This window comes from Pseudomonas sp. B21-035 (assembly GCF_024748945.1).
Taxonomy (GTDB): domain Bacteria; phylum Pseudomonadota; class Gammaproteobacteria; order Pseudomonadales; family Pseudomonadaceae; genus Aquipseudomonas.
Window position 1 is genome coordinate 3625080 of record NZ_CP087179.1, and the last position, 57135, is coordinate 3682214.

The following is a 57135-nucleotide window of genomic DNA, read 5'->3' on the forward strand; positions in this document are numbered from 1 at the left end:
CTGGCCACCTCGATCCGCGCCACCGCGCAGGTGTTCGAAGACCCCAAGTCACGGGCCTTGCTGGCGCACCTGCAGCGGGTCGCGCCGAGTGAAGCCAGCGTGCTGATCATCGGCGAGACCGGCACCGGCAAAGAGCTGGTCGCCCGGCACATCCACAACCTCAGCGGCCGGCGTGACAAGCCGTTCGTGGCAGTCAACTGCGGAGCGTTTTCCGAGTCGCTGGTCGAGGCCGAATTGTTCGGCCACGAAAAAGGCGCGTTCACCGGCGCCCTCAGTGCCAAGGCCGGCTGGTTCGAAGAAGCCAACGGCGGCACCTTGTTCCTCGACGAGATCGGCGACCTGCCGATGCCGATCCAGGTCAAGCTGTTGCGCGTGCTGCAGGAGCGCGAAGTGGTACGCCTGGGCTCGCGCAAGAGCATTGCCATCGATGTGCGGGTACTGGCCGCTACCAACGTGCAGCTGGAAAAAGCCATCAACGCCGGGCACTTTCGCGAAGACCTGTACTACCGCCTCGACGTCGTCAGCCTGGAACTTGTGCCACTGCGTGAACGCCCGGGCGACATCCTGCCGCTGACCCGCCACTTCATCCAGGCCTACAGCCAGCGCCTGGGCTATGGCCAGGTCAGCCTCAGCAGCGAGGCCGAAGCCAAGCTGCGCAGCTACGGCTGGCCGGGCAACATCCGCGAGCTGGAAAACGTCATCCATCACACCTTGCTGATCTGCCGTGACGGCGTGATCCGCCAGGAGGACCTGCGCCTGTCGAACATGCGCATCGAACGCGCCGACGACAGCCCCGGCAGCGATGATTCGGCGGAAGGCTTGCTGGCGCGGGCTTTCCAGAAACTCTTCGAACAACCTGGCGGCGCCTTGCACGAGAAGGTCGAGGACGCACTGTTGCGCGCGGCCTACCGCTTCAGTCATTACAACCAGGTGCACACCGCCAACTTGCTCGGCCTGAGCCGCAACGTCACCCGCACCCGGCTGATCAAGATGGGCGAACTGGCGGTGAATCGCCGGCAGCCCGGGGGCAGTACCCAGGGCGAGCGGGTGCTGAATTTGTCGATCTAATGGCCTTATCGCAGGCCCTGTACCCATCCTGTGGGAGCGGGCTCGACCCGCGATCGAGCGTGCAGCGGTCGCAGTCCAGTCGAGAAAAGCTCAGCGGTAGATCTCACTCCCCGCATCCGCCGCCAGCGTGCGAAACACCAGCGCCGAAGCCATGCACAGCAGCGCCCCGACGCCAATCACCAGGGCGATATCCGCCACCGCCACTTGCTGCTCACCTTTCAAGCTCATCAACACACTGAGCAGTGAAGCAGCCACCCCCACCGACAAGCTCATGGTCAACTGCACCGTCGCCGCCGACAGGCTGCTGGCGCGGCTGTGCAGTTCGGCGGGCACGTCGGCATAGGTCAGGCCACCCATGGCGCTGAACTGCAAGGAGCGGATCAGGCCGCTGGCGAACAGGATCAACACCACCAGCCAGTACGGCGTGTCGAGGTTGAAACTGGCGCAGGCGCCCAGGCTCAAACCGGTGAACAACGCATTGATACTCAAGGTGCGGCGAAAGCCAAAGCGGCGCACGATACGCACCGCCAGCAGCTTGACCACAAAGGCGCCGACACCCCCGGTGAAGGTCAGCAAACCGGCATGCAAAGGGCTTAAACCAAAGCACAGCTGGAACAACAACACCATCAAGAACGGCTGCGCCGCCGTGCCCAGGCGAAACAGATTGCCACCCCAGAAACTCACGGCAAAACTGCCTACGCGCAAAGGCGAAAAGTCCAGCAGCGGCTGGGCGCAACGCCGGGCATGGCGCACATAGAGCAGCGCTGTTATTAGCCCGATCAGCAGCAACAGCAGCACCCAGCGCCGCGCCAGCAAACCATGGCCGAGCGCCTCGAAGCCGAACACCAGTGACGCCAGGGCCACACTGGCCAGCAGCAAGCCGTGCAGGTCCAGGCGTTGCTGGCTGTCGCCGGGGTAATCGGGAATATGCCGCAGCACCAGGTACACCCCGAGCACGCCGATGGGCAGGTTGACCAGAAAAATCCATTGCCACGACAGCAGCGTCACCAGCAGACCGCCCAGCGGCGGCCCGAGCATCGGCCCCACCAGTGGCGGGATGGTCAGGTAGGACATGTTGCGCAGCAGTTGCTCGCGCGGCGACCAGCGCAGCAGGATCATCAAGCCCACCGGCACCATCATCGCCCCCGCCGCGCCCTGGCACAGGCGCGCCAGGCACAGTTGCAGCAACGACCCGGCCAGGGCGCAAGCCAGCGACGACAGGGTGAACAACACTATCGCCAGCACGAACACCCGCCGCGGCCCGTAGCGGTCCGCCGCCCAGCCGCTGACCGGCACTGCCAGGGCCGCGGCGAGCATGTACAGCGACACCACCAGGTTCATGCGCACACTCGGCGCGCCGAACTCGCTGGCCATCTGTGGCAATGCGGTCATGACCACGGTGGAGTCGATCAGCTCCATCAGCAACGCGCAGCCGATGATCATCGGTACCCGCCGCGATTGCCCGGTGCTGTGGGTCAACAGCGGCGCCTGCAAACTGCCCACCTCAGAACAAGCCCGACGTCGGCGGCGGCGTGCCGGTCAGTTGCCAGGCACCCACCGCTGCGGCCTTCCAGTGTCGCGGGTTGTGGTTGGCGACCGTGCGTGCGTTGCGCCAGTGGCGGTCGAGATTGTGGCTGCGGCCGGTGGTCGAGGCGCCGCCGACGTCGAACAGCAACTCGGCAGCCTTGAGCGCGGACTCGGCGGCAATGTACTGGGCCTGGGCGACGTCGATGGCGGCCTGGTCAACCTGATGTGGATCAAGCCCGCTGGCCCAGGCGCGGTCGATCGACGCCGCCGCGCGCAACACCACGGCTTCGGCGCTAAAGGCACGGGCGGCGATCTCGCCGACGCTGAGCTGCACGTAAGGGTCATCCACCGAACGCGCGGCGCTGCTGTGCTTGATCGGCCGCGCATGCTCGCGGGCAAAGCGGCTGGCGTCGTCCAGCGCATTGCGGGCGATGCCGGCCTGCACCGTGGCCAGAAACAACTGCAGGAACGGCGTGACGATGGTGCGCTTGCCCTCCTCCACGGTCCGCGTGCGGATCTCGTCGGCGTACACCACGACATCATTCAGGCGCGTGGTACCGCTGGCAGTCAGGCGCTGGCCCATGGCGTCGAAATCGTCGAGCAACTCCAGGCCCTGGCGCTCGCGCGGCAGCACGAACGACACCGGCTGATCGTTTTCATCCAGGGCCACGGCGCTGACCCAGTCGGCGTACAGGGAGCCGGTGCTGTAGTACTTGCTGCCGCTGGCGCGGTAATGCTCGCCGTCACGCACGATGCGCGCACTGATCGCGCCATTGGCGCCGCCCACTTCCCAGCCGGCATTGCCCAGCACCGCGCCTTGCAGGTAGCGGGCGAACCAGCGCTGGCGCTCGGCCTCGGCGCCGTCGGCGGTTGACGACAACAAGCCTTCGATAAAACCAAAGCCCGGGCGCAGCGCCTGGGCGACATTGGAGTCCACCGAAGCGATGCGCAGCAGCAGGCCGATCACATCGCTGACGCTGCCACCCGGGCCGCCGTATTGCTCGGGAATGCGGCAGGTGTAGAGCCCGGCCTGGGCAATCTGGCGTACCGCTTCATAGGGCAGCTGGCGCTCGCGTTCACGTTGCGCGGCGCCGGCGGCAATCAGCGCCAGCAGGTTTTCGGTATTGCCTTTGAGGTCGTCGAGGTTGCGACGCTCAATCGGGGGGACTGCGGATAAACCAGGCATGGACTTTCCTTGTGCAAATCAGGCGATCAGATCGCCAGGCGGAGAAATTCGAAACTGACCTTGCGACCGCTTTCCAGGTGTGGAATGGCGTCAAGCAAGGCACGGGTATAGGGGTGTTGCGGACGGTCGAAAACATCGCGCACGGCGCCGCTTTCCACCGCCACGCCGTCTTTCATCACCAGCACCTGGTCGCTGACGTGGTTGATCACCCCCAGGTCGTGGGAGATGAACAGGCAGGCCAGGCCCAGGCGCTGTTTTAGGTCGTCGAGCAGTTCGAGGATCTGCGCCTGCACCGACACATCCAGCGCCGACACCGGCTCGTCGCACACCAGGATCTGCGGCTGCGCGGCCAGGGCGCGGGCAATGGCGATGCGTTGCCGCTGGCCGCCCGACAGCTCGATCGGGCGCCGCTCCAGCAGGCTTTCGTCAAGGCGCACCAGGGTGAGCAACTCGACGGCCTGCGGGCACCACTGCGCGCGCAGGTGCCCGGCTACTTGCAGCGCCTCGTACAACACCCGCTGCACGGTGTAGCGCGGGTCGAAGGAGCTCAGCGGGTCCTGGAACACCACCTGGATGCTGCGGCGCAGCGCGCGTTTCTCCTGGTCATCGAGTTGCAGCCAGGGCCGGCCCTTGATCTGGATCGCGCCGCTGTCGGGGGTTTCCAGGCCGAGGATCATCCGGGTCAGGGTGGTCTTGCCCGAGCCCGACTCGCCGACAATGCCTAAGGTGCGGCCCTTGTGCAGCTGCAGCGAAACCTTGTCGACCACGGTGCGCAAGGCGCCGTCCGGGCCCTTGAAGGCCTTGCTCAGTTGCTGCACCTGCAACAGCGGCGCGCTGGTTTCCACCACCGGCGGCGCCACGGCCGCAAGTTTTGCTGCCTGCGGTCGGCGAAAATGCACGGCGGCACCGGCCTTGAGCAGGTACTGGGTGTAGGGGTGCTGCGGGTCTTGCAGCACCGCCTCGACACTGCCCTGCTCGACGATCACGCCGTTGTGCATCACTGCCACGCGGTTGGCCAGGCGCGAGACCACCGCCAGGTCGTGGCTGACAATCAGCATCGCCGTGCTGTCGCCGCGCAGGGATTCGAGCAGGCTCAAGACCTGGGCCTGCACCGTGGCATCCAGCGCCGTGGTCGGCTCGTCGGCAATCAGCAGGCGCGGGTTGCAGGCAATCGCCGAGGCGATCAGCGCCCGTTGGCGCAAGCCGCCGGAGAGCTGCCAGGGGTACTGGCGGGCGCGCAGCTCAGGTTCCGGCACGCCGACCGCGCGCAGCAGTTCCAGCACCCGCGCCTGACGCTGCTCGCGGTTCAGCGCGCTGTGCAGTTGCAGCGGCTCGGCAATCTCCTTGCCGACCGGGCGCAGGGGGTCGAGCGAGCCCAGGGCGTCTTGCATGACAAAGCCGATTTGTGCGCCGCGCACCCGGCGCCAGGCGCGCTCGTCGAACTGGCGCAGGTCCTGCCCGGCAAAGGCCAGGCGGCTGGCCTGCAACTGCGCATGGGCTCCGGTGAGCCCGGCCAGGGTGCGCGAAGTGACGCTCTTGCCCGAGCCGGATTCGCCCACCAGCGCCAGGCATTCGCCCTGCTGCACGGTGAAGCTGATGCCCTTGAGCACCGGCACGCCCTGGCCGAAGCGCACCTGCAAGTCGCTGACCTCGATCAGCGGCGCGGGGTGTTGAAGAACAGCGTTCATAGGCGTTTACCTTCGTTGCGGCGCAGCAGTTCGCGGCCGATGGCGGTGATCGAAACCACGGTGAGGGTGATGGCCAGGGCCGGCCAGGCCACCAGCCACCAGGCGTTGGCCAGGTAGTTGCGGCCGATGGCGAGCATGCCGCCCCATTCCGGCTGCGGCGGTGGCGCGCCAAAGCCAAGAAAGCTCAGGGCGGCGCCGGCAACGATGGTGCTGCCGATGCCGATGGTGGCGAGAATCAAAATCGGTTTGATCGCATTGGGCAGCACGTGCCGCCAGATCACCTGGCGTCGTGGCAGGCCCAGGGTCGTGGCCGCCTCGACGTAGCCGGCATTGCGTACCACCAGGGTTTGCGCGCGCACCAGGCGCGCATAGCGCGGCACGCTGGCGATGCCCACGGCGATGATGGTGTTGAGCGCGCCCTGGCCAAAAAAGGTGATGATCACCAGCGCCAGCAACAGGTCGGGAAAGGCCAGCAGCACATCGACCAGGCGCATCACCGCGCCGTCGACCAGCCGTGGGCCGAGGCCGGCCAGCAGCCCGAGCACGGTGCCCAGCAGCAATCCCAGCGCCGTGGCACTCAGGCCCAGTACCAGCGACGGGCGCACCGCGTAGACCAACCGCGCGAGGATGTCGCGGCCGTTCTCGTCAGTGCCCAGCCAGTGCAGGCTACCCGGTGGCTGGAACGCCTGGCGGGCGTTGGCATCAAGCGGGTCGGCGGCCACCAGCCAGCCTGGCTGCAGCGCCGCCAGCAGCAAAAAGACGACGAACAGCGCCGCCAGCACCAGCCCCGGGCGCACCGCCAGTGGCCGGCGCCTGGCAAAACGCGCCGGGGCCGGGATCAGGCCGCTGACCGGCAGCACCGCTGCCGTTGAATTGATCGGCGCCATCGGGCACCTCCATGAACTGAACGTTAGGGAGCCGGGTTAGGGATCTGCCGGTGGATCTGCTCGATGCGCACCAAGGCTTCGCTACCCAGCTTCACCTGCAATGCGCCGAGGTTGTCGGCCAGTTGCGCCAGGCTGGTCTGCCCGGTCAGTGCGCTGCTGACAAACGGCTTGTTGAGCACATAAGCCAGGGCCAGTTGCGCCGGGCTGATCGAAAGCTCCTGCGCCAGCGCCACATAGGCAGCGATGGCCTGATGGGCGCCGGGGCTGTCGTAGCGGTTGAAGGTGCGGTACACCGACGACAGCCGCGAGCCCTGCGGCAAGGCGCCGTTGAGGTACTTGCCGGTCAGGGCGCCGAAGGCCAGCGGCGAATAGGCCAGCAAGCCGATGTTGTCGCGCTGGCTGAACTCCGACAGGCCGCCCTCGTACAGGCGGTTGAGCAGGCTATAGGGGTTCTGGATGCTGACGATGCGCGGCAGGTTCTGCTCACGCGCCTGGCGCAAAAACTCGGCCACGCCCCACGGGGTTTCGTTGGACACGCCGATATGGCGGATCTTGCCGGCGGCGACCTGATCGGCCAGCACCTGCAAGGTCTCGGCGATGCTCACGGTTTCGCGGTCATCCTCGACATAGGGGTATTCGCGCTGGCCAAAAATATTGGTGGTGCGGTCCGGCCAGTGCAGTTGGTAGAGGTCCAGGTAATCGGTTTGCAGGCGCTTGAGGCTGCCGTCCAGGGCGGCGACGATATTGGCCCGGTCGTGGCGTGTAAGCCCCTCACGGATATGCGCGCCGGCCCCCGGCTGGCGTGCCGGGCCGATGATTTTGCTGGCCAGCACCACCTCGGCGCGCCGCCCGCTGTTCGCCAGCCAGCTGCCGATGAAGCGCTCGGTGCTGCCCCAGGTTTCGCCGTGGGTCGGCGTTGGGTACATCTCGGCGGTATCGATCAGGTTGATACCAGCGGCCAGCGCCGCGTCGAGCTGGCGGTGGGCATCGCTTTCGCTGTTCTGGTGGCCCCAGGTCATGCTGCCCAGCCCCAGCACGCTGACCTGAATGTCGCTGTGGCCCAATCTACGTTTGATCATGCTCGCTCCGTATCGAAAGTAAAAAGCTCAAACCGCTTCGGCGGCGCGCTGGTACTGGCTGGCCGGGTACGGCAGGCCGAGGTGCTCGCGCAAGGTGCTGCCCTGGTATTCACGGCGGAACACCCCGCGCTGTTGCAGCAGCGGCACCACCTGGTCGACGAATACCTCGACACCGGAGGGGAACATGTCCGGCATGATGTTGAAGCCATCGGCAGCGCCGGCACGGAACCAGTGCTCAAGGCTGTCGGCGACCTGTTCCGGGGTGCCGACGATCAGCCGGTGGCCGACCAGGATGCGCCGCGACAGTTCGCGGATGGTCAGGTTCTCGCGCCGCGCCAGGTTCAACTGAGCTTCGAGAAAACCGTGGGAGCCGCGCTCGAAATCCGCCACCGGGCCAATCCGCTCCCAGGGCAACGGCGCATCCAGCTGCAGCTCGCTGACCGCCAGGCCCACCCGCGCCGCCACCTGGTTGATCAGCCCTTCTTCGCCGTACCAGGCGTTGAGCTCGTCGAAACGCGCCTGGGCCTCGGCCTCGCTGCTGCCGATTACCGTTGACAGCCCCGGCATGATTTTCAGGTGCTCGGGGTTGCGCCCCCACTGGCGGGCGCGCTGTTTCATTTCCTGATAGAACGCCTGGCCGTCGACCAGGGTGGTCTGGGTGGTGAAGATCGCATCGGCATAGCGCGAGCCGAGGGCCTTGCCGCCTTCGGAAGACCCGGCCTGCACCAGCACCGGCCGGCCCTGGGGCGAGCGCGGCAAGTTGAGCGGGCCCTTGACCGAAAAGTGCTCGCCGACAAAGTCGATGGCATGCACCTTGGCCGGGTCGGCAAAACGCCCACGGCGGGCATCGCCGATCACCGCGTCATCTTCCCAGCTGTCCCACAATTTAAGGGTGACATCGATGAACTCATCGGCCCGGGCATAACGGTCGACGTGTCGCGGCGCACCGGCCAGGCCGAAGTTCTGCGCGGCGGCATCACCGGCATTGGTGACCACGTTCCAGGCCGCACGGCCGCCGCTGATATGGTCCAGCGAACTGAAGCGCCGGGCCAGGTTATACGGGTCGTTATAGCTGCTCGAAGCGGTGGCGATCACGCCGATATGGCGGGTAGCCAGGGCCACGGCGGTGAGCAGCACGGTAGGTTCCAGGCGCCCGGCCGGATGCTGGCCAACATCGCCGATCAGCGCCGGGCCGTCGGCGAGGAAGATCGCATCGAGCTTGCCGCGTTCGGCAATGCGCGCGATGTTGCTGTAGTACTGGTGATCGAGATAGGCATTGGCCGGCACCTCGGCCTGGCGCCAGGCACCGGAGTGGGCGCCGAAACCGAGGATGTTCATGCCGATGCTCATGTGTTTTGCAGGCTGGCTCATGGCAACTCCTTGAGTGGGGTCAGACCGCGCTGGCTTCATCGCGGGCGGCGTTGTCCTGGGCGTGCAACTGGCGCCAGGCGGCACCAGGGCTGATGCCGTTGAGGTAGTAATTGCCCAGCGCCCGCTCGCGGTAGATCGCCGGGTTGTGCGAGGCCAGGGTGCGGGCATTGCGCCAGTGCCGGTCGAGGCGCCGGGCCTGGCTGGTGGCCGAGGCGCCGCCGACTTCAAACAGCAAGGTGGTGGCTTCGAGCACCTGCTCGAGAACAATCTGCTGGGCCTGGTAGGTGCGAATGTCGGCCTCGACGTAGTGCTCCTCGCCAATAGAACCGTCGAGCTCGGCTTCATGCACGGTCTGCAGCACCTGGGCGACATCCAGCACCAGGGCCTGGGCGGCATAGGCCAGGCTCGACAGACGACCGATCACCCGCTGCACCAGCGGGTCGTCCTTGGGGCTGGACTGGCCCGGCACGCCAAAGGCGCGGGTGCGGCCCTGGACGAAGGCCACGGCATCGCGCTGCGCGGCGCGGGCGATACCGGCCAGGGTCGCCAGGTGGTACAGCTGGTAGAAGGCCGACAGGTAGGATTCGGCGCGCAGCTCGCCGGGCTTGAAGCGCCGCAGCACCTGCTGCGGCGGCACCGCGACATTGGCAAAACGGGTAGTGCCGCTGCCGCTCAGGCGCTGGCCGAAACCGTCCCAGTCATCTTCCAGGCTGACCCCTGGCGCCGTGGTCGGCACCACCACGCTGACAAAATCCTCATCGAGCATGGCCACCGCCGCCACCCAGTCGGCATAGATGGCGCCGGTGCAGTAGTACTTCTCGCCGTGCAGCAGCCAGCCGGCCTCGGGCGCCTGCGGGTCGGCAGCGCGCAGGCGCACCGAATTGCCGGTGGTGTCGGTGCGTTCGGCCATGGCCGCGCCCCACAACTGCCCCGTCGCCACCTTGGCCAGCCAGTGCTGTTGCGAAGCGGCATCGCCACTGGACAGCCGGCCTTCGACAAAACCGAAGTGGGCGCGAAAGATTTGCGGCAGGTTGGAGTCGGCTTCGGCCAGGTCGATCAGCAGGCGAAACAGCACCGGCAGGCTGGCCTGGGCGCCGTTCAATGCCTGGGGCACGCGCAGGGCGCCAAAGCCGGCTTCGCGCAGCCAGGCCACCGGCTCATGGGCCAGGGTGCGCTGCTGCTCGCGCTCGACCGCACCTTCGGCAATGCGGGCAAACACCGGGGCAAAGCGCGCCTGCAGGTTTACGTAGTCCTGGCCTGCGGGGTTCGCAGCCAGGGCTGTTGGCAGTTCATGGGCACTCATGGCTGGTCCTTGAGATTCGGGTTCATAGGCTTTTGCTGCGGGGGTCGACCCAGTGGTTGATCAGGTCGACGAGAAAGTTGACGAGCACATAAATCGCCGCCGCCAACAGGGTGATGCCCAGCAGCAAGGGCATGTCCTTGGTCACGGCGGCGTCGAGCATCAAGCGGCCGATGCCCTGGCGGGCGAAGAGCATTTCGATGATTACCGCACCGCCCAGCAAGCTGGCGAAAACAAAGCCCGACAACGTCACCAGCGGCACCAGGGCATGGCGCAAGGCATGCTTGAGGCGCACGCCGGTCTCGGACATGCCGCGGGCGCGGGCCATGGCGATAAACGGCTGTTCGAGGATGTCTTCCAGCTCCTGGCGCAGTACCTGGGTCAGCACCGCGGCAATCGGCAGGGCCAGGGCCAGGCTCGGCAGCATCAGCGCCTGCCAGCTGTTGGAACCGGATGGCGGCAGCAGGTGCCAGCCGAACGAAAACACCAGCAACAGCACGATGCCGATCACGAACGACGGCGCCGACGACAGCACCAGTTCAGTGCCGGACACCAGCGAGCGCACCCAGCGCGGCCGGTTGGCGGTGAGCACCGCGCAGCTCACCGCCAGCACAATCGACAGCAAGGCGGCGGCCAGCGACAGCTGCACGGTGGCGCCCAGCTGGCTGCCGATTACCTGCAGTACCGGGATGCGCAAACGGTATGACTCGCCCAGATCGCCCTGGGCCAGGCGCGCCAGGTACTGGCCGTACTGCACCCACAACGGCTGGTCGAGGCCGTATTCGGCGCGCACTTGGGCGATCAGCTCGGCGCTGGGCATGGCGTCGGGGCCGCCGAGAATCGCCAGGGCCGGGTCGCCGGCGCTGAGGTTGATGGCCAGGAAGGTCAGGGTCGCCGCGCCCCAAAGCACGCCGATGCCGGCCAGCAGGCGCCAGGCCAATCGTTGCAAGCTAGTCATTTGCCCTCCGGGTCGAGCCAGACACTGGTGAAAAACGGAGTGTTGTGCGAAGTGTCGAAAATCAGCCCCTTGACCTGCTTGCGGTAGGCCAGCAGCACATGGCTCTCGAACACCGGCACCGCCGGGATGGTCTGCGCCAGGCGCTGCTGGGCGATGCGATAGAGGTCGTTCAGCGCCACCGGGTCGGTAGTCCGCCGGGCCGCGCTGAGTACCCGGTCGAGCTCGGCATCGCGAAAGCGCCCGGCGTTCTGGCCGATCAGCTTGGCGGTGCTGATTGCCTGGCTGTGATAGAGGATGTACAGGCCATCGGGGGTGTTGGTGTGCCAGTAGCCGCCGCCGATCAGCTGAAAATCACTGGCGTAACGGCGCTGGGTGACCTGGGCCAGGGGCAGCAGGTCGATGTCGATCTTGAGGCCGATCTTCTTCAGGTCGGCCTGGATGGCCACGGCGATGCTGCTCGGGTAGGCCGCGGTTTCGTAGGTCAGCAGGTGCGCGGCCAGGCGCTGGCCGTTCTTGACCCGGTAACCCTCGGCGTCGCGCTCACTCCAGCCGGCCTGGTCGAGAATGCGGTTGGCCTCGGCGACGTCATAGGCCAGTACATCCTTGAATGCCGGGTCGTAGTAGCGGGTGTTGGCGGCAAGAAAATCACCCTTGGCCAGGTACTCGCCAAAACCGGTGATCCAGGCCAGGCCGTCGCGGTCGATGGCCTTGGCCACGGCGCGGCGCACCTGCACGTCGTCGAAGGGAAAGCGCTCGACGTTGAAGGTCAGGCTGCGAAACGGGTTGGCCTTGCGAATGCGGCTGCGCATCTGCAAGTCCGGGTTGTCACGGATAGCCCGGGCGTTCTGGGTCGGGGCGTCGACGGTGAAGTCCGACTGGCCGGCTTCCAGGGTACTGAAGCGGATCATCGGCTCGGGGACGATGCTCAGCTCCAGGCGGTCGAGGTAGGCCTCGCCCTGGTGGCGGGTGACTGCGGGCGCCCAGTTGTAGCCCTTGCGCTTGACGAAGTTGGCGCCCTGGTCGCGGGTATAGCTTTCCAGCACGAAGGGCCCGGAGCCGATCGGGTGCTCGGCGATGGTCTTCGGCGCTTCGAGGATCTGCCGGGGCGAGATCATGCTCAGCCACGACTGCGCCAGCACATCGAGGAACGGCGAATACGGCTCGCGCAAGTGCGCTTCGAAGGTGTACTCATCGACGATGCGCCCGTCGACATATGGGGCGATGTAGGCAGCGGCCAGCGGCGATTTGGTCGCCGGGTCGCGCATGTGTTCAAGGTTGACCTGCACGGCACGGGCGTTGAATTTCTCGCCATCGCTGAAGGTCACGTCGTCGCGCAGGTGAAAGGTGTAGGTCTTGCCGTCGTCGGAGATCTCCCAGGACTTGGCCAGCCACGGCGAGATATTGCCCTGCTCGTCCTGGTACAGCAGGCAGTCGAACAGAATGCGCCCCAGCCACTGCACATTGCCGTGGGAAATCGAATGCACGTCCAGCGTCATGGTGTCGGAGGCCGTCGACACCCGCAGGGTGCCACCGGGCTTGCCCGGAGCGGCCTCGTAATAGTCCTGCGCGCCATAGCTGAGGGTGCCGTTGTGCAGCGTGCCGTCGATGCCGCTGCTGCCCTGCTCCGGCGATTGCTCCACCGGCTTGCAGGCGCCCAGGGCCAGCAGCGCGCCAAGCACGGCGGGCGCGCCCAGCCTTGCGATTACTCTCATGCGGTTCTCCTGCAGGTGCCGCGCGAACGGCACCCGCCCCTGGCTCAAAAGTTGTAGGCAATCCCGGTGTAGGCGCCGAAGCCGTCACCCGGGTACAGCGAAGCGGTGTCCTGGCCCTTGGCGTCGTAGCTGGGCACCAGGGCGGTGACGTAGTCCTTGTCGGTGAGGTTCTTCAGGTCCAGGTACACCTGCCAGGTCTTGTTCGGCGCGTCGTAGCCCAGGCGTGCGCCCCACAGGGTGTAGGACGGCGCGTAGAAGCTGTTGGCGTAGTCCACCGCCGTGCTCGATGCCGAGCGCACGTTGATCCCGGCGTAAAAGCCGTTGGCGTACTGGTAGAACAGCTCGCCCTGGTAGATGTGCTTGGGCAGGCCCGGCAGCTCGTTCTTGCTGAACAGCGGGTCGTTGCGGTAGTGAAAGTCGTTGAGGGTGTAGGCCTGGCGCCAGCTCAGCACATCGCCGTTATCGCGTTGCCAGAGCTTGGTGGTCAGCCCCGCCTCGATGCCCTGGTGGATGGTCGGGCTGGCGTTGGAGGTCGAGACCACCGCGGCCGAAGTGTTGGTGGCCGGGAGGATTTCGACGTTGAGCAGCTCGTCCTTGATCCAGGATTTGTACAGGGTCAGGCTGCCGTCGAAAATCTCCGAACGCCCGCGAATCCCCAGTTCAACCGTGTTGGCGCTTTGTGGCACCAGGGTCTTGGCAAAGTTGGTGGTCACCCCCGAGCCGGAACTGGACCAGGAGCTGGGCGGGTCGATCGAGCGGCTGACGTTGCCGAACACCTGCACGTCCGGGGTCAGGTAGTAACGCAGGCCGAGCCGTGGCGCCAGTTTCCATTGCTGATAGCGATAGTGGCTGGGGATGCCGCTGGTGTTGGGCCGGTCGCTGAAATTGACATCGACATTGCGCTTGACCTCAATGGCCGAGAGGCCCGTGGACAGGTACAGGTTGTCGGTCAGGCCGAGGTCGTTGCCCAGCGAGAACACATGGTCGAACGAGCCGTCGTACTCGACCTGCTTCTGCAACCGGCCCAGGTCCTTGTCGCCGCTGTAGGTGCGCACCCCGGAGCGGATGTGCTGGGTGCTGCTCCAGCCGACCGTGGTGGTGCTCGGAAGGCCAAACAGCTGGTCGCTGCGGGTGTACTTGAGCGAATAGTTGATGTCGCGCCAGTCCCAGTAGTTGGGGTTGACCGTGCTCTTCTTGCTGAGGATCTGCGGGTAGTTGTGATAGACCAGCCCGGCCACCAGGGTCGAATCGTCATCGAAGGTGTAGGTGGTCTTGCTGCCGACCCAGGTCGAGCCTTCCTTGGTCGAGTCGCCGCGGGTGGCGCGGGTGCTGGGGTTGGTTTGCGAGGAGTTCTTCTTCAGTTGCGCCAGGGTCAGGGCCCCGGAGTTTTCGTGGTATTCCTCGCGGTAGCGGATATACAGGCGGGTTTCCAGCTTGGGGTTGAAGCGGTAGCCGAAGTTGCTCACCACGCCCTTGGCCTTGGTGAAGGTGAAGTCCTGGTAACCGTCGCGCTTGGAGTTGTCGACACTGATGAAGTAGTCGGCATTGCCAGCCACGCCACCGGTGCTGAGGGTCTGCTTCTGCCAGCCGAAACTGCCGCCTTCGACCTTGATGCGGTTGCCCGGCGCAGTGAGGCCGGAGTTGGTAACGAAGTTGATCGCCCCGCCCAGCGACAAGGCGCCGTATTCGAAGGCGTTGGCACCGCGCAGTACCTCGGTGTAGCTCAGGCCCTGGGTGTCGAGCAGCTCGTAGGGCGTGCCACCGGCGCCAGTCAGGGCCAGGCCGTCGAAGAGAAACTTGGTGCCTTCGCGAAAGTAGCCAGGCGATGTGTTGGCGCCCGAGCCGCGAATGGAAATTTTGATCGCATCGTTGCCGCCGGCCGCCTGCGCATACACCCCCGGCTGATAGGCCAGGGTGTCTTCGAGGGTGGCCGAGCGGCCCTTCTCCACCTCCGCCTGCTGGACCAGCCCGGTACCGCCGGGGATCTCGTCCAGTTGCGCCTGCGCCGCTTCTACCGGGGTGGCTTTGGCGGCCTGGACGGTAACCGTCTCCAGGCGTTTCTCAGTCTGTGTGGCGTCTTCGGCCTGGGCCAGCGGCGCCAGGCTCAACAGGGCGGCGCCGACGCTGGCCAGCTTCCAGTCCTTGCCTACTACTTTGGTCGAAGATTTGGATAAAACGGATGTTGCCCGAGGCACGAAATTCAAGGTCTTGCTCCCCACCTGATTAAAAAATAGGCGAGTTTCTATTGGTATAGTCAATCTCGAAGGGAGCTGTTGCAGCGTCCGTGCCAACCACAAAATCCCTGGAAATCCTTGGGTTTGAGCGGTTTCAAAGGTTTAAACAATTGTTCGAATTGCGGGTATCTGTCCAACTGCTGTTGCCTGGCGAACAGTTGATCATGGCCCAGGCCTTGATAGATCCTGTCGATAGACCTATCAACAAGGTCGATTAGTCCCACATTCCGTACGGGAATACACTAGCGCGCATACGTCCGCTTAAAACCCTGCGCCAGACAGGGACCTGCGACACACCGTGCTTCGACACCCCAGCCAACTGCGCTTGCGACGCCTTGTTGCCGGGCATGCCTATGCCCGCAGCTTTGTGCAGCCGATAAGAATGAGGAGATACCCATGGGACTTGGCAGACGACAGTTTTTCAAGCTGTGTACCGCCGGCGTCGCCACCGCCACCTGTGCAAGCCTGGGCTTTGCCCCGGGCGTGGCCCAGGCGACCCAGTCGCGCCAGTACAAGCTGCTGCGCGCCAAGGAAACCCGTAACAACTGCACCTATTGCTCGGTCGGTTGCGGGATTCTCATGTACAGCCTCGGCGACGGCGCCAAGAACGCCAAGGCTCGGATCTTCCATATCGAAGGCGACCCTGATCACCCGGTCAGCCGTGGCTCGCTGTGCCCTAAAGGCGCCGGCCTGGTCGACTATGTGCACAGCGAACAGCGCCTGCTCTACCCCGAATACCGCGCACCGGGCTCGGACAAATGGCAGCGCATCAGCTGGGACCACGCCATCGAACGCATCGCCCGGCTGATGAAAGACGACCGCGACGCCAACTTCATCGAGAAGAACGCCAAGGGCACCACGGTCAACCGCTGGCTCAGCACCGGCATGCTCTGCTCGTCGGCGGCCAGCAGCGAAACCGGCTCGCTCGACCAGCGCTTCACCCGTGCCCTGGGCATTCTCGGCACCGACAGCCAGGCGCGGGTCTGCCACGCGCCGACGGTTTCGGCCCTGGCGCCGACCTTTGGCCGTGGCGCCATGACCAACAACTGGGTCGACATCAAGAACGCCAACGTTGTGCTGATCATGGGCGGCAACCCCGCCGAGGCGCACCCGGTGGGCTTCAAGTGGGTGATCGAGGCGAAGATCCGCAACGGCGCCAAGGTCATCGTCGTCGACCCGCGCTTCAACCGCAGCGCCGCGGTGGCCGACATCTACTCGCCGATCCGCGCGGGCTCCGACGTGACCTTCCTGATGGGCGTGGTCAACTACCTGATCAGCCACGACAAGATCCAGCACGAATACGTACGCCACTACACCAACGCCAGCCTGATCGTGCGCGAGGACTACCATTTCGACGACGGCCTGTTCAGCGGCTACGACGCCAACAAGCGCAGCTACGACCGCAGCTCCTGGACCTACGAGCTCGACAGCAAGGGCTACGCCAAGCGCGACCTGACCCTGCAGCACCCGCGCTGCGTGTGGAACCTGCTCAAGGCCCACGTCAGCCGCTACACCCCGCAGATGGTCACTAACGTCTGCGGCACGCCGAAAGATGACTTCCTGAAGATCTGCGCGATCCTTGGCGAAACCAGCGCCCCGGACAAGACCGCGACCTTCCTCTACGCCCTGGGCTGGACCCACCACACCAACGGCGCGCAGATGATCCGCGGCTCGGGCATGATCCAGCTGCTTTTGGGCAACATCGGCATGGCCGGTGGTGGCGTCAACGCCCTGCGCGGCCACTCCAACATCCAGGGCTACACCGACCTGGGCCTGCTTTCGCTGCGCCTGCCTGGCTACATGAACCTGCCGTCCGACGAGCAGACCGACATGGCCACCTACCTCAAGCAGGTGACGCCAGTGGCGCTGCTGGAGGATCAGGTCAACTACTACAAACACACGCCGAAATTCTTCGTCAGCCTGATGAAAAGCCTTTGGGGCGACAAGGCCACCAAAGACAACGACTGGGGCTTCGACTGGCTGCCCAAGTGGGACGACAGCTACGACGTGCTCAACTTCAGCAACCGCATGTACGAAGGCAAGGTCAACGGCTACATCGCCCAGGGCTTCAACCCGGTGGCGGCCTTCCCCGACAAGAACAAGGCCCAGGCAGCGCTGGCCAAGCTCAAGTTCCTGGTGATCATCGACCCGCTGGCCACCGAGACCTCGAGCTTCTGGCAGAACCACGGCGAGCAGCATGACGTCGACACCGCGGCGATCCAGACCGAAGTGTTCCGCCTGCCCTCCTCGTGCTTTGCCGAGGAAGACGGCTCGATCGTCAACTCCGGGCGCTGGCTGCAGTGGCACTGGGCCGGCGCGGCGCCTCCGGGCGAGGCCTGGCACGATGGCAAGATCCTCGGCCACCTGTTCCTGAAGATCCGCGAGCTGTACGAAAAGGAAGGCGGCGCCAACCCGGCACCGATCCTCAACATGGCCTGGGACTACGCCGACCCGCTGGACCCCAAGCCCGAGGAAGTGGCCAAGGAGTCCAACGGCCGCGCCCTGGCCGACCTGCACGACGAGCAAGGCAAGCTGATTTTGCGCAAGGGCCAGTTGCTCAGCGACTTCTCGCAATTGCGCGACGACGGCACGACCCAGTGCTTCAACTGGATCTTCGCCGGCTCCTGGACCGAACAGGGCAACCAGATGGCCCGCCGCGACAACGCCGACAGCGGCCTGGGTTGCACCCCGGGCTGGGCCTGGGCCTGGCCGCAGAACCGGCGCATCCTCTACAACCGCGCCTCGGCCGACCCGCAGGGCAAGCCGTGGGATCCGAAACGCAAGCTGATCGGCTGGGACGGTGTGCGCTGGAGCGGCGTCGACGTGCCCGACTTCGCCGTCACCGCCGCCCCCGGTGGCAAGGTCAACCCGTTCATCATGCTGCCCGAAGGCCTGGGCCGGCTGTTCTCGGTCGGCGCCATGAACGACGGGCCGTTCCCCGAGCACTACGAGCCGACCGAAAGCCCGCTGGCGAGCAACCCGCTGCACCCGAACGTGACCTACAGCCCGACCGCGCGACTGTACGAAAGCGACCGCCAGCGCATGGGCAAGCGCGAAGAGTTCCCCTACGTGGCGACCACCTACTCGATCACCGAGCTGTTCCGCCACTGGACCAAGCACGCGCGGTTGAACGCCATCGTCCAGCCCGAGCAGTTCATCGAGATCGGCGAGAAACTCGCCGCCGACAAGGGCATCGTTCAGGGCGACCTGGTCAAGGTCAGCACCAAGCGTGGCTACATCAAGGCCAAGGCCGTGGTGACCAAGCGCATCCGCCGCCTGGCCGTCGATGGCCAGGATGTCGACACCATCGGCATTCCTTGCCACTGGGGTTACGAAGGCAGCACGCGCAAGGGCTTCCTGGCCAACACCCTGACCCCGGGCATCGGCGAGTCGAACACCCACACGCCGGAGTACAAGGCGTTTCTCGTGAACATTGAAAAGGTCTGAGGGCGAATACCATGTCCATGCAATCCCAAGACATCGTCCGCCGCTCAGCCACCAACGTGCTGACCCCGGCGCCGCACACCCGCGATCACCAGGCCGAAGTGGCCAAGCTGATCGACGTGAGCATCTGCATCGGCTGCAAAGCCTGCCAGGTGGCCTGCAACGAGTGGAACGACCTGCGTGACGAGGTCGGCCACAACGTTGGCGTGTACGACAACCCGGCCGACCTGTCGGCCGAAACCTGGACGCTGATGCGTTTTGATGAAGTCGAAGATGAAAGCGGCAAGCTCGAGTGGCTGATCCGCAAGGACGGCTGCATGCACTGCGCCGACCCCGGCTGCCTGAAAGCCTGCCCGCAACCGGGAGCGATCATCCAGTACGCCAACGGCATCGTCGATTTTCAGTCCGAGCACTGCATCGGCTGCGGCTACTGCATCGCCGGCTGCCCGTTCGATGTGCCGCGCATCAGCAAGAAGGACAACAAGGCCTACAAGTGCACGCTGTGCGTCGACCGCGTGTCGGTCGGCCAGGAGCCGGCCTGCGTCAAGACCTGCCCCACCGGGGCAATCAACTTCGGCAGCAAGCAAGACATGCTGCACCAGGCCAGCGAACGGGTCACCGAGCTGCAGGGCCGTGGCTTTGCCGGGGCCGGCATCTACGACCCGCAAGGCGTTGGCGGCACCCACGTGGTCTACGTACTGCAGCATGCCGACAAGCCGCAGCTGTACCACAAGCTGCCCACCGACCCGCGCATCAGCAACGCCATCCAGGGCTGGAAAGGCTGGATGAAACCGGTGGCCGCGGCGGCGTTCTTCGCCACCCTGGCCGGCACCCTGTTCCATTACATCGGCGTCGGCCCCAACGAGGTCGATGAACAGGACCAGAAGATCGAAGAGGATACCCACGCATGAACAAGGACAAACTGATCCTGCGGACGCGCTTCATCGAGCGCGCCAGCCACTGGTTCATGGTGATCTGCTTCTTCGCCGTGGCGCTGTCGGGGCTGTCGTGGTTCTTCCCCTCGCTCAACGGCCTCAACGCGGTGTTCGGCACCCCGCAGCTGGCGCGCATCCTCCACCCGTTTTTCGGCGTGGTGGTGTTTTTGCTGCTGATGTTTCTGTTCGTGCGCTTCGTGCGCTACAACCTGCCGGAACGCGAAGACCTGCAGTGGTTCAAGAACGTCAAGCAAGTGCTGGCCGGCAAGCATGAGCCGGCGCTGAACATCGGCAAGTACAACGCCGGGCAGAAGATCCTGTTCTGGGGCATCATGGCCCTGATCAGCCTGCTGCTGCTCAGTGGCGTGGTGATCTGGCGGCCGTATTTCGCGCCGCTGTTCAGTATCCCGACCATCCGCATCGGCTTGCTGGTGCATGCACTGGCCGGCATCAGCCTGATTCTGCTGATCATCGGCCATGCCTACCTGGCATTCTGGGTCAAGGGTTCGATCCGCGGCATGCTCACCGGCTACGTCAGCCGCAGCTGGGCCAAGACCCACCACGACCGCTGGTACCGCCAGCTGAACAGCAAGCAAGGCAAAGCCGGGAGCGACAAATGAGCAGCATCCAGATGACCCCGGTGCAGACGCCCAGCGGTGGCGTCAACGAGATCGTCGCGGTACTGCTGCCGTCGCTCAAGGACCGTTACTCAAAACGCGCGGCGCGCCTGCGCCAGCTGGCCGACGGCCACGCCATGGGCGATTACCTGGGGTTTTGTGCCGGTATCGCCGAGGCTCAGCAGCAACTGCTTGCCACCCTGCCACTGCCTGAAGCGCTGGCGGCCGGGTTGGCGGCGCGCCTGGACGCCGGCCGGGCGCCGCTGGCAAGCGCAGAGTACCCGCGCGACGCTTACTGGCAGCAACTGCTCGGCGCCTTGATCGAGGCACTGTACGGCGACGCCACGCCAGCGGTGCGCAGCACCCTCGACGCCTTGCGCGGCTACTCGCCAGCGCAACTGGAAGAGCGCGCCAGCGCCTTGCTGGCCGGTAGCTACGAGCAGGTCGACAGCGGCCAGGCGCTGTTCCTCTGGAGCGCGCTGTCGCTGTACTTCACCCAGCTGGCCAATGCCCTGCCGGCTTCGGCCAGGGCCTCGCTGGGCGAACAGCGCCAGCACTGCCCGGTGTGCGCCAGCGCGCCGGTGGCCAGCGTGATCATGAACGGCGCCCAGGCCGGCCTGCGTTACCTGCATTGCAGTTTGTGCGAGAGCCGCTGGCACATGGTTCGGGTAAAATGCAGCAACTGCGAAGCCACCGGCGCCCTCGACTACTGGTCGCTGGAGCGTCAGGATGCCGCGATCAAGGCCGAGAGCTGCAACGACTGCCACAGCTACCTGAAAGTGCTGTACCCGGAAAAGGACCGCGACCAGGAAGTGCTGGCCGATGACCTCGCTTCCCTGGCGCTGGACGCCGAAGTGGAGCGCGAGGGTTATGGGCGCAGTAGTGTCAGCCCGTTTTTGTTTCCTGGCTGATAAAGTTATCGCGGCGACCCGACTTGACCCGCGATTGCCCCCCCCTTTTCACCCCACACCCGGAACCCCTATGGGCATCAAGAAATCTTCCGCCGAACTCAAGCGCGACCTCAAGGCCGTCGCCGGCAACCTGGAACGCACCGCCGGTGAAATCAGCAAGCTGGCCGAGCGCATCGACGGCGTCGACGTGGTTGCCGTGCTGCACCTGATGAATCGCCTGTACAAAGACTCCGACAAGCTCAAGGCCTACGCCGACGAAATCAAGGTCGGGCGCATCGTGCGTGGCAAGGCCGAGTAGCCAGGCCATGCGCCGACGACTGACTAGCAAAAGCTGCCAGGGCTCTTACACTTGATCTGAACGGTTGACGTCTGTAGACATGCTTGCAGCCAACCTTGACGAGATGGAGCCTGTCGCGATGCCGAGCCTGGATTTTCTCATTACCTCATTGATCGTCGTGCTGATTCCCGGCAGCGGCGTGATCCTGACCATCTCCACCGCTCTGGTGGCCGGCAAGCGCGCCAGCCTCTACACCGCGCTGGGCTGTACGGCGGGGATCGTCCCGCACCTGCTGGCCTCGATCCTCGGCCTGTCGGCGATCCTGCACACCAGTGCCCTGGCCTTCCAGGGCCTGAAGTTCGCCGGCGTCGCCTACCTGCTGTACCTGGCCTACGCCACCTGGCGCGACCGCTCGGCCTTCGCCGTCGACAGCATCAGCGCGGTGGGTAGCGCTGGCAGCCTGATCCTGCGGGCCTGCCTGCTGAACATCCTCAACCCGAAACTGACGATTTTCTTCCTGGCGTTCCTGCCGCAGTTCATCAGCGCCGAGGCGGGCTCGGTGAGCGGGCAGATGCTCAGCCTGAGCGCAGTGTTCATGCTCATGACCTTCGTGGTGTTTGTGCTGTATGGCCTGCTGGCCAACCTGTTCCGTCGCGCGGTGATTGAATCGCCGCGGGTTCAGAACTGGCTGCGCCGCAGTTTTGCTGCCTCTTTTGCCGGCCTGGGCCTGAACCTGGCGTTCGCCCAGCGCTGAGGAGCGCCTGCGATGAACCGCTGTGACGTACTGATTATCGGCGCCGGCCCCACCGGGCTGGTGCTGGCGCTGTGGCTGAGCAAGCTGGGCATCAAGGTGCGGATCATCGACAGAACCAGCGGCCCCGGCACCACCTCCCGGGCCCTGGCGGTGCAGGCGCGGACCCTGGAGCTGTACCGCCAGCTGGACCTGACCGAGGCAGTCCTCGCCCAGGGCCACCAGGTGCCGGCGGCCAACCTGTGGGTCAAGGGCGAAACCGCCGCGCGGCTGCCGTTCAACAGCATTGGCGCCGAACTTACGCCCTACCCGTTCCTGCATATCTACCCGCAGGACCAGCACGAGCAACTGCTGATCGAGCGCCTGCAGCGCTTTGCGGTGGCCGTCGAACGGCAAACCGAGCTGCTCGGCTTCAGCCAGGACGCCGAAGGCGTCACCGCCCGCCTGCGCCATGCCGACGGCGTCGAGGAAGTCTGCCAAGCCGATTACATCGCCGGTTGCGACGGCGCCCGCTCGACGGTGCGCAAGGTCCTGGGCATCGGCTTTCCCGGCGGCACTTACGAGCAGGTGTTTTATGTCGCCGATGTCGATGGCGCGGGGCCGGCGTTCAACGGCGAGCTGCACGTCGACCTCGACGAGGCCGACTTTCTCGCCGTATTCCCACTGGCCGGCAGCGGCCGCGCACGGTTGATCGGCACGGTGCGCGACGCGCGTGCCGAACACCCCCGCGACCTGCGTTTCGAGGATGTCAGCCAGCGCGCCATGGAGCACCTGAAGGTCGAGATCCATCAGGTCAACTGGTTCTCTACCTACCGCGTGCACCACCGGGTGGCCGAGCAGTTTGGCCACGAGCGCGCCTTCCTGCTTGGCGACGCCGCCCACGTACACAGCCCGGCCGGTGGCCAGGGCATGAACACCGGCATCGGCGATGCCATCAACCTGGCGTGGAAACTGGCGGCGGTGTTGCAAGGCAGCGCCACCGAGGCCCTGCTCGAAACCTACGAAATCGAGCGCAGTGCTTTTGCCCAGCGGCTGGTGGCGACCACCGACCAGGTGTTCAACTTCATCACCGCCGACGGCCGCCTGGCCGCCCTGCTGCGCACCCGCCTGGCCCCCGTGCTGCTGCCGCGGGTGGCGGCGCTCAAAACTGCGCGGACGTTTTTGTTCCGCACCGTTTCGCAAATCACCCTGAACTACCGCGACATGCCCCTGAGCGTCGGCAGCGCCGGCCAGGTACATGGTGGCGAGCGCCTGCCGTGGGTCAGCGACGGCGCCCACGACAACTTTGCCGGGCTGGCGCGGATGCGCTGGCAGGTTCAGGTGTATGGTGCCGCCAGCGGCAGCCTGGTGGCCTGGTGCAGCGACCGCGGCATGCCGCTGGAAGTGTTCGAATGGTGCGACGCCCACGAGGCGGCCGGCTTGCAGCGGGACGGCGTGTACCTGCTGCGCCCGGACAGCTACGTCGCGCTGGCCCAGGTCGGCGCCGGGCCAGAGGTGCTCGAAGAGTACTTCAGTGCACGCGGGATGCGCGGATACTAGCGCTGTTGTGCGAGAATGCGCGCAGGTTTCGCCTCTCTATCTGCTAAGGAATGGCATCATCAGAATCCTCACCTCTTTGCTCCTGGCCTCGACCCTGCTCCTGGCCAGTTGCGGCACTTTTCTTGCGCGCGGCTCCAACAGCTACGGCAGCGGCGACTACTACAAAGGCACCCAGGCCAACGTCCAGTTACTGACCACGATTGGCGCCAGCGGCTACGAAGGTTATTCAACGATCTTCTGCTGGGTGACCATCGTCTGCCCGGTGGCTGCGATTGTCACCCTGCCGGCGGACATGGTGGTCGACACCGCCCTGCTGCCCTATGACTCGATGAACTGAAATGCCCCAGCTCGACTACCGCCGCGTGGCGTTTCTGAATATCTACATCAATGACTTCATCATCTATATCGGCGCGCCGCTGATGGTGCTGACCCTGTTCGACTGGATGCCGAAAAGCCTGGGCACCGCCATTATCCTGGTGGTTCTGGGCCTTGGCTGCCTGACCTTTCCGTTGTCGATGCTGGTACGCTGCCCACTGTGCAACGCAGCGATGATGCACTTGTACAAGGATGAGGTCGGCACCGCGCTGTCACGCCGGGTCGGCTTCAGCGAAGTGCGCAAGCTGAAAAAGGTGCGTTGCCTGGGCTGCGATGGGCTGCTGAAGATTCGCGATTGATCGCGGGGCAAGCCCGCTCCCACAGGTTTTGCGCAGTCCGTGTGGGAGCTGGCTTGCCGGCGATGGGCTGCAACGCAGCCCCTAGGCGCGGGCAAACCTGTAGGTCGTCACCCCGCACAACAGCAACCCCCCCAGGGCCACCGATCCGCCGACATAGCCGATGTTACCCAGGCCCATGTGCACGCTGACCAGGCTGCCGATCAGCGCCCCGGCACCAATGCCGATGTTATAAATGCCGGAGAACATGGCCATGGCCACGTCGGTGGCGTCCGAGGCGAGGATCAGCACCTTGGACTGCAACGCCAGGCTGAAGCACATGATCGACACGCCCCAGAACACGCTCAAGGTGCCCAGCAGGCGGAAGTCGGCGGCCAACGGCAGCAACAGCAGCAGACAGGTCGCCAGCATGGCGATCGCACCGATCAGAAAGCCCTGCGGGAATCGCTCGCTGTAGCGGCTGAACAGCACCGAACCGAACACCCCGGCGCCGCCAAACAGCAACAGCAGCACGGTGGTCAGTTCGCCGCCGATCTGCGCGACGTTCAGGGCAAACGGCTCGATGTAACTGTAGGCAGTGAACTGCGCGGCAATCACCAGCGCCACCAGCACATACACGGTGACCAGCGCCGGGCGCTTGAACAGCACCGGTACGCTGCGCAACGAGCCGGAGTTCTGGCTCGGCAGCAGCGGCAGCGATTTGACCAGGCACAGCAAGGTCGCCAAGGCCACCCCGGCAATCGCCAGGAAAGTGGTGCGCCAGCCCAGGGCCTCACCCACCACCCGCCCCAGCGGAATGCCCATGACCATCGCCAGGGTGGTGCCGGTTGCCAGCAGCCCCAGGGCCTTGGCCTGCTGCCCCGGTGGCGCCACGCGCACCGCCAGCGAGGCAGTAATGGCCCAGAACACCGCATGGGCCAGGGCGATGCCGATACGGCTGACCAGCAGCATGCCAAAGCTCTGCGCCACCCCCGAAAGCAAATGGCTGAGGATGAACAAGGCAAAGACGATGATCAGCAACTTGCGCCGCTCGATATTGCGGGTCAGCAGCATCATCGGCAGCGAGGCCAGGGCCACCACCCAGGCATAGATGGTCAGCATCAGGCCGACCTGGGCGGTGGACATGTCGAAGCTGCGGCCGATGTCGCTGAGCAGCGCCACCGGGACGAATTCAGTGGTGTTGAAAATGAAGGCCGCCAGGGCCAGGGCGATGACACTCAGCCAACTGCCGGTTCGCGCATCCACGGATGTATTCATGAGTAAAGCCTTGCTCCGAGTCGTTTGCGGTTGCCGGGAACGAAAACGCGCCCAGCGCCAGACACTCATGCCGGTCGGGCCTGAGTGAAGCGTGTGCGCTGAGGAATGATTTATAAGTATGCGGGGTATCGCTTGCTGGCAAGGATAGTACGTCAGCACCGAAGCTGTCACAACCGCGCAGGCGTGGAGTACCATGGCCCGATTCGTTCATGGAAGACTCCCCGCTATGTCGCAACCCTCCCAGGCTTTGGCCAACATCCTCGACAATGACAGCCTGATCGGCGCTATCGACCAGGGCCTGGCGCCGCAGTACCTGTACTTCTGGGGCCACCGGCAAAAGGTCGAGGGCAAGCCGGACAAAAGCTGCTTCAGCCAGTGGTTCGAGGCCGGCTTCAAAGAGCAAGGCCTCCACTACCCCAGCGCCGAGCACTACATGATGGCCGGCAAGGCGCGGCTGTTCGACGACCAGGCAACGTTGGCGAAAATTCTCGCCGCGCGCACGCCGGCCGAGGCCAAGAAGCTGGGCCGCGAAGTCGCCGGCTACGATGACGCCGCCTGGGTGGCCGAGCGCTCGGCGATCGTCGAGCAGGCCAACCTGCTCAAGTTCGAACAGAACCCGGGGCTGCGCACATTTCTACTCTCTACCGCCGGCCAGGTGCTGGTCGAGGCCAGCCCGGTGGACAGCATCTGGGGCATCGGCCTGGACGCCAAGGCCGCGCAAGCGGACGATCCACGCCAGTGGCAAGGGCTGAACCTGCTCGGCTATGCGCTGATGCGCGTGCGCGAGCGCCTGGCTGGCTGAGGGCCCAGCGCAGGATTTTTCTGCGCTGCTACACTTTATTCGCGCAGATGGAGGATTCCCTCATGTCCGATAAAGAGATCACCACAGCCCTTAACCTGATCAACCAACGCCAGGCCCGGCTCGCTTCGGCGTGCAAGGAGATTGCCGACTGGATCGACCGCCAGGGCGATGTGCCGGTGGCCGGCAAGATCCGCGACACCCTCAAGGCCGTCGAAGCCGATGATCAGCTGGTCAGAAAAACCCTCACCTCGCTGAGCGTCGAACGCCCGCTGCCGCGTTTCCGCTAGCCCGCAAAGGCGGGTGGCGGGTGCGCGACACGCGTGAGGTCAATCGCCCAAGAGCCTGGGTCGCCAGTGCCAGGTGCTGTTTATCGTCTACGATTTCCAGCAACTTCTGGCACATTCCGGTGACTGGCTGTCAATGAATATCCTTTACGACGAAAACGTCGATGGTGCCCTGCCCGCCGTCGACAAGCAGGCGCTGCTGCAGGCCTTGCAGGCACAACTGCCCGATCTCGATATCCTCCACGCCGAGGAAGACCTCAAGCCCTACGAATGCGATGGCCTCTCGGCCTACCGCACACTGCCGCTGCTGGTGTTGCTGCCGCATACCCTCGAGCAGGTGCAAGGCATTCTCAGGTTGTGTTTTGCCCGCAAGGTGCCGGTGGTCGCCCGTGGCGCCGGCACCGGCCTGTCGGGCGGCGCCCTGCCCCTGGAAAAAGGCGTGCTGCTGGTGATGGCGCGCTTCAACAAGATCCTCGCCATCGACCCCGCCGCGCGCACCGCGCGGGTGCAGCCGGGGGTGCGCAACCTGGCGATCTCCCAGGCCGCCGCGCCTTATGAGCTGTACTACGCACCCGACCCGTCGTCGCAGATCGCCTGCTCGATCGGTGGCAACGTCGCCGAAAATGCCGGCGGCGTGCACTGCCTGAAATATGGCCTGACCGTGCACAACCTGCTCAAGGTCGAGATCCTTACCGTTGAAGGCGAATGCCTGACCCTCGGCGCCGACAGCCTCGATGCCCCGGGCTTTGACCTGCTGGCGCTGTTCACCGGCTCCGAAGGCATGCTCGGGATCATCACCGAAGTAACGGTCAAGCTGCTGCCCAGGCCGCAGGTGGCCAAGGTGCTGCTGGCGGCTTTCGACTCGGTGGAAAAAGCCGGGCGCGCGGTTGGCGACATCATCGCTGCCGGGATCATTCCCGGTGGCCTGGAGATGATGGACAACCTGGCGATCCGCGCCGCTGAAGACTTCATTCATGCCGGCTACCCGGTCGACGCCGAGGCGATTCTGCTGTGCGAACTGGATGGCGTCGAAGCCGATGTGCACGACGATTGCGAGCGGGTACGTACCCTGTTCGAACAGGCCGGTGCCAGCGAAGTACGCCAGGCCCGTGACGAGGTGGAGCGGGTGAAGTTCTGGGCCGGGCGCAAGAACGCCTTTCCGGCGGTCGGGCGAATTTCAGCCGATTATTACTGCATGGACGGCACCATCCCACGCCGCGAGTTGCCCCATGTGCTGCAACGCATCGCCGTGCTATCGCATAAATACGATCTGCGGGTGGCCAACGTCTTTCATGCCGGCGACGGCAACATGCACCCGCTGATCCTCTTCGACGCCAACCAGCCCGGCGAGCTGGAGCGCGCCGAAGCCTTTGGCGGCGAGATTCTCGAACTGTGCGTGAGTGTCGGCGGCAGCATCACCGGCGAGCATGGCGTCGGCCGCGAGAAGATCAACCAGATGTGCGCGCAGTTCAGCAGCGACGAGCTGACCCTGTTTCACGCAGTCAAGGCGGCCTTCGACCCCCATCGCTTGCTCAACCCCGGCAAGAACATCCCGACCCTGCAGCGCTGCGCCGAGTTTGGCGCCATGCATGTGCACGCCGGGCAACTGCCCTTCCCCGAGCTGGAGCGCTTCTGATGCTGGCGCACAACAACGATGCCAGCCAGGCGCTGCTCGAACAGGTCAACCAGGCCCGCGCCGAGGGCACGCCCTTGCGCATTCGAGGCGGCACCAGCAAGGCTTATCTCGGCCGCCCGGTAGCCGGGATCGAGCTCGATACCCGCGAGCACCGCGGCATCGTCAACTACGACCCGACGGAGCTGGTGATCACCGCCCGCGCCGGCACGCCGCTGACGGAATTGACGGCGACGCTTGAGGCCGCCGGGCAGATGCTGCCCTGCGAGCCGCCGCACAGTGACGACGGCGCCACCCTCGGCGGCATGCTCGCTGCCGGGCTGTCGGGGCCGCGCCGGCCCTGGGCCGGCTCGGTTCGCGACTACGTGCTCGGCACCCGGGTGATCAGCGGCCTGGGCCTGCACCTGCGTTTTGGCGGCGAGGTGATGAAGAACGTCGCCGGCTACGACCTGTCGCGACTGATGGCCGGCAGCTTCGGCTGCCTGGGGTTGATCAGCGAGGTGTCACTGAAAGTACTGCCCAAGCCGCGCTGCGACGCGCACATCGCCCTGCAGCTCGACCCGCAGCAAGCCCTGCTGAAACTGGCGCAATGGGGCCAGCAACCGCTGCCGATCAGCGCCGCCTGCCATGACGGCAATGTGTTGCGCCTGCGCCTTGAAGGCGGTGAAGGTTCGGTCAAGGCCGCCCGCGACCGGCTCGGCGGCGAGCGCTTCAAGGCTTGCTGGTGGCAAGACCTGAACCACCAGCGCCTGGGGTTTTTCGCCGACCCGCGCCCGCTGTGGCGCATATCCTTGCCCAACCACAGCCCGCTGCTGGAGCTGCCCGGCGAGCAACTGCTGGACTGGGCCGGTGCCCAGCGCTGGCTCAAGTCCGAGGCCCCGGCCGAGGCCATTCGCGCGGCTGCAAGCCGACTGGGCGGCCATGCCACCTGCTACAGCGCCAGCGACAGCCCGTTCCAGCCGCTACCCGCGGCCTTGCTGCGCTATCACCAACAACTCAAGCAGCGCCTCGACCCGCAAGGGATCTTCAACCCCGGGCGGATGTACGCGGAGATCTGAGCCATGCAAACCACCCTGAGCGATGCCGCCAAACGTCTAGCCCGCGCCGAAGAGGCCGAGCGCATCCTGCGCAGTTGCGTGCACTGCGGCTTTTGCAACGCCACCTGCCCGACCTATCAGTTGCTCGGCGACGAACTGGACGGCCCGCGCGGGCGCATCTACCTGATCAAGCAGGTGCTCGAAGGCCAGCCGGCCAGCGCCAAGACCCAACTGCACCTGGACCGCTGCCTGTCGTGCCGCAACTGCGAAACCACCTGCCCGTCCGGGGTCGATTACCACAACCTGCTGGACATCGGCCGCGCCGTGGTCGACCAGGCGGTGGCCCGCCCGCCGCTGCAGCGGGCCTTGCGCAGCGGCCTGCGTAACCTGGCCAGCCACCCGACAGCGTTCAAGCGCCTGGTGCAACTGGGGCGCAGCGTCGACAGCCTGCTGCCGGCAGCGCTCAAGGCCAAGCTGCCGCGCTCGGCAGCCACGGCCCAGGCGCGCCCGCAAGCGCACCATGAGCGGCGGGTACTGCTGCTTGAAGGCTGCGTGCAACCGGGCCTGTCGCCCAACACCAACGCCGCCACGGCGCGGGTGCTCGATCGCCTGGGCATCAGCGTCACCGCCACGCCCCAAGCCGGCTGCTGTGGCGCTGTCGACTATCACCTCGATGCCCAAGCCCGTGGCCTTGAACGCGCCCGGCACAACATCGACGCCTGGTGGCCGGCCATCGAGGCCGGCGCCGAAGCCATCGTGCAAACCGCCAGCGGTTGCGGCGCCTTCGTCAAGGACTACGCCAAGCTGCTGCACGGCGATGCGCAGTACGCAAGCAAAGCCCGGCGGGTCAGCAAACTGGCCAGGGACCTGGTCGAGGTCGTCGCGGCCGAGCCCCTGGATAAACTGGCCTGCCACAGCGGCCAGCTGCTGGCAGTGCATTGCCCGTGCAGCCTGCAGCATGCGCAGAAGCTTGGCGGCAGCGTCGAGGCCCTGCTCAAGCGCCTGGGTTTCAACCTCAGCAATGTGCCCGACGGCCACCTGTGCTGCGGCTCGGCGGGCACCTATTCGCTGACCCAGCCGCAACTGGCCAGGCAACTGCGCGACAACAAGCTCGATGCCCTGGAAAGCGGCCGGCCGGATGTCATCGTCAGCGCCAATATCGGCTGCCAGACCCACCTCGATGGCGCCGGGCGCACCCCGGTGCGGCACTGGATCGAGCTGGTGGACGAGGCGCTAGCGAAGTCGCCAAGCCTGGCATAAGCTCAAACGGGCACCCCTGTTCGACAACCCGAGGACTCGTCATGCGTCATCTTCTGCTTGTCTCACTGCTGGTCATCAGCCCCGCCGTCCTGGCCAAGACCGAATGCAGCACTGCTGAAAAGAACCAATGGCAGGACCAGAACAACTTTCAGGAAGAACTGAAAAAACAGGGCTACGAGATCAAGAAGTTCAAGGTCACCGATGGCAATTGCTACGAGATCTACGGCAAGAACAAAGACGGTAAAAAAGTCGAGATCTACTTCGACCCGGTCACCGGTAAAAAGGTGAAAGAATAGATCGACTGAGGTGAGCGACGATAGCCTGCGCCTCTGGGACCCGCTGGTGCGCGTGTGCCACTGGTCGCTGGTGGTGGTGTTTGTCGGTGGCTATTTTCTCACCGAAGAAGGCGATGGCGGGCACCGCTGGCTGGGCTATTACGGCCTGACGATCGTACTGCTGCGCAGTGTCTGGGGCTTTGTCGGCAGCCCGGCGGCGCGCTGGGCGCACTTCTGGCCAACGCCCACGCGCTTGAAGTGGCACTTGCAGGCCCTGTTCCGCGGCCAAGACTACCACCGCCTCGGCCATTCGCCGTTGGGCGCGCTGGTGATGGTGCTGATGTTGCTGCTGATGGCCGGCCTTGGCGTCAGCGGCTTCATGATGGAAGAGATCTACTACTTCTGGGGCGACGACGGCCTGCGCGATATTCACGAGTTGATGGCCGATGCCCTGTTGGCGCTGGTGTGCCTGCACATTGCGGCGGCGCTGTTCGAGAGCTGGCGGCTGAAGGAGAACCTGCCGCTGTCGATGGTCACCGGCAGGCGCCGGCGGCGCTGAAACGATCGCGGGTCAAGCCAGCACCCACCGAACTGTGGAACTGGCTTGCCAGCGATGGGCTGCGCAGCAGCCCTCTATCAGTGCTGCATAGGCTGGTGATCATGCCCATGCATGGCTTGCGCATTCAACGCCCGCACCGGCGCGTTCACTTCAATGCGCTGCTTGACGCCCTTGGCATCCTCGACCACCAGGGTCAGCGGCACGTGCTCGCCTTCCTTGAGTTGCTGGTTGAGGTCCATGAGCATCACGTGATAACCGTTGGGGTCAAGGCTCACCGCCTTGCCGGCCGGCAGCGGCAGGCTGTCGACCTCGCCCATTTTCATCACGTCGTTTTCCATGGTCATCTGGTGCACCTGCACGGTCCTGGCCACCGGCGAGGCGACGCTGAGCAGCTTGCTGTCGGTGCTGGCGGTAAGGGTCATGAAAGCACCGCTGGACTTCTGGTTGGGCACGGTAGCACGCGCCCAGGCGTCGCTGACGGTGGTTTCGGCCATGGCCGGCAGGGCCAGGCCGATCAGGGCCAGCGCGGCCAGGGTACGTTTGACAGGGTTGTGAAGCATTAACACACCTCCATGACAGTGAGCAGGTCTTCTGCGCACTCTTTTGCATTGAGCGAATGGGACAGGCCCAGGCGCAGCTGGCCGCGGGAATCGAAGACGTAGCTGGTCGAGGTGTGCGAGATGGTATAGGTATCGCCGGCTGGCACCTTCTCGTAGAACACACCGAACTCGCGGGCGGCTGCCGCGGTTTCTTCGAGGGTGCCGGACAACGCCACGAACGAGGGGTCGAAGGCCTTGACGTAGGCGTCGAGCACCTCGGGGGTATCGCGCTCGGGGTCGAGGCTGATGAACACCACCTGCAAAAAGCCTGCATCGCGGCCCATCAGCTTCTTGATCTGCACCGCGCGCGCCAGGGTGGTCGGGCACACCGCCGGGCACTGGGTGAAACCGAAGAACACCATCGGCATCGAACCCCAGAAACTCGACAGGGTACGGACGTTGCCTTGGGTATCCTTGAGCTTGAACGAACGGCCGAGGATCTTGTTGCTCATGTCCTTGCCGTACTTGAAGTCCAGCGCGCCACCGGAACGGGGGTCGCAACCTGCAAGGGCGCCGAGGCCCAGCAGGCTGATCCCGGCAACAACCTGGCGCCGGGTCAGTAAATCAGTCATGTAACCATCCTTTCGGGAAGGTGCCAGCCCCTGGATAGAGGGCATGTCGAGAAACCTTCGCATTTTGTCATGGTGGCGGACGCAGGTTCCAGCGCGCAGCGCCCCGTACGTCTGTATCCCAGTAATTACGGGGTGCGGCCTGTTGTCGCAGGCAGTGACAAGAAACATCCGGCAACGTCTACGGTAGTAATGACGCATCCTGCTCGCCTCTCACTCGTGGAGCCCTCCCCATGCTCAGCAAGGCCGTACTGACCCAACACGAAGTCGCGCAACTGCTTGCCGCCGCCCGCGCCGAAGCCCAGGCCAACCAGTGGCCGGTGAGCATCGCCGTGGTCGATGACGGCGGCCACCCGCTGGCCCTCGAACGCCTGGACGGCTGCCCGCCGATCAGCGCCTACATCGCCCAGGAAAAAGCCCGCACCGCGGCTCTGGGGCGCAAGGACAGCAAGGTCTACGAAGACATCATCAACGGCGGGCGCACGGCCTTTCTCTCGGTGCCGGTGCTCAACGCCACCCTCGAAGGCGGCGTGCCGCTGCGGGTGGACGGCCAGGTGATCGGCGCGGTGGGTGTTTCCGGGGTCAGGTCGGAGCAGGATGCGCAGGTGGCCAAGGTGGCGATCGCCGCGTTGCTGGCGACCCTGGGCAGCTAAAACCCCCTCGATTTTTTCGCCACGGTCGCCTGACTGGGAAAGCCTGCGCCTATCGCTATATAATTTTGTATATTACGAAAATTGTACGCGATCAGCAGGCCGCAGATGGACCAGTCAAGTTACCCGGGCGCCCCTGACCCTTCGCACCTCGAGGTCTACGAGCCGGCCAGCCCGGCACCGATCAAGCCCAACAGTACCGGGCGGCGCAACCGTGCACGGATCCTGCGCGAGGCGGCCAGAAGCTTTGCCTGCAAGGGTTTCGCCGCCACCACCATTGGCGATGTGGCGCGCTCGAGCGGGCTGCCAAAGGCCAATATCAACTACTACTTCAGCTCCAAGCAGAACCTCTACCAGCAGGTGCTGGAGATGGTCGCCGTGCCCTACCTGCAGGCTTTCGCCCTGCTGCAGCCCGACAGCGAACCCGGCCCCGCCCTGGGCGGCATGATCCGCGCCAACCTGCGGCTGATCCGCAAGCAGCCCTGGGCGGCAAAAGTGCTGGCGGCTGAATTGCTGCACGGCGCGCGGCAGTTGCCTGGCAGCCATATCGAACATCTGCAGGGTGAGGTCGAGCGCAGCCTCGATTGCCTGCGCCAGTGGATTGCCCGTGGCCAGTTGGCGGCGCTCGACCCGCAGCACCTGCTGATCAGCCTGTGGGCAACCACCCTGGCCTACGCTAATTTCGGCTCGCAACTGATGGCCGGCGGTGTCGGCAAGATCAACGAGAGCGAGCTGGAAGCGGGCGCGCAGACCCTCACGCAACTGTTGCTGCGTGGAGTGATAAACGCCTAAAACCGGATAAATTTCCTACATCAGTCACAAAACGGTACACATCCTGCTTACTGCGAGGCGACGCATCCTATGATGCGCCTTTCGTAACGACACATAAGGAAAAGTGCCGTGTTCAAACCGTTAGCAGTCGCTGTAAGCCTGGGTTGTGCAATGTTGTCCTCCGGCGCCAGCGCCTATGAATATGGGCAATATGCCGGGCAGACCCTGGACCGTCTGATCAACGACTACCCCGGACGTTACCGCGGTACCGCCAGTTTCGAAGGTGCTACCGCCCTGATGCAAACACAACTGGGCTTCGGCTACCAGACCCGCCGCCAGGACTTCACCTGGGCCGGCAACCGCAGTTCGCAGAACGTCATCGCCTCCGCCGCGGGCCAGAACAGCACCTACGTGGTGCTCGGCGCCCACTACGACACCTACTTCGGCCGCCCAACCCTGCAAGGCCTGGACGACAACGCCTCGGGCGCCGCCGTGCTCACCGAGATCGCCCGCAACCTGGGCGGCGTGGCCCTGGAGAACGGCCTGGAAGTGGTCGGTTTTGGTGCCGAAGAAGAAGGCCTGCGCGGTTCGCGCGCCTATGTCGCGTCATTGAGCGACAGCCAGCGCGCCAACCTGTTGGGCATGATCAACCTCGACAGCCTGATCACCGGCGACAAGATGTACGCCCACGCCGCCAGCAACAGCATCGCCAACCCGGCCCTGGGCGCCTACCGCGACCAGTTGCTGCGCATCGCCCAGGAGATGAACATCGCGCTGTTCACCAACCCCGGCCTGAACCCCGAATACCCGGCCGGCACCGGCTGCTGCAGCGACGGCGAAAGCTTCAACAGCCTCAACGTGCCGGTGCTGTTCATCGAGGCCACCAATTGGGAGCTGGGTGAACTGGACGGCTACGAGCAGACCGACAACCCGGCGATCCCCGGCGGCTCGACCTGGCACGACCCGGCTGAAGACAACCAGCAAGTGCTGACCAACGCCTTCGGCCAGCAGCGCATCGACCAGCGCCTGAGCGACTTCTCGCGGTTGCTGACACGCCTGGTGCTGGAACTGACCAACGCCGACCTGCTCGCCTCTACCGCCTCCGGCGGCGCCATGGCGCGGCAGATGGAAGACCAGTTGCAACGCCAGCACCAGGCCCTGACCCGCCTGCATGACCGCCGCTGGCTGAGCCTGCTGGACGCCACACGGGCGGTCGGCAGCTTTGATGGTGAAGTGGGTGTCGAAGGCGAAGTTTCGCCAGACAGCGGTTTCGATGCGCCGGGCAACCCCGAGTCGAAACGCGTGGGCGTTTATGGCGTTGGCGATTACCGTCTCAATGACGCCCTGACTGTCGGTGCCAGCCTGAGCTTCCAGCGCAGCCGCGACGCCCTCGACCACGGCGGGCGCATCGAAGGCGACGCCTGGCAGGCCGGGCTGTTTGCCCTGCTCAACGACGGCGGCCCGCAATGGCTGGCCGGCGAGCTGAGCGCCGGGCATACAAGCTTTGATACCAAGCGCTCGGTGTACATCCAGGCCAGCAACGGCCCGATGCTGCTCGACCAGCGCCTGTCCGGCGACACCTCGGCGTGGTTCTGGGGCGCGCGGCTCGACGGCGGCTACGACTTCAGCTTCGGCGCCTTGAAGACCGGCCCGGTGGCGGGCCTGGACTACATGCACTATCGCATCGATGACTTCCACGAAGACCAGGCCCTGCGCACTGCCCTGGGCTACGAAAAGCAGAACTACGACGCCCTCGAAGCCAGCCTCGGCTGGCGCCTGCATGGCAGCGTTGGCCTGGGGGCGAACATGGCCCTGCAACCCTACGCCAGCGTGCGCTGGGTACGCGAACTGGCCGATGGCCGCCTGGACGAGATCGACCTCACCAGCAATGCCGACGGCCGTGTGCGGGTAGCGGACATGGGCAGCGTCGACAAGAACTTTGGTCGCGCGCAAGTGGGCGCACAGTTGATGTTCACCGAGCAGTTGGGGGTGTTTGCCGAGGTCAACAGCCGCTTTGCCCATAGCGAGGGTAATCAGGCTGGCTACTCGCTGGGCGTGCAATGGCAGTTTTAACCCTGTAGGAGCGGGCTTGCCCCGCGATAGCGGTCTGTCAGTCATATTGCAATCGCGGGGCAAGCCCGCTCCCACAGGAATAAAAGGATATAAAAATAACAAAACAATCTAACAATTTGGAATAAACAAATTGAAGGGCCTGCGCGGGCTCCTTATATTTTCGGGCATGCCTTGCCCTTGAATCCCAGGAGTCCGCCCATGTCGCACACCCCCCATTCCCCTCTGCGTCGCCTGCTCACCGGCGGCCTGTTTGCCGCCCTGGCGGCGCTGATCCTGCCCGCCCCGCTGGCCCATGCCGAAGCGAGCAAGACCTTGCGCATCGGCTACCAGAAGTTCAACAGCATCAACATCCTCAAAGGCAGCGGCGCCCTGGAAAAAGCCCTGGAGCCACAAGCGGTGAAAGTCAGCTGGTACGAATTCGCCGCCGGCCCGCAGCTGCTTGAAGCGCTGAGCACCGGCGCCATCGACCTTGGCCATGCCGCCGATGCACCCTCGGTATTTGCCCAGGCTGCCGGCAAGCCGGTGGTGTACCTGGCCGCCGAGCAGCCCTACCCCAAGGGCATCGGCCTGGTGGTGCGCGACCAGGACCATATCGCCAACGTCGCCGCCCTCAAGGGCCAGCGCGTGGCCACCGGTCGCGGCTGGAACGCCCAGTACCTGCTGGCCGTGGCCCTGCAGGATGCCGGCCTGAGCTACAAGGACATCACCCCGGCCTACGTCAACAATGCCGCCGACGCCGTGGCCGCACTGCAGTCCGGCAGCGTGCAGGCCGTGACCCTGTGGGACCCGTTCCTCGCCGCCGCCGAACAGCAACCGGGCCTGAAGAACCTGCGCGACGGCAGCGGGCTGTCCAACAACCGCACCTTCTACCTGTCCTCGGCGGCCTTTGCCGACGACAACCGCGCACTGCTGAAGACCTTCTTCAGCGAACTGGCCAAGGTCAGCAACTGGGCCAACCAGAAGCCCGACGAAGTCGCTGCCCTGCTGGCACCGCAACTGGGTATCGGCGCCGATGTGCTGCAGGTGGCCAGCGAGCGGCGCAACTACAACGCCGTGGCCATTGACGCAAAAATCACCGCCGAGCAGCAGAAGCTTGCCGACACCTTCCAGGGCCTGGGCCTGATCCCCAAAGCGCTGAAGGTGGCCGATGCGGTCTACCCGGTGTCGGTCCTGCCCTGAGTACAGACCATGTCCAAGACCATCCGCTTTAACGCTTTCAGCATGAACGCCGCCACCCACCAGTCCCCCGGGCTGTGGCGCCATCCGCGCAACACCAGCGTCGATTTCAATCGCCTGGGTTACTGGACCGACCTCGCCCGCCTGCTCGAACGCGGGCTGTTCGATGCGCTGTTCATTGCCGATGTGCTGGGTATCTATGACGTCTACCAGGGCAGCGCCGACGGCGCCCTGCGCGGCGGCGTGCAGGTACCGGTCAACGACCCGCTGCTGATCGTCCCGGCCATGGCCGGGGTCACCGAACACCTGGGCTTTGGCATCACCTTTTCGCTGACCTACGAGCACCCGTACCCCTTCGCCCGGCGCATGTCCACGCTCGATCACCTGAGCGCCGGGCGGGTGGGCTGGAACATCGTCACCGGTTACCTCGACAGCGCCGCACGCAACCTCGGCCTGGCGCGGCAACTGGGCCACGACGAGCGCTATGAGCTGGCCGAGGAATACCTGCAGGTGCTGTACAAGCTCTGGGAAAAAAGCTGGGACGACGATGCCGTGGTGCAGGACCGTGCCAGCGGCCAGTTCCTCGACCCGGCCCGGGTGCACCCGATCAACCACCAGGGCGCGCACTTCCAGGTGCCCGGCATTCACCTGAGCCAGCCTTCGCCGCAGCGCACGCCGGTGCTGTTCCAGGCCGGCGCCTCGCCGCGCGGCCTGCGCTTTGCCGCCGACCATGCCGAATGCGTGTTTATCAGCGCGCCGACCCAGGCGGCGCTGAGCGGCTATGTAGAAGGCATCCGCAAGGCCACCCGCGACGCCGGCCGGCCTGAACAGGACGTGCTGATCTACGCCCAGGCGCTGCTGATCGTCGCCGACAGTCGCCAGGCGGCCGAGGCCAGGCTGCAGGAGTACCGCCAGTACGTGGACGTCGATGCGGCGCTGACCCTGCTGTCGGGCTGGACCGGGATCGACTTCGCAGGGGTCGACCCCGACGCGTTGATCGAATACATCGACAACGACGCCGGCCGCACTGCCCTGGCGGTGTTCACCAAGGCCGACCCGAACCGGCGCTGGACCGTGCGCGAAGCGGCCGAGTTCGTCAGCCTCGGCGGCCGCGGCCCGGTGTTGCTCGGTTCAGCGTCAGAGATTGCCGATCAACTGGAAGACTGGCTCGACCACACCGGTATCGACGGTTTCAACCTCACCTATGCGGTAGTGCCCGACGACCTGCAAGCGGTGGTCGAGCAGGTGGTGCCCGAGCTGCAACGCCGTGGCCGTTATCGCACGGCATATGAAGACGGAACCTTGCGCCACAAGCTGTTCGGCCGCGGTGACCGTTTGCAAGCCGAACACAAGGGCCGGCTCGTCCAGATCTGATCCCAGGCACTATGCTCTGAACAGTCGCCCAACCGCTGGAGCCTGTTCATGCGCCTTCGCCTTGTCTTGTGCCTGTTGCTGGCCCTCAGCAGCGGCGCCAGCGCCACTGAACAGTGGCACCTGGCGCAGGATGAAGACGGCATCCAGGTGTACCTCAGCGAGGTGCCGGGTTCGCCCTACCAGCAGTTTCGCGGCGTGGCGTTGATCAAGGCCAGCGTGTCGACCTTGAGCGAGCTGCAGGAAAACCTGCGGGTTGCCTGCAAATGGCTGTACGGCTGCGCCGACATGCGCCTGCTCAAGGTCGAGGGCGACAGCACCTGGGTCTACCTGACCACCGCCCTGCCCTGGCCGGCCAGCACCCGCGACATGGTCATCCAGGTGCAGAGCGAGCGCCGCGACGACGGCAGCCTGGTACGGCGCATCAAGGCCGTGCCGGGCATGGTCAAGCATGTGCCGGGGCAGATCCGCGTGCGCCAGCTCCAGGGCCTGTGGACCTTCGTGCCCAAGGGCGAGCAACTCACCGAAGTGACCTACCAACTGCAGGCCGATCCGGCCGGCGACATTCCCTCGTGGCTGGCCAACCAGTTCGTCCTCGATGCCCCCAGCGTGTCCTTGCGCACCTTGCGCGCGGTGGCCGAGCGCCAGGGTGGCTCAGCGCCCTGAACAGCGCCCTGCATGGTTTTTGTCGTCCGCGGCTTGTTGGCGGCCCGCACCCGAGCCTTAGGCTCGAAAGGGTGTGCCATAACGACAAAAAATGGAGTTGCCATGCCCTTCCCAACCCTGCACCCACGTACCCGCCTGGCCTGCCTGATCACAGCGTGGTGCCTGAGCCAGCCCCTGCACGCCGCCCAGGCCCCGGCCAGCGCCAGCGAACCGACGCGCAGCAGCAATGCCGCTGTGCTGAGCCAACTGCCGTTTGCCGACCGCGCCGATTACCAGGCCGCTACCCGTGGCCTGGTTGCGCCGTTCACCGGCAAGATCAGCGATGCCGCCGGCAAGCCGGTATGGAGCCTTGAGGACTACAAATTTCTCGCCGCCCAAGACAGCCCCGACAGCGTCAACCCCAGCCTCTGGCGCCTGGCACAGCTCAACGCCCATGCCGGCTTGTTCGAGGTCGCGCCACGTTTGTACCAGGTGCGCGGCCTGGACCTGGCCAACATGACGATCATCGAAGGCGACGACGGGCTGATCATCATCGACCCGCTGACCACCGCCGAAACCGCCCGCGCCGCGCTGCAGCTGTACTACCAGAACCGCCCGCAAAAACCGGTGGTGGCGGTGATCTACAGCCACAGCCACACCGACCATTTTGGCGGCGTGCGCGGGGTCATCGACGAGGCCGACGTCAAGGCCGGCAAGGTCAAGGTGTTCGCCCCCAGCGGCTTCATGGAACACGTGATGAGCGAGAACGTCTATGCCGGCAACGCCATGAGCCGGCGCGCCCAGTACCAGTTCGGCCTGTACCTGCCGCGCGGGCCCCAGGGCCAGGTCGACACCGGGATCGGCAAGGGCTTGACCACCGGTGGCACCATCACCCTGATCGAACCCACCGAGCTGATCAGCAAGCCCTACGAGACCCGCACCGTGGCCGGTATCGAACTGGAGTTCCAGCTGACCCCAGGCACCGAAGCGCCAGCGGAAATGAACCTGTACCTGCCGCAGTTCAAGGCCCTGGGCATTGCCGAAAACGCGGTGCAGACCCTGCACAACATTCTCACCCCGCGCGGCGCCCAGGTACGTGACGCCAAGGCCTGGTCGCAGTACCTGGACGCCAGCCTGAGCCGTTACGGCGACAAGACCGAGGTGCTGTTCGGCCAGCACAACTGGCCGACCTGGGGCGCAGAGCAAGTGCGTACGCTGATCGCCGACCAGCGCGACATGTATGCCTTCCTCAACGACCGCACCTTGCACTTGCTCAACCAGGGCCTGACGCCGATGGAAATCGCGCAGAACATGCAGACCCTGCCCGGGGAGCTGGCGAACAAGTGGTACGCCCGTGGTTACTACGGCTCGCTGAGCTTCAACGCGCGGGCGGTGTACCAGCGCTACATGGGCTTTTACGACGGCAACCCGGCCAACCTCAACCCGCTGCCGCCGGTCGAGAGCGCCCGGCACTATGTCCAGGCCATGGGCGGCGGCGAGGCGGTGCTGGCCAAGGTGCATGCGGCGATGGACAAGGGCGAGTACCGCTGGGCGGTGCAACTGGGCAACCAGCTGCTGTTTGCCGAGCCCGACAACGCCCAGGCGCGCAGCACTCAGGCGCAAGCGCTGGAACAGCTCGGTTACCAGAGCGAGAACGCCACCTGGCGCAACATGTACCTGACCGGTGCCATGGAACTGCGCGATGGCCCGCCGAGCCAGGCGGGCAGTTCGGTGTCGGTGGACATGGTGCGGGCGCTGACCGCGGACATGTTCTTCGACTACATGGCGGTGCGCGTCGATGTCGACAAGGCGGTGGGCCATGACCTGAACCTGAACTGGAGCTTTACCGACCCGGACCAGGCCTACAACCTGACCTTGCGCAATGGCGTGCTGACCCACCGCGCGGGCCTGAACCCCAAGGCCGATGCCAGCTTGAGCATGAACAAGGCGACCCTTGAACAGATCAGCCTCAAGCAACTGGACTTCCCGACGGCGATGCAAAAAGGCCTGATCAAGGTCGAAGGCAACGGCAAGAAAATCGCCGAACTGCTGGGCACCCTCGACAGCTTCAGCCCGCAGTTCAATATCGTTACGCCTTGAGGGCCCTCATCGCTGGCAAGCCAGCTACCACAGGTCTGAGTACACCGCACCTGTGGAAGCCGGCCTGCCGGCGATAGAGCCCGCAGGGCTCGTGTGCTACTTGGCCCAGCGGCGCAATTGCGAAGGGGTGTAATCGTCAGTCCTGGCAGTAAACCCTACGCGCATCGGCGCCTTCTCTTCGTTGCTCAAGCCACCGGCGTAATAACGCCCGGAGATCAGGTCGTACGAAGTCTCCAGCACGTTGTAGGTAAAGTCGTGATCATAGTGCTGGATCGCATGCAGCTCCGAGCTGCGCCACAACTCGCCACGGCTGTCGTACTGATCCACCTGGGCGATCTGCCAGCTGTCTTCGTCCAGATAAAACCTGCGTTTGCTGTAGATATGCCGGGCACCGGGCTTGAGCGTGGCTTCGACCACCCAGACCCGATGCTTTTCATAGCGGGTATAGGCCGGGTTGATGTGGTTGGGCTTGACCAGTTCATCAAGCTTCACGGCGCGGCTGCCCAGGCGATAGCTGTTGTAGGGAATGTACAACTCCTGCTTGCCGATCAGCTTCCAGTCAAAGCGGTCCGGCGCGCCATTGAAGCCATCGATATTGTCGGCGGTGATCAGGCCGTTGCTGTAGCGCGCGCTGTTGTCATAAGCCAGCATCGGCGCCCGTCGCACTCGCCGTTGCGCCGGCAGGTATTGCCAGGCCGCACGCGGCTCGACGACCTGGTCGAGCGGTTCGTGCACCAGCACGGTCTCGCCGGCCAGGCGCGCCGGCTCCAGCACCCGGCTCTTGAACATGAACAGCACATTGGCGTTGGGCTCAAGGCCGGTGACCGCTTGGGCAAAACTTACCAGCGACTGCGCGCGGATATAGCTGACCGCACCGTTCTCACGCACCAGGGCAATACTGCTGAAGCGCTCAAAGCTGCCACCACGCCAGCGGGTCATGTGGTTCCACATCACCTCCATGCCTTCGGTCGGCAGCAGGAATGGAATACCGCGTGTGTAGTCGTGCAGGCCGTTGCCGCCATCGGCGAGAGTGGTCTTGCTGGCGTTGCTGCGGCTGTCGGCAAGTATCGCAGCGGGCAAGCGCGCACTGCGATGGGTCGGGTACACCGGCATCTGGTAGCTGCCCGGGTAGCGCTTGAACATCGCTATCTGGCCGGGGCTGAGCGCACTCTGGTACTGCCCGAGGTTTTGCGCGGTGATAGTGAACAGCGGCTTTTCACTGGCGAACGGGTCACTGTAGCCGCCGTTGCCATCGAGGCTGCCGGCGGTTTTGTCGAGGCCGCCGGTCCAGGCCGGGATGCTGCCGTCGGCATTGCCGGCGCGCTCCGAGCCCATGGGTGTGAGGGCCTTGTCCAACGGGCCGAGGTCTGTGCTCTTGGCCTGGGCCAGGGCGCTGACGCAGGTCAGGGCCAACAACAGGGGATGGATACGCATTTTTATTGTTCTCCTTAGAAATCGACCTTGAAGCTGACCGAGGCAAAATCACGGTCATCAAGGGTGCTGTAGTGGTTGGAACCGAAGAAGCTGTTGTAAGCCAGCTCCACGCTGTAATCGTTGAGGTAGTTGGCGGTAAGACTCAGGCCCAGGGCCTGCTGGCCTTCCTGGAACGGCCCGAGCGGGTCGTAGGAATAACCCTCGACGTCATGGCGCCAGTTGACCGCCGGAATCAGGTTCACGCCGGGCAACACATCGCTGTATTCAAGGCTGGCGCGCAGGCGATAGCCCCAGGACCAGTCGGTGGCAAAGCCCTTGTCGGTGCAGTAGCGGTTGGTCACTGCGGAGGCGACGCTGTTGCATGTGCTGCCGTTGCGCGGCGCGCTGCGGCCAAAGGCGGCATTGCGGCCCAGGCGCTCGTCACCGAGGCCGTCGATATGCACCACGCCGACTTCACCGAACAGGCTCAGGCGGGTGGCGCCGAGCACGTTGTCGATGGCCTGGGTCGCCGAGCTGGTCAGTTGCCACACGCCTTTGCGTTCCCAGCCATCCAGGCGATCGCCAGCGCGGATGTTGAAGCCCTCGGGCAACTGCACCCACGAGTTGCCGGCCGCTCCGGAGACCACCGCGGTGGTGACATCCGGGGCGTTGAAACTCAGCGGCATGTTCGGCCGATAACTGAGTTCGGCCGCCAGCGATATGCCGCTGTTGGGCTCGACGCCGTTGATGCTCAGCCCGTACAGGCGGATGTTCTCGGGGAAGGCCGCAGCGTACGAAGGCCCCTGCCCGCCCCCGGGAAAATTCCCTGGCAGCGCGGTGTTGCGCGCATCGAGGGTCAGGTACGGCAGGCGCGAGTGGTAGTTGATGAAGTACAGCGCCGCCTCGGCATCATTGAGCGCCGGCAGCATCTGGCGCAGGGCAAAACCGAACTGGCCGTTGTCGGACGGCGACTCGTTGCCACGCGCACTGGCGTACAGGCCGCTGGCCTGCATCTGCTGGTCAGTGAGCACCTGGCCCAGGTACAGCGGCCCGCAGCCCGGCTGGATGACATCGCTGCCGGCAAAGAAGGTGCCGCAGCCATCGAGCACGCTGGGGCGCCAGTTGTACTGGTAGAAACCTTCAAGGTTGAGAGTGTCAGATACGCCGAAGCTGAACGAGAGCATCTCCACCGGCAGCTGGCCTTCCTTGATCTCGACCCCGGGGCGGTTGAAGGCGGTGATGTCCAGCGGGTTGATGACGTTGATACCGTTCTGGATCAGCAGCGCCTCACCCCACGACAGCACCTGCTTGCCAAGCTTGAAACTCAGCGGATGACCGGCCAGCTCGAAGTCTTTCCACAGGTAGGCGTCGAGCACTTGCAGGCCCTGGAACCTGGCCAGGTCATCCCAGCCGCTGTCGTCGAAATCCTTGAAGTGGCCGTCGCCGGTTTCATAGGCATGGTCGTACCAGTACTTCAGGCGCACAAAGGCGCCCTGGCCCTGGCCGTCGAGGCTGAAATCGGTCAGGCCCTTGAAGGTTTGCGAGATCGGGTCGCCCTTCTTGAAGTTCAGGCGGTTGTCGTCGGCACTCACGCCCGTGCCATCGGCGTTCACGCCCTGGGCCTGCAGGGCATTGGCGCGGGTCATCAGGTGGCGGTCGGGGCTCTGGGTCGACCAGCTGCTGCCCAGGCTCAAGGTGCTGCGGGTGGTGAAACTCCAGTCTTCATTGATGTCGAAACTGGCGGCCTGTGCCGGTACTGCGCAGGCCGCCAACAAGGTCAGCAGCAAAGGTGATGGGGTTGAGCTTGTTGTTGTCATTATCGAGCTCCAATAGGGATCAAGCCCGATCAAGATGCCCAAGCGCCCGCCGCCACACGCAAGCGGCGCACGACAAAAAACGATCATCAAGGCGTTGCGAAAAATGCCCCTAGGCCGGTTGCAATCCGCTCAGGCGAAACTGCTTGGGCGTGACCCCGAACTGCTTGCGAAAGGCCCGGATGAAATTGCTCGGCTGGCGGTAGCCGAGGCGTTCGGCAATTCGCTCGATGGGCTGGTCGCCCGCCGCCAGCCAGTGGCGAGCCAGGTGCAGGCTGTCTTCGCGTACCTCGGCCAGGCCCGCGCCTTGCCACTGGCGCAGCATGCCCTGGTGCAGAAAAGCATTGGCACCGGGCAACGCCAGTTCGAGCGCGCCCGGCGCCAGTTGCAGGCTCAACCATGGGCCACTGACCACCGCCACGCCCCAGCCCTGCAACCAGCGTCCTGCCGCCTGCTGCGGTAGCACGCTGACCTGAGTGAACACCTGCGCCGGCGTGCGCCCGGCGCGTCGGGCGATGTTGCGCACCAGGCTCAGTACCACGGCGTCGAGCATGTAGTGATGGGGTTGCTGCTGATAGCGGCGCAGGTGCAGGCTCGACGCCTCCAGGCTGACCAGCAGGCAGTTGGTCACCAGTGGCAGGTAGCGGATAAAACACTCAAGGCTGTCGCCGACGGTGGCGGCCGAGTCGAGCAGGATGTTCAACCCCTGCAGCGAATGGGTGGCCATGCCCGGGACCAGCTCGCAACCGAACTCATGACCGGCGCCAGCGGCCTCGCATTCGCGCAACAGCTGCTCGACCTGCGCCGCCCCTATCCGGCTTTGCCCGTGCAACTGCGCAGGCTCCATGCCGGCCCGTTGCAACAGCAGGTTCACAGGCAGCCCGCAGCCCTGGGCATGAGCGACCAGGGTGCGGGTCAAGGCGGCGCAGACATAGGGCGAAGCAAGCATGGCAGGTCACGCAAAATGATCAGGCCCTGAGTTATGCCAGCGGCTACACTATCGATCAAATGCATAAAAAGTATCCGTAGCATGCAAGAGGCGCATGATGGACCTTAGACAACTTCGCCACTTCGTGGCCCTGGCCGATTATCGCGGGTTCGTGCGCGCTGCCGATGCCGTCAACCTTAGCCAGCCGGCCTTCAGCCGCAGCATCCAGACCCTGGAACGCGATCTGGATTGCGCCCTGGTCGAGCGTGGCAGCCGTGAATTTCGCCTGACCGGCCAGGGCCAACTGGTGCTGCAACACGCCCGGCGCCTGCTGGCCAGCAGCCAGAACCTGCACAACGAGCTGCTGCAATACAACGGCCTGGAAGGCGGCGAGCTGAGTTTCGGCAGCGGCCCCTACCCGGCCCAGTTGCTGGTGCCCGAGGCGCTGGCGCAGTTCATTCACGACCACCCGCTGGTGCGCGCGCGCTTTCACCAGGGCGACTGGGAGCAACTGGGCAGCTGGCTCAAGGAGCAGCAGATCGAGTTCCTGGTGGCCGACTCGCGCTACTTCAAGGACGACCCGCGCTACCAGGTGCAGGCGCTGCGGCCACGGCGCGGGCGGTTTTTCTGCCGGGCCGGGCACCCGCTGGCCGCGCGCGCCGGGCTCACCCTCAGGGCCCTGCTCGACTACCCGATCGCCGGCACGCGCATCCCGCCGATGATCCGCAAGATCCTCGCCCGCGCCCAGGGTACCCAAGACTTTGTCACCAGCGTCGAATGTGCGCAGTTCGATGCCATTCGCCGGGTGGTGATGCGCTCGGACGCCATTGGCCTGGCCACCGCCGAAGCCCTGCACGAACGGGTCGAGGCCGGTGAGATCCAGCTGCTGAGCTTCGTCGATGTGGATGCCAACGACCCTAACCTGCAGCTGCAGTACGGCATCGTCAGCCGCGCCGGCGACAGCCTGACGCCCGCGGCGCAGGCGATGATCGCGGCTATCCTCAGTGTCGATCAACAATTGCTGGTGAGCCGCTCATGAAGCCCGTGCCGCCCAATGCCTTCTACGCCCCGACCCTGCTGCCGGCCATCGAGGAACTGCAGCAACGCGGGGTGAGCCAAACGCTGATCGAGGCAGTGTTTCGCCGCAGCCTGTTCGAGTTGCGCACGCCGTTCCTGCGCGTGCCGCTGCTGCTGTCGCGGCGCTTCTGGACCCTGGCCCTGAGCGAAAGCCACGACCCCTTTATCGGCCTGGCCGCCGGCCGGCGTTTTGTTTCCACCGCCACCAACGGCCTGACCTACCTGTTCGATGTCGCCGCCTCGCTGGACAGCGCCTGCGCCTACTTTGTCGAGTACTTTCCGTTTTTCAACGGCCATTTCCGTGCCCGCATCGAGCGTAAAAATGGCCAGGTCAGCCTGCGCCTGCAGGACTGCGGCAGCCTCAAGGCCACAGCACCGATCACCGATTACATGCTCACCAGCCTGTGCAGCCTGCTGCGCCGCAAACTGCTGGCCAGCGGCCTGGAGCAGGACCCGATCATCGCCATCGAGCTGGCCCACCCGGCGCCGGCCGACACCCGCGTGCATCCGCACGCCTGGCGCACGGCGGTGAGCTGGGGCCACGCCGAACATAGCATCGGCCTTGACCCAGAGGTGTTCGAACAGGCGCTGACGCCGGGCAACCAGGCACTGGAACAGCTGCTGGTGGAGCTGCTGCAACAAACCCAGCGCAACAGCCAGCCGACCCTGCTGGAACTGGCCAGCGACCACCTGGCCGTGAGCCTTGCCGACAGCGAGCGCTGGGCGACATTCTGCAGCCACCAGCACCTGCTCGAACGCACCGCGGCCCGGCGCCTGAAAGCACTGGGCTGGAGTTATACCGAGCTATTGGACGAATACCGCCGCTACCGCGCCGAAGACCTGCTGCACGGCAGTGAGCTTGAGTTGGTGCAGATCGCCGACCAGCTCGGCTACAGCGACGTGCAGAGTTTTCACCGCGCCTGCCTGCGCTGGTTCGCCTGCGCGCCCGGGGCCTATCGCGGGCGCTGAGGGTTTCAGAGCACTTCGAACAAGCCGGCGGCGCCCATGCCGCCGCCCACGCACATACTCACCACCACGTACTTGACGCCACGGCGCCGGCCTTCGAGCAAGGCATGGCCGACCATGCGTGCGCCACTCATGCCGTAGGGGTGGCCGATGGCGATGGCGCCACCATTGACGTTGAGCCGCGCCGGGTCGATGCCCAGGGTCTGTGCGCAATACAGCACCTGGCAGGCGAAGGCTTCGTTGATTTCCCACAGGCCGATGTCATCGACGCGCAAACCGTGCTGACGCAGCAACTTGGGGATCGCCAGCACCGGGCCGATGCCCATCTCCTCGGGGGCCAGGCCGGCCACGGCGATGCCGCGATACAGGCCCAGCGGCCTGACCCCGCTACGCGCCGCCAGCGTCCCGCTCATCAACACGCTGGCACTGGCACCGTCAGACAACTGGCTGGCGTTGCCGGCGGTGATGCAGCCGCCTTCGCGCACCGGCGTCAGGTTTTGCAGGCCCGCCAAAGTGGTTTGCGGGCGGTTGCCTTCATCCTGGGTCAGCTGCACGTCCTGGTAGCTGATCGCCCCGCTGAGCTTGTCGACGACTTTCTTGCGCACGCTGACCGGCACGACCTCATCGGCAAACAGCCCCGCTGCCTGGGCTGCTGCCGTGCGCTGCTGGGATTGCAGGCTATAGGCATCCTGGGCTTCGCGGCTGATGCCGTAGCGCTTGGCGACGAGCTCGGCAGTGAGCAGCATGGGCATGTAGGCATGCTCGGCCATGCGCACTACGCTTGCGTCCTGCTCGGCCGCTGCGGCCTGCATATGGGCGTTCTGCACCAGGCTGATCTGCTCCTGGCCGGCGCCGATCACCACCTGCATGCCGTCGACCATGATCTCTTTGGCGGCAATCGAAATCGCCATCAGCCCCGAGGCGCACTGGCGGTCGATGGTCTGGCCGCTGACCGACAGCGGCAAGCCTGCCGCCAGCACCGACAGGCGCGCCAGGTTGGTCGCAGCGGTGCCGCTTTGCATGGCGGTGCCTAGCACCAGGTCGTCGATCTCGCCGGGCTCGATGGCGGCGCGTTCGACCGCCGCGCGAATGGCCACGGCGCTCATCGACGGTGCCTTGAAGTCATTGAAGGCGCCGCGAAAGGCCTTGGCTATCGGCGTACGCGCGGTTGAGACAATTACGGCGTCTTGCATGGCGATGTACTCCAGTCAGTCACAACGCAAACGGCCCAATGCCGCCCGCAGGGGTTCAGGGATGGTTAGCGGACGGTTGCTGGCGCGCTCGACAAATACGTGAACAAAGCGCCCCACTGCACTGGCCTGCTGCTGCCCGGCCTTGAAGATGCCCAGGCGGTAGTGCACCGAGCTGTTGCCCAGCTTGCTCACCGCCAGGCCGACCTCGATGCGCTCGGGAAAGGCGATCGAGGCGAAGTAGTCGCAGCTGGAATTGACCACCAAGGCAATCACTTCACCCTGGTGGATATCCAGCCCGCCGTGCTCGATCAGGTAGCTGTTCACCGCGCTGTCGAAAAAGCTGTAGTAAACGACGTTGTTGACGTGGCCATAGACGTCGTTGTCGTGCCAGCGCGTGGTGATCGGCTGGAAGTGACGAAAGGCCTCGCGCCCGAGCTGCTCCATCAGAACGCCTCCCGATAAATCGCCAGGGCATCGGCTTCACTGAGCTCGCGCGGGTTGTTGACCAGCAGGCGTTGCTGTTGCATGGCATCGCGCGCCAGCTGTTCGAGGCTGCCCTCAGGCACACCGGCATCGCGCAAACGGCTCGGCAGGCCGCAGCGCGGGCTCAGTTCCGCCAGCTCATCGATCAACTGCGCGGTGAGGCTGTGCACATCGCCGGCGCGCAGGCGCTCACCCAGCAGCAGCGGCGCCAGCTCGGCATACAGGGGCGCCGCCGCTTCAGCGTTGAAGCGCAGCACATGGGGCAGCACCAGGGCGTTGGACAGCCCGTGGGGGATATGAAAATGCCCGCCCAGCGGATAGGCCAGCGCATGCACCGCCGCCACCGGCGCGTTGGCAAACGCCTGACCGGCCAGGCACGCGCCCAGCAGCATGGACTGGCGCGCCTCGCGGTTGCTGGCGTTGTGCACCGCCTGGTCAAGATTGCCCGCCAGCAACTTCAACGCCTCGCGGGCCAGCAGGTTGGACAACGGGTTGCGCTTGAGCTTGCTGGTGTAGGCTTCGATGGCATGAACCATGGCGTCGATGCCGGTCGCAGCGGTAACGGCTGGCGGCAGGCCGAGGGTCAGGTCGGCGTCGAGCAGCGCAAGGTCGGGCAGCAACAGGTTGGAGACCACGCCCATCTTGCTGTGCTCGCCAGTGGTGACGATGGCAATCGGGGTGACTTCCGAACCGGTGCCGGCGGTGGTCGGTACCTGGATCAACGGCAAGCGCCGGCCACGGGCCTGGTCGACGCCATAGATATCGCTGAGCAGTTGCTGGCATTGCGGGTGCGCCAGCAGCGCCACCAGCTTGGCGACGTCCATGGAGCTGCCGCCGCCAAAGCCGACGATCAGGTCGGCGTGCATCGCCCGCGCCTGCAGCACCACCTCCAGCACACAGGCTTGCGGCGGGTCGGCCTGCACCTGGTCGAACACCTCTACGGCCAGGCCTTGCTGGGCAAAAGCGGGCAACAGTGGCTCGAGCAAACCCAGGCGGGCAATGCCCGGGTCGGTGACGATCAACACCGCCCGCGCCCCCCGCTCGCGGCACAGGCTGGCCAGGCGCAAGGCGGCGCCGGCTTCGCAGAGGATCTGCGCGGTGGTAGCAAAACTGAATGAGTGCATGCGGCGTCCCTCGTTGTTGTTGTGATGCCCGCAGGTAAATCAGAAAGCGAAATCGGCCTCCGGCAGGCTCATCAGGCAACCAGCACCGGCCAGCAAGGCTTCACGGTGGGCGCCAGCACGCGGCAAGACTCTGCGCAGGTAAAAGTCCGCCGCCTGCAGCTTGGCCTGGTAGAACGCCGCCTCGCTGCTGCCGGCCGCCACGGCCGCGCTGGCGCGCTCTGCCGCTTGCAGCCACAAGGCCGCCAACAACACATAGGCCGAGTAGGCGAGAAAATCCACCGACACCGCGCCGATCTCTTCCGGGTCGTGGCGGCAGGCCTGCAACACCGACTCGCCCAGCGCCCGCCACTGCTGCAGGCACTGCCCTACCCGCTCGGCCATCTGCGCCTGACGGCTAGCCTGGGCCACCTGCGTTGCCAACTCATCGATCAGTGCATTGAGCTCACTGCCGCCATCGCCGAGCAGCTTGCGCCGAACCAGGTCCAGGGCCTGGATGCCGTTGGTGCCCTCGTACAGCTGGGTGATGCGGCTGTCGCGCATCAACTGCTCCATGCCCCACTCGCGGATAAAGCCATGACCGCCGTAGAGCTGCACGCCAAGGCTGGCGACTTCCTGGCCGCAGTCGGTGAAGAAGGCTTTGACGATCGGGATCAGCAAGGCGGCGCGACGTTTTGCAGCACTGCAATGGTGTTCAAGATCGAGCTGGCGCGCGGTGTAGGCGGCGAGCATGCGGCAGCCTTCGCTGAGGGTCTTCTGGGTCAGCAGCATGCGCCGCACATCGGGGTGGACAATGATCGGGTCGGCGGCTTTGTTCGGCGCCCTGGCGCCGCTGATGGCCCGCGACTGCAAGCGCTCGCGGGCATACACCAGCCCCCCCTGGAACGCCGCCTCGGCAATGCCCAGGCCCTGCAGGCCGACCTGAAAACGCGCGTCGTTCATCATGGTGAACATGCAGGCCAGGCCCTGGTTGGCCTCGCCCACCAGCCAGCCGCTGGCGCCGTCGAAGTTCATCACACAGGTGGAAGCGCCCTTGATACCCATCTTGTGTTCCAGCGCGCCGCAACTCAAAGCGTTGCGCGCGCCGAGGGTGCCGTCGGCGTTGACCAGCCGCTTGGGCACCAGGAACAGGCTGATGCCCTTGACCCCGGGCGGTGCGTCGGGCAAACGCGCCAGCACCAGGTGGATGATGTTGGCGCTCAGGTCCTGCTCGCCGCCGCTGATGAAAATCTTGCTGCCACTGAGCTGGTAGCTGCCGTCGGCCTGGGGCATGGCGCGGGTGCGCAACAGGGCCAGGTCGGTGCCGGCCTGGGGCTCGGTAAGGCACATGGTGCCGGTCCATTCGCCGCTGACCAGTTGCGCCAGGTAGCGCTCCTTGAGCGCGGCGCTGCCATGGCGATCCAGCGCCAGCACCGTGCCTTCGGTGAGCCCGGAGTAGATGCGAAAAGACAGCGACGCGGCCATCAGCATCTCGTGAAAACTGGCCGAAACCATTTGTGGAAAACCCTGGCCGCCGAAATCCAGCGGCCCGGTCATGCTCGCCCAGCCCTGCTCGACGTAGCGTTTGTAGGCCTGGCGAAAGCCATCGGGCGTGGTCACCTGACCGTCGTGCAAACGACACCCCTGCTCGTCGCTGTTACGGTTCAGCGGTGCGACCACTTCGGCGGCAAAACGAGCGCCCTCCTCGAGTACGCCATCGATGGTCTCGCGGTCCAGGCCGTTGCCCAGTTGCTGGCAATGGCCACTGACATCGAACAGCTCGTGCAGCACGAACCGCATATCGCGCAGCGGTGCCTGATAGCTCATGCCCGGCCCTCCTGGACAACAGCAAAGTCTTTGCCGGCGGCGACCAAGCGGGCAATCAGCGGCGCTGGCCGCCAATGTTCACCCAGCATGCGCTGCAGGCGCTCCAGACGTTCCTGGATCGACGCCAGGCCCTGGCTGTCAGCCCAGTGCATCGGCCCGCCAACCGCGGCCGGGAAGCCGTAGCCATTGAGGTAGACCCGATCGATGTCGTGGCTGTTGGCGGCAATGTTCTCTTCGAGGATCTTCGCCCCTTCGTTGACCAGCGCCAGCAGGCTGCGCTCGACGATTTCCGGGGCGCTGATCAGCCGGCGGCGATAGCCCAGGCCGGCAGAAACACGCTCGATCAGGGCATCGACCTCTGGGTCGTGCTCGGCCTCGCGGCTGCCCTCGGCGTACTGGTAGTAACCACGACCGGCCTTCTGACCGAAGCGGCCGAGCTCGCACAGGGCGTTATCGACCTGCACCAGCGGGCTGTCCATCCCCTGCCCGGCCAATTGGCGCGCGCGCCATTCAAGGTCGACACCCACCACGTCGTACATGCGAAACGGGCCCATGGCAAAACCGAACGCCTGCAAGGCGCCATCGACCTGCTGGGGCAGCGCGCCTTCGAGGAGCATCTTGCGCGCCTCGTCGGCATAGGTTTTAAGCATGCGGTTGCCGATAAAGCCGCGGCAGTTGCCAGCCACCACGGCGATCTTGCCCAGGCGCTGGCCCAAGATTTTGGCCTGCTCGAGCACGGCCGCCGAGGTGTGCTGGCCGCGAACGATTTCCAGCAGCTTCATGATGTGCGCAGGGCTGAAAAAGTGCAGGCCCAGTACCTGCTGCGGGCGCTGGGTGACGGCGGCAATGGCGTCGATATCCAGCGCCGAGGTGTTGCTGGCGAGGATCGCGCCGGGCTTGAGGGTACGGTCCAGGGTGCGGAAGATTTCCTGCTTGAGCTCGAGGTTCTCGTACACCGCCTCGATCACCAGGTCGACATCGGCCAGCGCTGCGTAGTCGTCCACCGGCCGAATGCGCGCCAGGTTCTGTTCGGCCTGCGCCTGGCTGATACGGCCCTTGACCACCTGATGGGCCCAGGTGTCGGCAGCCATCTTCAGGCCGGCGCTGACCATCTGCGCGCTGGCATCGAGCCACAACACCGGAATGCCGGCACTGGCCAGGCTGATGACAATCCCCCGGCCCATGGTCCCCGCCCCTATCACTGCGGCCTGCTGCACATCGAAGTCGTTGCTCACACCGGCACCCCTAAGTCGAAAAGAAGGATTGCCGACACCCTAAGCAGCTGCCTACTATTTGAGAAATTTCATTTTCATATGTGTGATATTTGCAATATGAATATATCTACCTTCGACCTCAACCTGCTGCGCATCCTCGACGTGCTGCTGCGCGAGCAGAATGTCTCACGCGCCGCCGAGCGCCTGGCCCTCAGCCAGCCGACGGTGAGCAATGCCCTGGCGCGCCTGCGCGAACTGCTCGACGACCCGCTGCTGGTGCGCATCGGCCGGCGCATGCAACCGACGCCCAAGGCCCTGGCCCTGGAAGGCCCGATCCGCTCGGCGCTGCAGCAGATCGAGCAAACGCTGAATGTCGGTGAAAGCTTCGACCCGCACCTGAGCCGGCAGACCTTTCGCATTGCCATGACCGACTTCGTCGAACAGCTGTGCATGCCCGGCCTGCTGCGCCGCCTGCAGGAGCGCGCGCCGAACCTGCGCCTGGACATCGCCCCGCTGGCGCCAAGCCTGCCGGTGGATGCCCTCGACCGTGGCCAGCTGGACCTGGTGCTGGGGCGCTTCGACGAGATTCCGGCGCGCTTTGCCCGTCATCACTGGCGCAACGAGACCTTGCAGATTGCCCTGCGCCAGGATCATCCGCTGGTGAACGGCGCACTGGATCTGGACACCTTCCTGCGCCTGCGCCACCTCTGGGTGCATGGCGGGCAGACTCGCGGCATGGTCGATCAATGGCTGGGGGAACAAGGCCTGGCGCGGCAGATCGTCTACACCACGCCCAACTACCTGCAGGCGGCGCACCTGGTGGCGGCGTCGGACTTGTGCGTGGTGCTGCCGACGCAACTGGCACGTCACTTCGCCACGCTGCTGCCGTTGCAGCTGCATGACTTGCCGTTTGCGCTGGAGGCGTTCGAGCTTGAGCTGGTACACCTGGCCCAGCGCGGGCAGGACCGGGCGCTGGGCTGGTTGGTGGGGGAGATTTTGCGGGTAACTTGAGGGCCAAATCGCGGGTCAAGTCGGGTCGCCGCACCGCCGCTCCCACAGGAGGTTTGTATAACCTGTGGGAGCGGGCTTGACCCGCGATCGGGTGCTTCAGGACAGCGCTTTTTTCGCCGCCCGCACGTGCAATACCGCGCCCATCAGGGCCACGACAATCGCCGCCGCACCGGTGGAGAACACCAGCACCTGGTAGTCCGGGACAAAGGCCATGGTTACCAGGCAGCCGATGATGAACACGATCACCAGGTAGGTCAGCCACGGGAACAGCCACATTTTCAGGCGGATCGGCTTGCCCTCGGCTTCGAGCTTGCGGCGCATCTTCAGTTGCGAGAAGGCGATCACCAGGTACACCAGCAAGGCGATCATGCCGGTGGTGTTCATCAGCACGTCGAGCACATCTTTCGGGCGCAGGGTTTCGCTGAAGTTGATCAGGGCCACGAACACCGCCACCGAGCACGAGCCGATGATCGAGAACACCGGCACGCCGGTACCGGCACGGGTGATCTTGAAGAACGACGGTGCATCACCACGGGTCGACAGCGAGAACAGCATGCGCGAGGCGGTGTAGTGCGCCGAGATCAGGCAGCTGCTTACCGAAGTCAGCACCACGAAGTTCATCACAAATTCCGCACCCGGAATACCCAGCAGCTCCAGGGTACGACGGTACGAGCCGTAGCCCGAGGTGCCCATCAGCGGGTCGTTCCACGGCACCAGGGCGACGATCAGGAAGATCGAGCCGACGTAGAACAGGCACACCCGCCAGACCACCGAGTTGGTCGCCTTGACGATCTGCTCGGACGGGTTCTTCGACTCGGCGGCAGCAATGGTGACGATTTCGGCGCCGAGGAAGGCGAACATCACCCCGAGCATGGCCACCACCACCGCCTCCATGCCGTTGGGCATGAAGCCTTGGGCGGTGAGGTTGCTCAGGCCGTGGACTTCACCGGTGGGCCACAGGTTGACTACCGCCAACCCGCAGACCACCAGGAAACAGATGATCGCCACCACCTTTATCAAGGCGAACCAGAACTCGAACTCGCCGTAGTGCTTGACGTTGAAGAAGTTGACGCTGATCAGCACCAGGGTGGTGGCCAGGACGAACACGTTGACGCTGATCGACGGGAACCAGCCGTGCAGAATCTTGCCGGCGACGTAGGCTTCCCAGGCCATCAAAATCACCCAGAACCACCAGTACAACCAGCCGATGGTAAAGCCCGCCCAGCGGCCGATGGCGCGCTCGGCGTAGGTGGAGAACGAGCCGGTGTCGGGCGATGAAGTCGCCATTTCACCGAGCATGCGCATGATCAGCACCACCAGGATGCCGCCGGCCAGGTAGGCCAGGATGGCCGCGGGGCCGGCGCTGTGAATCACACTGCCGGAGCCGACGAACAATGCCCCGCCGATAACCCCGGCGATCGACATCATGGTCAGGTGGCGAGACTTGAGCGAAGCGCTGAGCTTGCTCTCGTGCTCCACCTTCGCTGTGGAAGTGGATGTGGATGTTGCGTCCATCAGTAGCTACCTCGTGTTCTTTTTATGCAAGGAAACTCGTGACACCGCCTGCTACAGCGGTCTCACCCATTCGAATCGGTAAAGGTGCGGGCAGCCGCAATCGCCCGGCCCAGGTCATGGGTCGGCGACGCTGCTCACAGGGCCAGCGGATTACCTCTGGTCGGATTGAACGGTGCAATGGCGCGATGGCGGGTCAGTGCCACCTGTGCGCAAGGAGCGGTTGGGCGGTGCCCAAGGGTGAAAGCATGTGTGTCATTGTGATTATTCATACTGCTTCAACGTGCTTTAGCTAGCGATAACAGACCCCTAATGTAAAAATGTCCGACACATAGAGCCATGCACAGCGCGATGAAAAATCCACTGCACTGTACAGGCCGCCGATGCAGTACACCGCGTTTTCCTGCAGGCGCCCGGCGTTACGCACACCTGAAGGCACAGCTTCCCCATGCTTGAATTACGACCCGACGCATCGCCCCCGCTGGTCAACCAGATCATCAACGGGCTGCGGGAGTTGATCGAGAACCAGACCCTCAAACCCGGTGCCAAGGTGCCCTCGATCCGGGCCTTCGCCGCCACCTATTCGGTCAGTACATTCACCGTGGTCGAAGCCTACGACCGCCTGGTCGCCCAGGGTTTGCTGGTCAGCCGCGGCAATGCCGGGTTCTTCGTCAACCGCTCGGCCGTGGAGCTGATCGAAAGCCAGGCCAGTGAGCCGGCGCCGGGCAAGCCGGAATTCAACTCCGAGTGGTACCTGCAGCAAATCTTCGAAAGCCGCCAGCTTGCGTTCAAGCCCGGCTGCGGCTGGCTGCCCAACGACTGGATGTTCGAAGACGGCCTGCGCCGGGGCATGCGCCAGGTCGCCAGCAGCGTGCTGGAACTGAGCGGCTACGGCGACCCCATGGGCCTGCTGGAACTGCGCACCCTCACCGCGCAGAACCTGCAGCAGGACCTGCGCATCGTCGCCAACCCCAACCAGCTGATGCTCACCCACGGCGCCAGCCAGGCCCTGGACCTGGCCGTGCGCACCCTGGTGCGCCCGGGCGACGTGGTGCTGGTGGACGACCCCGGCTACCCCAACCTGATGAGCATTTTGCGCTTTCAGGGCGCGACCCTTCTGGGCGTACCGCGCACGCCCAACGGCTACGACCTCGACCACCTCGAACGGCTGCTCGAACACCACCGGCCGACGGTGTTCTTCACCCAGCCGCACCTGCACAGCCCGACCGCCTCGCGCACGCCGCTGGCGCAACTGCACCGCCTGCTGCAACTGGCTGCGCGCCACGGCTTTCGCCTGGTGGAAAACAACCTCTACGCCGACATGATCAACGAGCCGCTGCCGTGCCTGACCAGCCTCGATCATCTACAGCAGGTGGTGTAC

The 57135-nt window shown here is 65.0% G+C and carries 50 protein-coding genes (2 of these 50 running past the window's edge); 28 read left to right on the forward strand and 22 right to left on the reverse strand.

The features are described from left to right. On the forward strand, positions 1-1068 hold the 3' portion of the coding sequence (locus tag LOY22_RS16515; RefSeq protein ID WP_093381322.1) for a sigma-54-dependent Fis family transcriptional regulator. Its footprint begins 33 nt before the window's first position; the window shows 1068 of its 1101 coding nt (coding positions 34-1101); its start codon lies off the left edge, out of view; the stop codon is at positions 1066-1068. A gap of 90 nt (positions 1069-1158) precedes the next feature. Here the strand turns inward: LOY22_RS16515 and LOY22_RS16520 are convergent, their stop codons facing one another. The 10 genes from LOY22_RS16520 to LOY22_RS16565 form a co-directional block, all read right to left on the reverse strand. After that, positions 1159-2511, reverse strand: coding sequence for an MFS transporter (locus tag LOY22_RS16520; RefSeq protein WP_258597814.1), 1353 nt, complete (start codon positions 2509-2511; stop codon positions 1159-1161). A 61-nt stretch (positions 2512-2572) separates the two neighbouring features. Then, positions 2573-3781, reverse strand: coding sequence for an acyl-CoA dehydrogenase family protein (locus LOY22_RS16525; RefSeq protein ID WP_258594023.1), 1209 nt, complete (start codon positions 3779-3781; stop codon positions 2573-2575). 26 nt (positions 3782-3807) lie between these two features. Next, positions 3808-5469 (reverse strand): ABC transporter ATP-binding protein, encoded by a 1662-nt coding sequence (locus LOY22_RS16530; protein WP_258594025.1) that lies wholly within the window; start codon positions 5467-5469, stop codon positions 3808-3810. Next, positions 5466-6356 (reverse strand): ABC transporter permease, encoded by an 891-nt coding sequence (locus LOY22_RS16535; RefSeq protein ID WP_093381314.1) that lies wholly within the window; start codon positions 6354-6356, stop codon positions 5466-5468. Before LOY22_RS16535 ends, LOY22_RS16530 begins: the two co-directional genes overlap by 4 nt. A 23-nt stretch (positions 6357-6379) precedes the next feature. Then, positions 6380-7435: an NADP(H)-dependent aldo-keto reductase gene (locus LOY22_RS16540; RefSeq protein ID WP_258594028.1), complete on the reverse strand. Its 1056-nt coding sequence runs from the start codon at positions 7433-7435 to the stop codon at positions 6380-6382. A 27-nt stretch (positions 7436-7462) separates the two neighbouring features. Beyond that, complete coding sequence (locus tag LOY22_RS16545) at positions 7463-8806, reverse strand: LLM class flavin-dependent oxidoreductase (RefSeq protein ID WP_093381309.1); 1344 nt, start codon at positions 8804-8806, stop codon at positions 7463-7465. Positions 8807-8825: 19 nt separating this feature from the next. After that, the gene (locus LOY22_RS16550; RefSeq protein WP_258594030.1) at positions 8826-10109 is read right to left on the reverse strand and encodes an acyl-CoA dehydrogenase family protein; all 1284 of its coding nucleotides are present in this window, start codon (positions 10107-10109) and stop codon (positions 8826-8828) included. A gap of 22 nt (positions 10110-10131) precedes the next feature. Further along, complete coding sequence (locus LOY22_RS16555) at positions 10132-11064, reverse strand: ABC transporter permease (protein WP_258594032.1); 933 nt, start codon at positions 11062-11064, stop codon at positions 10132-10134. After that, a complete protein-coding gene (locus tag LOY22_RS16560) occupies positions 11061-12776 on the reverse strand; it encodes an ABC transporter substrate-binding protein (RefSeq protein ID WP_258594034.1) in 1716 nt (571 codons plus the stop codon). Before LOY22_RS16560 ends, LOY22_RS16555 begins: the two co-directional genes overlap by 4 nt. A 44-nt stretch (positions 12777-12820) precedes the next feature. Further along, positions 12821-14908, reverse strand: coding sequence for a TonB-dependent receptor domain-containing protein (locus LOY22_RS16565; protein WP_213604394.1), 2088 nt, complete (start codon positions 14906-14908; stop codon positions 12821-12823). A gap of 498 nt (positions 14909-15406) precedes the next feature. Between LOY22_RS16565 and fdnG the strand changes: the two genes are divergently transcribed. The 9 genes from fdnG (at position 15407) to LOY22_RS16610 (ending at position 24158) form a co-directional block, all read left to right on the forward strand. Beyond that, complete coding sequence (fdnG, locus tag LOY22_RS16570; RefSeq protein ID WP_258594036.1) at positions 15407-18457, forward strand: formate dehydrogenase-N subunit alpha; 3051 nt, start codon at positions 15407-15409, stop codon at positions 18455-18457. A gap of 17 nt (positions 18458-18474) precedes the next feature. Next, positions 18475-19365 (forward strand): formate dehydrogenase subunit beta, encoded by an 891-nt coding sequence (gene fdxH, locus LOY22_RS16575; protein ID WP_275559268.1) that lies wholly within the window; start codon positions 18475-18477, stop codon positions 19363-19365. Then, positions 19362-20009 (forward strand): formate dehydrogenase subunit gamma, encoded by a 648-nt coding sequence (locus tag LOY22_RS16580; protein WP_213603920.1) that lies wholly within the window; start codon positions 19362-19364, stop codon positions 20007-20009. The genes fdxH and LOY22_RS16580 overlap by 4 nt, the downstream gene beginning before the upstream one ends. Next, positions 20006-20917, forward strand: coding sequence for a formate dehydrogenase accessory protein FdhE (fdhE, locus tag LOY22_RS16585; protein ID WP_258594038.1), 912 nt, complete (start codon positions 20006-20008; stop codon positions 20915-20917). Before LOY22_RS16580 ends, fdhE begins: the two co-directional genes overlap by 4 nt. Positions 20918-20987: 70 nt before the next feature. Then, positions 20988-21215: a hypothetical protein gene (locus LOY22_RS16590; RefSeq protein WP_045194298.1), complete on the forward strand. Its 228-nt coding sequence runs from the start codon at positions 20988-20990 to the stop codon at positions 21213-21215. Between the two features lie 118 nt (positions 21216-21333). Beyond that, on the forward strand, positions 21334-21948 hold the full coding sequence (locus LOY22_RS16595; RefSeq protein ID WP_258597815.1) for a LysE family translocator: 615 nt from the start codon (positions 21334-21336) through the stop codon (positions 21946-21948). 12 nt (positions 21949-21960) lie between these two features. Next, complete coding sequence (locus tag LOY22_RS16600) at positions 21961-23484, forward strand: FAD-dependent oxidoreductase (RefSeq protein WP_258594040.1); 1524 nt, start codon at positions 21961-21963, stop codon at positions 23482-23484. A 76-nt stretch (positions 23485-23560) separates the two neighbouring features. Beyond that, positions 23561-23821: a YceK/YidQ family lipoprotein gene (locus LOY22_RS16605; RefSeq protein ID WP_309475560.1), complete on the forward strand. Its 261-nt coding sequence runs from the start codon at positions 23561-23563 to the stop codon at positions 23819-23821. Position 23822: 1 nt separating this feature from the next. Then, positions 23823-24158 carry a hypothetical protein gene (locus LOY22_RS16610; RefSeq protein WP_258594042.1) on the forward strand — a complete coding sequence of 112 codons (336 nt, stop codon included), beginning with the start codon at positions 23823-23825 and terminating at the stop codon, positions 24156-24158. 81 nt (positions 24159-24239) lie between these two features. Here LOY22_RS16610 and LOY22_RS16615 read toward each other — a convergent pair whose 3' ends face one another. Further along, positions 24240-25412 carry a sugar transporter gene (locus tag LOY22_RS16615; protein WP_258594044.1) on the reverse strand — a complete coding sequence of 391 codons (1173 nt, stop codon included), beginning with the start codon at positions 25410-25412 and terminating at the stop codon, positions 24240-24242. 226 nt (positions 25413-25638) lie between these two features. Between LOY22_RS16615 and LOY22_RS16620 the strand changes: the two genes are divergently transcribed. From LOY22_RS16620 to LOY22_RS16650, 7 genes are all read left to right on the forward strand, one after another. Continuing rightward, a complete protein-coding gene (locus LOY22_RS16620; RefSeq protein WP_258594046.1) occupies positions 25639-26214 on the forward strand; it encodes an NADAR family protein in 576 nt (191 codons plus the stop codon). 62 nt (positions 26215-26276) lie between these two features. Continuing rightward, the gene (locus LOY22_RS16625) at positions 26277-26501 is read left to right on the forward strand and encodes a hypothetical protein (protein ID WP_010222367.1); all 225 of its coding nucleotides are present in this window, start codon (positions 26277-26279) and stop codon (positions 26499-26501) included. A 133-nt stretch (positions 26502-26634) separates the two neighbouring features. After that, positions 26635-28134: a glycolate oxidase subunit GlcD gene (glcD, locus tag LOY22_RS16630; RefSeq protein WP_045195671.1), complete on the forward strand. Its 1500-nt coding sequence runs from the start codon at positions 26635-26637 to the stop codon at positions 28132-28134. Next, on the forward strand, positions 28134-29189 hold the full coding sequence (gene glcE / locus LOY22_RS16635; protein WP_258594049.1) for a glycolate oxidase subunit GlcE: 1056 nt from the start codon (positions 28134-28136) through the stop codon (positions 29187-29189). The genes glcD and glcE overlap by 1 nt, the downstream gene beginning before the upstream one ends. Positions 29190-29192: 3 nt before the next feature. Beyond that, on the forward strand, positions 29193-30428 hold the full coding sequence (gene glcF, locus LOY22_RS16640) for a glycolate oxidase subunit GlcF (RefSeq protein WP_258594050.1): 1236 nt from the start codon (positions 29193-29195) through the stop codon (positions 30426-30428). Between the two features lie 41 nt (positions 30429-30469). Continuing rightward, positions 30470-30724: a PepSY domain-containing protein gene (locus tag LOY22_RS16645; RefSeq protein WP_258594052.1), complete on the forward strand. Its 255-nt coding sequence runs from the start codon at positions 30470-30472 to the stop codon at positions 30722-30724. 10 nt (positions 30725-30734) lie between these two features. Next, the gene (locus tag LOY22_RS16650) at positions 30735-31262 is read left to right on the forward strand and encodes a cytochrome b/b6 domain-containing protein (RefSeq protein ID WP_258594053.1); all 528 of its coding nucleotides are present in this window, start codon (positions 30735-30737) and stop codon (positions 31260-31262) included. A gap of 77 nt (positions 31263-31339) precedes the next feature. Here LOY22_RS16650 and LOY22_RS16655 read toward each other — a convergent pair whose 3' ends face one another. Together LOY22_RS16655 and LOY22_RS16660 are read right to left on the reverse strand one after the other, a co-directional pair. Beyond that, positions 31340-31822 carry a copper chaperone PCu(A)C gene (locus LOY22_RS16655; protein WP_258594055.1) on the reverse strand — a complete coding sequence of 161 codons (483 nt, stop codon included), beginning with the start codon at positions 31820-31822 and terminating at the stop codon, positions 31340-31342. Further along, a complete protein-coding gene (locus LOY22_RS16660; protein ID WP_038995914.1) occupies positions 31822-32433 on the reverse strand; it encodes an SCO family protein in 612 nt (203 codons plus the stop codon). The genes LOY22_RS16655 and LOY22_RS16660 overlap by 1 nt, the downstream gene beginning before the upstream one ends. Positions 32434-32663: 230 nt before the next feature. Between LOY22_RS16660 and LOY22_RS16665 the strand changes: the two genes are divergently transcribed. The 7 genes from LOY22_RS16665 to LOY22_RS16695 all read left to right on the forward strand — a co-directional run bounded on the left by LOY22_RS16665 (position 32664) and on the right by LOY22_RS16695 (position 41216). Then, a complete protein-coding gene (locus tag LOY22_RS16665; protein WP_045194323.1) occupies positions 32664-33083 on the forward strand; it encodes a heme-binding protein in 420 nt (139 codons plus the stop codon). A 105-nt stretch (positions 33084-33188) separates the two neighbouring features. Beyond that, positions 33189-33872, forward strand: coding sequence for a TetR/AcrR family transcriptional regulator (locus tag LOY22_RS16670; protein WP_093381261.1), 684 nt, complete (start codon positions 33189-33191; stop codon positions 33870-33872). 108 nt (positions 33873-33980) lie between these two features. Next, entirely contained in the window at positions 33981-35924 is a 1944-nt protein-coding gene (locus LOY22_RS16675) for an autotransporter outer membrane beta-barrel domain-containing protein (protein ID WP_258594058.1), read from the forward strand. Between the two features lie 198 nt (positions 35925-36122). Continuing rightward, positions 36123-37103, forward strand: coding sequence for an aliphatic sulfonate ABC transporter substrate-binding protein (locus tag LOY22_RS16680; RefSeq protein ID WP_258594060.1), 981 nt, complete (start codon positions 36123-36125; stop codon positions 37101-37103). A gap of 9 nt (positions 37104-37112) precedes the next feature. Then, positions 37113-38474, forward strand: a complete 1362-nt coding sequence (locus LOY22_RS16685; RefSeq protein WP_258594062.1) for an LLM class flavin-dependent oxidoreductase — start codon at positions 37113-37115, stop codon at positions 38472-38474. 48 nt (positions 38475-38522) lie between these two features. Continuing rightward, entirely contained in the window at positions 38523-39137 is a 615-nt protein-coding gene (locus LOY22_RS16690) for an START domain-containing protein (protein WP_045194331.1), read from the forward strand. A gap of 102 nt (positions 39138-39239) precedes the next feature. Next, positions 39240-41216: an alkyl/aryl-sulfatase gene (locus tag LOY22_RS16695; RefSeq protein ID WP_093381252.1), complete on the forward strand. Its 1977-nt coding sequence runs from the start codon at positions 39240-39242 to the stop codon at positions 41214-41216. Between the two features lie 96 nt (positions 41217-41312). Here LOY22_RS16695 and LOY22_RS16700 read toward each other — a convergent pair whose 3' ends face one another. The 3 genes from LOY22_RS16700 to LOY22_RS16710 form a co-directional block, all read right to left on the reverse strand. Further along, positions 41313-42650: a DUF1329 domain-containing protein gene (locus LOY22_RS16700; RefSeq protein WP_258594064.1), complete on the reverse strand. Its 1338-nt coding sequence runs from the start codon at positions 42648-42650 to the stop codon at positions 41313-41315. Positions 42651-42664: 14 nt separating this feature from the next. Continuing rightward, the gene (locus LOY22_RS16705; protein ID WP_258594066.1) at positions 42665-44446 is read right to left on the reverse strand and encodes a DUF1302 domain-containing protein; all 1782 of its coding nucleotides are present in this window, start codon (positions 44444-44446) and stop codon (positions 42665-42667) included. Between the two features lie 109 nt (positions 44447-44555). Continuing rightward, positions 44556-45392, reverse strand: a complete 837-nt coding sequence (locus tag LOY22_RS16710; RefSeq protein ID WP_093381243.1) for an AraC family transcriptional regulator — start codon at positions 45390-45392, stop codon at positions 44556-44558. 94 nt (positions 45393-45486) lie between these two features. Between LOY22_RS16710 and LOY22_RS16715 the strand changes: the two genes are divergently transcribed. Further along, complete coding sequence (locus tag LOY22_RS16715) at positions 45487-46410, forward strand: LysR family transcriptional regulator (protein WP_258594069.1); 924 nt, start codon at positions 45487-45489, stop codon at positions 46408-46410. After that, a complete protein-coding gene (locus tag LOY22_RS16720; RefSeq protein WP_213603894.1) occupies positions 46407-47417 on the forward strand; it encodes an AraC family transcriptional regulator in 1011 nt (336 codons plus the stop codon). Before LOY22_RS16715 ends, LOY22_RS16720 begins: the two co-directional genes overlap by 4 nt. Before the next feature lie 5 nt (positions 47418-47422). Here LOY22_RS16720 and LOY22_RS16725 read toward each other — a convergent pair whose 3' ends face one another. The 5 genes from LOY22_RS16725 to LOY22_RS16745 are packed head-to-tail and all read right to left on the reverse strand — an operon-like array spanning position 47423 to position 53252. Next, positions 47423-48607, reverse strand: a complete 1185-nt coding sequence (locus LOY22_RS16725; protein ID WP_093381239.1) for an acetyl-CoA C-acyltransferase — start codon at positions 48605-48607, stop codon at positions 47423-47425. A 15-nt stretch (positions 48608-48622) separates the two neighbouring features. Further along, a complete protein-coding gene (locus tag LOY22_RS16730; protein WP_258594072.1) occupies positions 48623-49051 on the reverse strand; it encodes a thioesterase family protein in 429 nt (142 codons plus the stop codon). After that, the gene (locus LOY22_RS16735; protein WP_258594074.1) at positions 49051-50214 is read right to left on the reverse strand and encodes an iron-containing alcohol dehydrogenase; all 1164 of its coding nucleotides are present in this window, start codon (positions 50212-50214) and stop codon (positions 49051-49053) included. The genes LOY22_RS16730 and LOY22_RS16735 overlap by 1 nt, the downstream gene beginning before the upstream one ends. Before the next feature lie 39 nt (positions 50215-50253). After that, positions 50254-52017 carry an acyl-CoA dehydrogenase C-terminal domain-containing protein gene (locus LOY22_RS16740; RefSeq protein WP_258594076.1) on the reverse strand — a complete coding sequence of 588 codons (1764 nt, stop codon included), beginning with the start codon at positions 52015-52017 and terminating at the stop codon, positions 50254-50256. After that, complete coding sequence (locus tag LOY22_RS16745; protein WP_258594078.1) at positions 52014-53252, reverse strand: 3-hydroxyacyl-CoA dehydrogenase; 1239 nt, start codon at positions 53250-53252, stop codon at positions 52014-52016. Before LOY22_RS16745 ends, LOY22_RS16740 begins: the two co-directional genes overlap by 4 nt. 96 nt (positions 53253-53348) lie before the next feature. Here LOY22_RS16745 and LOY22_RS16750 point away from each other — a divergent pair, with 96 nt between their 5' ends. After that, entirely contained in the window at positions 53349-54242 is an 894-nt protein-coding gene (locus LOY22_RS16750; RefSeq protein WP_371128644.1) for a LysR family transcriptional regulator, read from the forward strand. A 96-nt stretch (positions 54243-54338) separates the two neighbouring features. Here the strand turns inward: LOY22_RS16750 and LOY22_RS16755 are convergent, their stop codons facing one another. Then, complete coding sequence (locus LOY22_RS16755) at positions 54339-55757, reverse strand: amino acid permease (RefSeq protein WP_045194356.1); 1419 nt, start codon at positions 55755-55757, stop codon at positions 54339-54341. A gap of 445 nt (positions 55758-56202) precedes the next feature. On the opposite strand from LOY22_RS16755, the gene LOY22_RS16760 reads away from it, so the two are divergent. Beyond that, positions 56203-57135 carry the 5' portion of a PLP-dependent aminotransferase family protein gene (locus LOY22_RS16760; RefSeq protein WP_093381222.1) on the forward strand. 486 nt of this gene lie beyond the right edge of the window, so the window shows 933 of its 1419 coding nt (coding positions 1-933); its start codon is at positions 56203-56205; its stop codon lies beyond the right edge, outside the window.

What these genes read in the sequence shown, in the direction of transcription:
- LOY22_RS16520 (WP_258597814.1), bottom strand. Translation starts at nt 2,511, where the DNA reads ATGATCATCGGCTGCGCGTTGCTGATGGAGCTGATCGACTCCACCGTG.
- LOY22_RS16525 (WP_258594023.1), bottom strand. Translation starts at nt 3,781, where the DNA reads ATGCCTGGTTTATCCGCAGTCCCCCCGATTGAGCGTCGCAACCTCGAC.
- LOY22_RS16530 (WP_258594025.1), bottom strand. Translation starts at nt 5,469, where the DNA reads ATGAACGCTGTTCTTCAACACCCCGCGCCGCTGATCGAGGTCAGCGAC.
- LOY22_RS16535 (WP_093381314.1), bottom strand. Translation starts at nt 6,356, where the DNA reads ATGGCGCCGATCAATTCAACGGCAGCGGTGCTGCCGGTCAGCGGCCTG.
- LOY22_RS16540 (WP_258594028.1), bottom strand. Translation starts at nt 7,435, where the DNA reads ATGATCAAACGTAGATTGGGCCACAGCGACATTCAGGTCAGCGTGCTG.
- LOY22_RS16545 (WP_093381309.1), bottom strand. Translation starts at nt 8,806, where the DNA reads ATGAGCCAGCCTGCAAAACACATGAGCATCGGCATGAACATCCTCGGT.
- LOY22_RS16550 (WP_258594030.1), bottom strand. Translation starts at nt 10,109, where the DNA reads ATGAGTGCCCATGAACTGCCAACAGCCCTGGCTGCGAACCCCGCAGGC.
- LOY22_RS16555 (WP_258594032.1), bottom strand. Translation starts at nt 11,064, where the DNA reads ATGACTAGCTTGCAACGATTGGCCTGGCGCCTGCTGGCCGGCATCGGC.
- LOY22_RS16560 (WP_258594034.1), bottom strand. Translation starts at nt 12,776, where the DNA reads ATGAGAGTAATCGCAAGGCTGGGCGCGCCCGCCGTGCTTGGCGCGCTG.
- fdnG (WP_258594036.1), top strand. Translation starts at nt 15,407, where the DNA reads ATGGGACTTGGCAGACGACAGTTTTTCAAGCTGTGTACCGCCGGCGTC.
- fdxH (WP_275559268.1), top strand. Translation starts at nt 18,475, where the DNA reads ATGCAATCCCAAGACATCGTCCGCCGCTCAGCCACCAACGTGCTGACC.
- LOY22_RS16580 (WP_213603920.1), top strand. Translation starts at nt 19,362, where the DNA reads ATGAACAAGGACAAACTGATCCTGCGGACGCGCTTCATCGAGCGCGCC.
- fdhE (WP_258594038.1), top strand. Translation starts at nt 20,006, where the DNA reads ATGAGCAGCATCCAGATGACCCCGGTGCAGACGCCCAGCGGTGGCGTC.
- LOY22_RS16590 (WP_045194298.1), top strand. Translation starts at nt 20,988, where the DNA reads ATGGGCATCAAGAAATCTTCCGCCGAACTCAAGCGCGACCTCAAGGCC.
- LOY22_RS16595 (WP_258597815.1), top strand. Translation starts at nt 21,334, where the DNA reads ATGCCGAGCCTGGATTTTCTCATTACCTCATTGATCGTCGTGCTGATT.
- LOY22_RS16600 (WP_258594040.1), top strand. Translation starts at nt 21,961, where the DNA reads ATGAACCGCTGTGACGTACTGATTATCGGCGCCGGCCCCACCGGGCTG.
- LOY22_RS16610 (WP_258594042.1), top strand. Translation starts at nt 23,823, where the DNA reads ATGCCCCAGCTCGACTACCGCCGCGTGGCGTTTCTGAATATCTACATC.
- LOY22_RS16615 (WP_258594044.1), bottom strand. Translation starts at nt 25,412, where the DNA reads ATGAATACATCCGTGGATGCGCGAACCGGCAGTTGGCTGAGTGTCATC.
- LOY22_RS16620 (WP_258594046.1), top strand. Translation starts at nt 25,639, where the DNA reads ATGTCGCAACCCTCCCAGGCTTTGGCCAACATCCTCGACAATGACAGC.
- LOY22_RS16625 (WP_010222367.1), top strand. Translation starts at nt 26,277, where the DNA reads ATGTCCGATAAAGAGATCACCACAGCCCTTAACCTGATCAACCAACGC.
- glcD (WP_045195671.1), top strand. Translation starts at nt 26,635, where the DNA reads ATGAATATCCTTTACGACGAAAACGTCGATGGTGCCCTGCCCGCCGTC.
- glcE (WP_258594049.1), top strand. Translation starts at nt 28,134, where the DNA reads ATGCTGGCGCACAACAACGATGCCAGCCAGGCGCTGCTCGAACAGGTC.
- glcF (WP_258594050.1), top strand. Translation starts at nt 29,193, where the DNA reads ATGCAAACCACCCTGAGCGATGCCGCCAAACGTCTAGCCCGCGCCGAA.
- LOY22_RS16645 (WP_258594052.1), top strand. Translation starts at nt 30,470, where the DNA reads ATGCGTCATCTTCTGCTTGTCTCACTGCTGGTCATCAGCCCCGCCGTC.
- LOY22_RS16655 (WP_258594055.1), bottom strand. Translation starts at nt 31,822, where the DNA reads ATGCTTCACAACCCTGTCAAACGTACCCTGGCCGCGCTGGCCCTGATC.
- LOY22_RS16660 (WP_038995914.1), bottom strand. Translation starts at nt 32,433, where the DNA reads ATGACTGATTTACTGACCCGGCGCCAGGTTGTTGCCGGGATCAGCCTG.
- LOY22_RS16665 (WP_045194323.1), top strand. Translation starts at nt 32,664, where the DNA reads ATGCTCAGCAAGGCCGTACTGACCCAACACGAAGTCGCGCAACTGCTT.
- LOY22_RS16670 (WP_093381261.1), top strand. Translation starts at nt 33,189, where the DNA reads ATGGACCAGTCAAGTTACCCGGGCGCCCCTGACCCTTCGCACCTCGAG.
- LOY22_RS16680 (WP_258594060.1), top strand. Translation starts at nt 36,123, where the DNA reads ATGTCGCACACCCCCCATTCCCCTCTGCGTCGCCTGCTCACCGGCGGC.
- LOY22_RS16685 (WP_258594062.1), top strand. Translation starts at nt 37,113, where the DNA reads ATGTCCAAGACCATCCGCTTTAACGCTTTCAGCATGAACGCCGCCACC.
- LOY22_RS16690 (WP_045194331.1), top strand. Translation starts at nt 38,523, where the DNA reads ATGCGCCTTCGCCTTGTCTTGTGCCTGTTGCTGGCCCTCAGCAGCGGC.
- LOY22_RS16695 (WP_093381252.1), top strand. Translation starts at nt 39,240, where the DNA reads ATGCCCTTCCCAACCCTGCACCCACGTACCCGCCTGGCCTGCCTGATC.
- LOY22_RS16700 (WP_258594064.1), bottom strand. Translation starts at nt 42,650, where the DNA reads ATGCGTATCCATCCCCTGTTGTTGGCCCTGACCTGCGTCAGCGCCCTG.
- LOY22_RS16705 (WP_258594066.1), bottom strand. Translation starts at nt 44,446, where the DNA reads ATGACAACAACAAGCTCAACCCCATCACCTTTGCTGCTGACCTTGTTG.
- LOY22_RS16710 (WP_093381243.1), bottom strand. Translation starts at nt 45,392, where the DNA reads ATGCTTGCTTCGCCCTATGTCTGCGCCGCCTTGACCCGCACCCTGGTC.
- LOY22_RS16715 (WP_258594069.1), top strand. Translation starts at nt 45,487, where the DNA reads ATGATGGACCTTAGACAACTTCGCCACTTCGTGGCCCTGGCCGATTAT.
- LOY22_RS16720 (WP_213603894.1), top strand. Translation starts at nt 46,407, where the DNA reads ATGAAGCCCGTGCCGCCCAATGCCTTCTACGCCCCGACCCTGCTGCCG.
- LOY22_RS16725 (WP_093381239.1), bottom strand. Translation starts at nt 48,607, where the DNA reads ATGCAAGACGCCGTAATTGTCTCAACCGCGCGTACGCCGATAGCCAAG.
- LOY22_RS16730 (WP_258594072.1), bottom strand. Translation starts at nt 49,051, where the DNA reads ATGGAGCAGCTCGGGCGCGAGGCCTTTCGTCACTTCCAGCCGATCACC.
- LOY22_RS16735 (WP_258594074.1), bottom strand. Translation starts at nt 50,214, where the DNA reads ATGCACTCATTCAGTTTTGCTACCACCGCGCAGATCCTCTGCGAAGCC.
- LOY22_RS16740 (WP_258594076.1), bottom strand. Translation starts at nt 52,017, where the DNA reads ATGAGCTATCAGGCACCGCTGCGCGATATGCGGTTCGTGCTGCACGAG.
- LOY22_RS16750 (WP_371128644.1), top strand. Translation starts at nt 53,349, where the DNA reads ATGAATATATCTACCTTCGACCTCAACCTGCTGCGCATCCTCGACGTG.
- LOY22_RS16755 (WP_045194356.1), bottom strand. Translation starts at nt 55,757, where the DNA reads ATGGACGCAACATCCACATCCACTTCCACAGCGAAGGTGGAGCACGAG.